At 32.0% G+C, this 57,671-nt stretch carries 55 protein-coding genes (1 of these 55 running past the window's edge); 17 read left to right on the top strand and 38 right to left on the bottom strand.

What is annotated here, in order from left to right; all coding sequences use genetic code 11:
- On the bottom strand, positions 1–1,302 hold the 5' portion of the coding sequence (locus tag ABYI63_RS07315; RefSeq protein WP_372754992.1) for an elongation factor G. The gene continues 804 nt to the left of window position 1, outside the view; 1,302 of the gene's 2,106 nt are visible here — the first part of the coding sequence; it begins with the start codon at positions 1,300–1,302; the stop codon falls past the left edge of the window.
- A 192-nt stretch (positions 1,303–1,494) separates the two neighbouring features.
- Here ABYI63_RS07315 and ABYI63_RS07310 point away from each other — a divergent pair, with 192 nt between their 5' ends.
- The 3 genes from ABYI63_RS07310 (at position 1,495) to ABYI63_RS07300 (ending at position 3,726) form a co-directional block, all read left to right on the top strand.
- Entirely contained in the window at positions 1,495–2,118 is a 624-nt protein-coding gene (locus ABYI63_RS07310; RefSeq protein ID WP_372754990.1) for a YqaA family protein, read from the top strand.
- A 65-nt stretch (positions 2,119–2,183) separates the two neighbouring features.
- Positions 2,184–2,480, top strand: a complete 297-nt coding sequence (locus tag ABYI63_RS07305) for a DUF3817 domain-containing protein (RefSeq protein WP_372754988.1) — start codon at positions 2,184–2,186, stop codon at positions 2,478–2,480.
- Positions 2,473–3,726, top strand: a complete 1,254-nt coding sequence (locus ABYI63_RS07300) for a mechanosensitive ion channel family protein (RefSeq protein WP_372754986.1) — start codon at positions 2,473–2,475, stop codon at positions 3,724–3,726. Before ABYI63_RS07305 ends, ABYI63_RS07300 begins: the two co-directional genes overlap by 8 nt.
- Positions 3,727–3,764: 38 nt before the next feature.
- Here ABYI63_RS07300 and ABYI63_RS07295 read toward each other — a convergent pair whose 3' ends face one another.
- From ABYI63_RS07295 to ABYI63_RS07255, 9 genes are all read right to left on the bottom strand, one after another.
- Positions 3,765–4,493 (bottom strand): DUF6250 domain-containing protein, encoded by a 729-nt coding sequence (locus tag ABYI63_RS07295; RefSeq protein ID WP_372754984.1) that lies wholly within the window; start codon positions 4,491–4,493, stop codon positions 3,765–3,767.
- Between the two features lie 172 nt (positions 4,494–4,665).
- Entirely contained in the window at positions 4,666–7,110 is a 2,445-nt protein-coding gene (locus ABYI63_RS07290) for a zinc-dependent metalloprotease (protein WP_372754982.1), read from the bottom strand.
- Between the two features lie 173 nt (positions 7,111–7,283).
- Complete coding sequence (locus tag ABYI63_RS07285; protein ID WP_372754980.1) at positions 7,284–7,685, bottom strand: Hsp20/alpha crystallin family protein; 402 nt, start codon at positions 7,683–7,685, stop codon at positions 7,284–7,286.
- Positions 7,686–7,928: 243 nt separating this feature from the next.
- The gene (locus tag ABYI63_RS07280) at positions 7,929–8,510 is read right to left on the bottom strand and encodes a DUF3575 domain-containing protein (RefSeq protein ID WP_372754978.1); all 582 of its coding nucleotides are present in this window, start codon (positions 8,508–8,510) and stop codon (positions 7,929–7,931) included.
- Between the two features lie 78 nt (positions 8,511–8,588).
- Positions 8,589–9,647 carry a 3-isopropylmalate dehydrogenase gene (gene leuB / locus ABYI63_RS07275; protein ID WP_372754976.1) on the bottom strand — a complete coding sequence of 353 codons (1,059 nt, stop codon included), beginning with the start codon at positions 9,645–9,647 and terminating at the stop codon, positions 8,589–8,591.
- A 148-nt stretch (positions 9,648–9,795) separates the two neighbouring features.
- A complete protein-coding gene (locus tag ABYI63_RS07270; protein WP_372754974.1) occupies positions 9,796–11,319 on the bottom strand; it encodes an alpha-isopropylmalate synthase regulatory domain-containing protein in 1,524 nt (507 codons plus the stop codon).
- Positions 11,320–11,916 (bottom strand): 3-isopropylmalate dehydratase small subunit, encoded by a 597-nt coding sequence (gene leuD, locus ABYI63_RS07265; RefSeq protein ID WP_372754972.1) that lies wholly within the window; start codon positions 11,914–11,916, stop codon positions 11,320–11,322.
- Between the two features lie 86 nt (positions 11,917–12,002).
- The gene (gene leuC / locus ABYI63_RS07260) at positions 12,003–13,397 is read right to left on the bottom strand and encodes a 3-isopropylmalate dehydratase large subunit (RefSeq protein ID WP_372754970.1); all 1,395 of its coding nucleotides are present in this window, start codon (positions 13,395–13,397) and stop codon (positions 12,003–12,005) included.
- A gap of 235 nt (positions 13,398–13,632) precedes the next feature.
- A complete protein-coding gene (locus tag ABYI63_RS07255) occupies positions 13,633–14,019 on the bottom strand; it encodes an acyl-CoA thioesterase (RefSeq protein ID WP_372754968.1) in 387 nt (128 codons plus the stop codon).
- 122 nt (positions 14,020–14,141) lie between these two features.
- Here ABYI63_RS07255 and ABYI63_RS07250 point away from each other — a divergent pair, with 122 nt between their 5' ends.
- Positions 14,142–14,558 (top strand): glyoxalase, encoded by a 417-nt coding sequence (locus ABYI63_RS07250; protein ID WP_372754966.1) that lies wholly within the window; start codon positions 14,142–14,144, stop codon positions 14,556–14,558.
- Between the two features lie 8 nt (positions 14,559–14,566).
- Entirely contained in the window at positions 14,567–15,013 is a 447-nt protein-coding gene (locus tag ABYI63_RS07245) for a hypothetical protein (RefSeq protein ID WP_372754964.1), read from the top strand.
- On the opposite strand, the gene ABYI63_RS07240 is transcribed toward ABYI63_RS07245, so the two are convergent.
- From ABYI63_RS07240 to ABYI63_RS07225, 4 genes are all read right to left on the bottom strand, one after another.
- Positions 15,006–15,683, bottom strand: a complete 678-nt coding sequence (locus ABYI63_RS07240; RefSeq protein WP_372754962.1) for a DUF2461 domain-containing protein — start codon at positions 15,681–15,683, stop codon at positions 15,006–15,008. The genes ABYI63_RS07245 and ABYI63_RS07240 overlap by 8 nt on opposite strands.
- 90 nt (positions 15,684–15,773) lie before the next feature.
- The gene (locus ABYI63_RS07235; protein WP_372754960.1) at positions 15,774–16,316 is read right to left on the bottom strand and encodes a hypothetical protein; all 543 of its coding nucleotides are present in this window, start codon (positions 16,314–16,316) and stop codon (positions 15,774–15,776) included.
- A 54-nt stretch (positions 16,317–16,370) separates the two neighbouring features.
- On the bottom strand, positions 16,371–16,535 hold the full coding sequence (locus ABYI63_RS07230; protein ID WP_372754958.1) for a DUF1328 domain-containing protein: 165 nt from the start codon (positions 16,533–16,535) through the stop codon (positions 16,371–16,373).
- 188 nt (positions 16,536–16,723) lie between these two features.
- Entirely contained in the window at positions 16,724–17,500 is a 777-nt protein-coding gene (locus ABYI63_RS07225; RefSeq protein WP_372754956.1) for a tRNA pseudouridine(38-40) synthase TruA, read from the bottom strand.
- A 97-nt stretch (positions 17,501–17,597) separates the two neighbouring features.
- On the opposite strand from ABYI63_RS07225, the gene ABYI63_RS07220 reads away from it, so the two are divergent.
- Positions 17,598–18,014, top strand: a complete 417-nt coding sequence (locus tag ABYI63_RS07220) for a hypothetical protein (protein WP_372754954.1) — start codon at positions 17,598–17,600, stop codon at positions 18,012–18,014.
- Positions 18,015–18,060: 46 nt separating this feature from the next.
- Here ABYI63_RS07220 and hisIE read toward each other — a convergent pair whose 3' ends face one another.
- The 18 genes from hisIE to ABYI63_RS07130 form a co-directional block, all read right to left on the bottom strand.
- Positions 18,061–18,654 carry a bifunctional phosphoribosyl-AMP cyclohydrolase/phosphoribosyl-ATP diphosphatase HisIE gene (gene hisIE, locus ABYI63_RS07215; protein WP_372754952.1) on the bottom strand — a complete coding sequence of 198 codons (594 nt, stop codon included), beginning with the start codon at positions 18,652–18,654 and terminating at the stop codon, positions 18,061–18,063.
- Between the two features lie 111 nt (positions 18,655–18,765).
- Positions 18,766–19,521, bottom strand: a complete 756-nt coding sequence (hisF, locus tag ABYI63_RS07210; protein ID WP_372754950.1) for an imidazole glycerol phosphate synthase subunit HisF — start codon at positions 19,519–19,521, stop codon at positions 18,766–18,768.
- 1 nt (position 19,522) lies between these two features.
- Entirely contained in the window at positions 19,523–20,257 is a 735-nt protein-coding gene (gene hisA, locus ABYI63_RS07205) for a 1-(5-phosphoribosyl)-5-[(5-phosphoribosylamino)methylideneamino]imidazole-4-carboxamide isomerase (RefSeq protein ID WP_372754948.1), read from the bottom strand.
- Positions 20,258–20,336: 79 nt separating this feature from the next.
- On the bottom strand, positions 20,337–20,918 hold the full coding sequence (hisH, locus tag ABYI63_RS07200) for an imidazole glycerol phosphate synthase subunit HisH (RefSeq protein WP_372754946.1): 582 nt from the start codon (positions 20,916–20,918) through the stop codon (positions 20,337–20,339).
- An 80-nt stretch (positions 20,919–20,998) separates the two neighbouring features.
- Positions 20,999–22,132, bottom strand: coding sequence for a bifunctional histidinol-phosphatase/imidazoleglycerol-phosphate dehydratase HisB (gene hisB / locus ABYI63_RS07195; protein ID WP_372754944.1), 1,134 nt, complete (start codon positions 22,130–22,132; stop codon positions 20,999–21,001).
- A complete protein-coding gene (gene hisC, locus ABYI63_RS07190) occupies positions 22,132–23,166 on the bottom strand; it encodes a histidinol-phosphate transaminase (RefSeq protein WP_372754942.1) in 1,035 nt (344 codons plus the stop codon). Before hisC ends, hisB begins: the two co-directional genes overlap by 1 nt.
- Positions 23,166–24,449 carry a histidinol dehydrogenase gene (gene hisD / locus ABYI63_RS07185; RefSeq protein ID WP_372754940.1) on the bottom strand — a complete coding sequence of 428 codons (1,284 nt, stop codon included), beginning with the start codon at positions 24,447–24,449 and terminating at the stop codon, positions 23,166–23,168. Before hisD ends, hisC begins: the two co-directional genes overlap by 1 nt.
- Before the next feature lie 9 nt (positions 24,450–24,458).
- Complete coding sequence (gene hisG / locus ABYI63_RS07180) at positions 24,459–25,316, bottom strand: ATP phosphoribosyltransferase (RefSeq protein ID WP_372754938.1); 858 nt, start codon at positions 25,314–25,316, stop codon at positions 24,459–24,461.
- A 340-nt stretch (positions 25,317–25,656) separates the two neighbouring features.
- Positions 25,657–26,472: a prohibitin family protein gene (locus tag ABYI63_RS07175; protein ID WP_372754936.1), complete on the bottom strand. Its 816-nt coding sequence runs from the start codon at positions 26,470–26,472 to the stop codon at positions 25,657–25,659.
- Between the two features lie 9 nt (positions 26,473–26,481).
- Positions 26,482–28,515: a VWA domain-containing protein gene (locus tag ABYI63_RS07170; protein WP_372754934.1), complete on the bottom strand. Its 2,034-nt coding sequence runs from the start codon at positions 28,513–28,515 to the stop codon at positions 26,482–26,484.
- A 67-nt stretch (positions 28,516–28,582) separates the two neighbouring features.
- A complete protein-coding gene (gene fabG, locus ABYI63_RS07165; RefSeq protein WP_372754932.1) occupies positions 28,583–29,329 on the bottom strand; it encodes a 3-oxoacyl-[acyl-carrier-protein] reductase in 747 nt (248 codons plus the stop codon).
- Positions 29,330–29,523: 194 nt separating this feature from the next.
- Positions 29,524–30,396, bottom strand: a complete 873-nt coding sequence (sucD, locus tag ABYI63_RS07160; RefSeq protein WP_372754930.1) for a succinate--CoA ligase subunit alpha — start codon at positions 30,394–30,396, stop codon at positions 29,524–29,526.
- Between the two features lie 71 nt (positions 30,397–30,467).
- On the bottom strand, positions 30,468–31,406 hold the full coding sequence (locus ABYI63_RS07155) for a UDP-3-O-(3-hydroxymyristoyl)glucosamine N-acyltransferase (RefSeq protein WP_372754928.1): 939 nt from the start codon (positions 31,404–31,406) through the stop codon (positions 30,468–30,470).
- A 36-nt stretch (positions 31,407–31,442) separates the two neighbouring features.
- Positions 31,443–32,009, bottom strand: coding sequence for an elongation factor P (gene efp / locus ABYI63_RS07150; protein WP_372754926.1), 567 nt, complete (start codon positions 32,007–32,009; stop codon positions 31,443–31,445).
- A 118-nt stretch (positions 32,010–32,127) separates the two neighbouring features.
- Positions 32,128–32,913 (bottom strand): acyl-ACP--UDP-N-acetylglucosamine O-acyltransferase, encoded by a 786-nt coding sequence (gene lpxA, locus ABYI63_RS07145; RefSeq protein ID WP_372754924.1) that lies wholly within the window; start codon positions 32,911–32,913, stop codon positions 32,128–32,130.
- Positions 32,914–32,953: 40 nt separating this feature from the next.
- Positions 32,954–34,360, bottom strand: a complete 1,407-nt coding sequence (locus ABYI63_RS07140; RefSeq protein WP_372754922.1) for a bifunctional UDP-3-O-[3-hydroxymyristoyl] N-acetylglucosamine deacetylase/3-hydroxyacyl-ACP dehydratase — start codon at positions 34,358–34,360, stop codon at positions 32,954–32,956.
- Positions 34,351–35,373, bottom strand: coding sequence for a UDP-3-O-(3-hydroxymyristoyl)glucosamine N-acyltransferase (lpxD, locus tag ABYI63_RS07135; RefSeq protein WP_372754920.1), 1,023 nt, complete (start codon positions 35,371–35,373; stop codon positions 34,351–34,353). The genes ABYI63_RS07140 and lpxD overlap by 10 nt, the downstream gene beginning before the upstream one ends.
- A gap of 148 nt (positions 35,374–35,521) precedes the next feature.
- Positions 35,522–36,739 (bottom strand): HD domain-containing protein, encoded by a 1,218-nt coding sequence (locus tag ABYI63_RS07130; protein WP_372754918.1) that lies wholly within the window; start codon positions 36,737–36,739, stop codon positions 35,522–35,524.
- 104 nt (positions 36,740–36,843) lie between these two features.
- On the opposite strand from ABYI63_RS07130, the gene ABYI63_RS07125 reads away from it, so the two are divergent.
- The 4 genes from ABYI63_RS07125 to ABYI63_RS07110 all read left to right on the top strand — a co-directional run bounded on the left by ABYI63_RS07125 (position 36,844) and on the right by ABYI63_RS07110 (position 39,706).
- Complete coding sequence (locus tag ABYI63_RS07125) at positions 36,844–38,397, top strand: PglZ domain-containing protein (protein ID WP_372754916.1); 1,554 nt, start codon at positions 36,844–36,846, stop codon at positions 38,395–38,397.
- A 70-nt stretch (positions 38,398–38,467) separates the two neighbouring features.
- Positions 38,468–38,908 (top strand): tRNA (adenosine(37)-N6)-threonylcarbamoyltransferase complex ATPase subunit type 1 TsaE, encoded by a 441-nt coding sequence (gene tsaE / locus ABYI63_RS07120; protein WP_372754914.1) that lies wholly within the window; start codon positions 38,468–38,470, stop codon positions 38,906–38,908.
- Positions 38,909–39,078: 170 nt separating this feature from the next.
- Positions 39,079–39,222 (top strand): hypothetical protein, encoded by a 144-nt coding sequence (locus ABYI63_RS07115; protein WP_372754912.1) that lies wholly within the window; start codon positions 39,079–39,081, stop codon positions 39,220–39,222.
- Positions 39,176–39,706 (top strand): hypothetical protein, encoded by a 531-nt coding sequence (locus ABYI63_RS07110; RefSeq protein ID WP_372755048.1) that lies wholly within the window; start codon positions 39,176–39,178, stop codon positions 39,704–39,706. Before ABYI63_RS07115 ends, ABYI63_RS07110 begins: the two co-directional genes overlap by 47 nt.
- Before the next feature lie 289 nt (positions 39,707–39,995).
- Here ABYI63_RS07110 and ABYI63_RS07105 read toward each other — a convergent pair whose 3' ends face one another.
- Positions 39,996–42,428: an outer membrane beta-barrel protein gene (locus tag ABYI63_RS07105; protein ID WP_372754910.1), complete on the bottom strand. Its 2,433-nt coding sequence runs from the start codon at positions 42,426–42,428 to the stop codon at positions 39,996–39,998.
- 200 nt (positions 42,429–42,628) lie between these two features.
- Between ABYI63_RS07105 and ABYI63_RS07100 the strand changes: the two genes are divergently transcribed.
- The 4 genes from ABYI63_RS07100 (at position 42,629) to ABYI63_RS07085 (ending at position 46,006) form a co-directional block, all read left to right on the top strand.
- A complete protein-coding gene (locus ABYI63_RS07100) occupies positions 42,629–43,828 on the top strand; it encodes an alanine dehydrogenase (protein ID WP_372754908.1) in 1,200 nt (399 codons plus the stop codon).
- Positions 43,829–43,874: 46 nt separating this feature from the next.
- A complete protein-coding gene (locus tag ABYI63_RS07095) occupies positions 43,875–44,249 on the top strand; it encodes a hypothetical protein (protein ID WP_372754906.1) in 375 nt (124 codons plus the stop codon).
- On the top strand, positions 44,249–44,845 hold the full coding sequence (locus ABYI63_RS07090) for a sugar transferase (protein WP_372754904.1): 597 nt from the start codon (positions 44,249–44,251) through the stop codon (positions 44,843–44,845). Before ABYI63_RS07095 ends, ABYI63_RS07090 begins: the two co-directional genes overlap by 1 nt.
- Positions 44,846–44,941: 96 nt before the next feature.
- A complete protein-coding gene (locus ABYI63_RS07085; RefSeq protein WP_372754902.1) occupies positions 44,942–46,006 on the top strand; it encodes a polysaccharide biosynthesis protein in 1,065 nt (354 codons plus the stop codon).
- Position 46,007: 1 nt separating this feature from the next.
- On the opposite strand, the gene ABYI63_RS07080 is transcribed toward ABYI63_RS07085, so the two are convergent.
- Positions 46,008–47,183: a proline dehydrogenase family protein gene (locus tag ABYI63_RS07080; protein WP_372754900.1), complete on the bottom strand. Its 1,176-nt coding sequence runs from the start codon at positions 47,181–47,183 to the stop codon at positions 46,008–46,010.
- A 94-nt stretch (positions 47,184–47,277) separates the two neighbouring features.
- Here ABYI63_RS07080 and aroB point away from each other — a divergent pair, with 94 nt between their 5' ends.
- Positions 47,278–48,345: a 3-dehydroquinate synthase gene (gene aroB / locus ABYI63_RS07075; RefSeq protein WP_372754898.1), complete on the top strand. Its 1,068-nt coding sequence runs from the start codon at positions 47,278–47,280 to the stop codon at positions 48,343–48,345.
- 122 nt (positions 48,346–48,467) lie between these two features.
- On the opposite strand, the gene ABYI63_RS07070 is transcribed toward aroB, so the two are convergent.
- From ABYI63_RS07070 to ABYI63_RS07055, 4 genes are all read right to left on the bottom strand, one after another.
- On the bottom strand, positions 48,468–50,855 hold the full coding sequence (locus ABYI63_RS07070; protein WP_372754896.1) for a GumC family protein: 2,388 nt from the start codon (positions 50,853–50,855) through the stop codon (positions 48,468–48,470).
- A 6-nt stretch (positions 50,856–50,861) separates the two neighbouring features.
- Positions 50,862–51,584: a polysaccharide biosynthesis/export family protein gene (locus ABYI63_RS07065; RefSeq protein WP_372754894.1), complete on the bottom strand. Its 723-nt coding sequence runs from the start codon at positions 51,582–51,584 to the stop codon at positions 50,862–50,864.
- 89 nt (positions 51,585–51,673) lie between these two features.
- Positions 51,674–53,617 (bottom strand): polysaccharide biosynthesis protein, encoded by a 1,944-nt coding sequence (locus ABYI63_RS07060; protein ID WP_372754892.1) that lies wholly within the window; start codon positions 53,615–53,617, stop codon positions 51,674–51,676.
- Positions 53,614–54,744, bottom strand: a complete 1,131-nt coding sequence (locus ABYI63_RS07055; RefSeq protein WP_372754890.1) for a DegT/DnrJ/EryC1/StrS family aminotransferase — start codon at positions 54,742–54,744, stop codon at positions 53,614–53,616. Before ABYI63_RS07055 ends, ABYI63_RS07060 begins: the two co-directional genes overlap by 4 nt.
- 833 nt (positions 54,745–55,577) lie before the next feature.
- Here ABYI63_RS07055 and ABYI63_RS07050 point away from each other — a divergent pair.
- Both ABYI63_RS07050 and ABYI63_RS07045 read left to right on the top strand, forming a co-directional pair.
- Positions 55,578–56,576 carry an SDR family oxidoreductase gene (locus ABYI63_RS07050; RefSeq protein ID WP_372754888.1) on the top strand — a complete coding sequence of 333 codons (999 nt, stop codon included), beginning with the start codon at positions 55,578–55,580 and terminating at the stop codon, positions 56,574–56,576.
- Positions 56,577–56,849: 273 nt separating this feature from the next.
- Positions 56,850–57,671 (top strand): nucleotide sugar dehydrogenase (locus ABYI63_RS07045; protein ID WP_372754886.1); only part of this gene is annotated, 822 nt, incomplete at its 3' end.

Raw genomic sequence — 57,671 nt, 5'->3', positions numbered from 1 at the left:
TCTTGAAAACGACACCACAACGGTTGGATCCTGATCATGGATTTTCTTTAAAGCTTCATTAAGTTTTTCGTCTTCATTAGCGGATTGTGTTTTAACTGTTTTGGTGATTCTTGGCTCTGGATAATTAATACCTTTAAGTGTAATCTGGTCTTTTCCACTGTAAAGTGTATCGTTGGTATCGGTATATTTTAATTTTAAGGTGGCGCCAATATCGCCTACAACTAATTTATTAACGGGGTTCCTGTCTTTACCATCCATAATAAAAAGTTGATTGATGGTCTCTGTTTCAGCATTTCTGGAATTTATTAGCTTGTCATTCAAATTTACCTCTCCCGATTTTACTTTGAAAAAAGTAACTTGACCTAAATTTGGTTGGTAGAGCGTTTTAAACACAAATAAAGATGTTGGCTCTTCTTTTTTAGGGTACAGCTCCTGCCCTTCTATAGTTAATTCTGGTTTTAAATGGATGGCAGCGGGTGCTAAATTGTCTATAAACCCCATAAGTCTGCCAGTTCCCATATCGTTTAAAGCCGATACGCAAAACACAGGAAACAACTCGTGGTTCAACATACCTGCTTTAATGCCTTTGCGCATTTCATCTTCGTTAAGCGTGCCTTTTTCAAAAAATAATTCGAGTAATTCATCATCGTTTTCAGCCGCTTTTTCAACCAATTCATTATGTAAGGAATTAGCAAGTTCGGCGTATGTTTTTGGAATGGCTAATTTTTCTGGTTTTCCACCTTCCGGTTTAAATTTGTATAGTTTCATTTTTAGAACATCTATAATGCCCTGCGCCCCATCAATTTTTACAGGAAACTGAATTTTAACCGCATGATTTCCAACTAATTTGTTAATACCTTTATAACTTTCCTCAAAATTTAAATTTGGGTGATCTATTTGATTAATAACAAATAAAGAGGCTTTGCGATAGGAATCAATGTAATTCCAAATAATTTCGGTACCTACTTCCACGCCTTGCCTACCGTTTACCACTGTAACAACAGTATCAGCAACACTTAGGGAAGCTATAATTTCCCCGATAAAGTCGTCTAAACCAGGTGTATCTATAATATTTATTTTATAATTACGCCACTCGGTATGAAGCGGAGTGGCGTAAATTGAAGCGTTGCGTTCATGTTCTATGTCTTGGTAATCTGAAACGGTATTTTTTGTTTCTACCGTGCCACGTCTGTTAATTAAACCAGCTTCGAATAACATGGTTTCAGATAATGTTGTTTTACCGCTGTGGTGTGCACCTACCAACACAATATTTTTTATGTGCTTTTCGTCAAATACTTTCATGGTTTAAGTTTAGTTGTTGAATAACTAAAGCTACCATTTACATGGGATAAAAAAAATGACTTAAGTCAGTTAAACATCCCATTAATACAAGTGAAAAACAATAAGTTTAACTTTAATTTAATTGTTTTTAATAGTAGTAACCGCGTTTGAAGGCTTATATTTGCACTCATTTTTATAATGTGTAATTAAGCAATGAAATCCAATCCAAAAAATAAAACTAAATCAGAAAAAAAACGCTGGAAGTTACTGCACCAGTATTATAGTTATACTGGGTTTTATGATTTTGTTTGGAAAGCTGTTAAAAGTGCTTTGCCATTTATTATAATTATTGTAGCTGCGGTATATGTTGTAAATCATTTTTACGATATTAATAAAGCTTTAGTTCATCTTACAGAGGTGCTGCCAGTGTATGGTGTTTTAGCTTTTTTCTTTCTTTCTGAAACCTTTCTAGGTTTGGTTCCACCCGAAATATTTATTGCTTGGGCAGGTAAAATGTATGCGCCGTGGTTATATTTAACTGTATTGGCTTTACTTTCTTATTCGGGAGGCCTGGTATCTTATTATATAGGTTATATTATTACTAAAATACCACGTGTACATAACTATCTGGAAGTAAAAATGGCTAAACAGTTAAAAAACTCTAAAAAATGGGGCGGTTTTTTAATTGTGGTTGGTGCTTTATTACCGCTACCTTTTTCAATTTCTTGTATGGCAGCAGGTATTATAAATTTTCCGTTTAAAAATGTGGTAACTTATGGCTCATTACGCCTTTTGCGTTTTTTAATTTACGGAATTGTAATTTTTCACGCCTTTTAAATTATCCATAATTATATTGGTATTTATATCTTGTTACTAATTTTTCAAATTAATTATTTTTAAATATGTTTTCATTTCTTAATATTTTTAGAATAACAGCCTTATTAGAAGGTGTGTCTTATATCCTGCTATTATTTATTGCTACGCCTTTAAAGCATTTATTTGATCAACCTCAATATGTAAAAATGTTGGGGATGCCACATGGGATTCTATTTATTGGTTATGTGATTATGGCATTTATGCTGAAAAATGAACTTAAATGGAATATAAAACAGTTTGCTGAAATTTTGTTGGCGTCTATTATTCCGTTTGGCACATTTTATATTGAAAAAAAATATTTAAAGCCTTTAAGGAATGGATAAAATAAAACATTTTATTTTTGATCACCTTATCAGTATAGGAATTAGCGAAACTACGGCTGTTTACCTAAACATGCTAGGATTGCTACTTTCATTGCTAATTATCATTTTTGTTATTGATTTTGTTATTAGGAAGGTTTTAATTGGTGTGTTTTCTCAATTTGCTTCAAAATCGAAAACAAACTTTGATGATCTTTTAGTAAAGAATAAAGTGCCTAGAAATATTGCGCACATCACACCTTTGTTGGTTGCTCTAGAGTTTATCTCGGATGTGTTTTATGACTTTCCAAATTTTGAAATGGTTGTAGAGCGCGGATTAAAAGTTTTCGCAATTATTTTAACCTTATGGATTGTTCGTAGTATTTTAAATACTCTAAAAGACTATTTTAAGACTTTACCTAATTTAAAAGACAAACCAATTGATAGTTACATTCAAGTATTCATGATTTTTGCATGGGTAGTTGGTGTTTTTTCTGCAATTGCCTTAATTACTAAAACGCCGTTTGTCCATTTTATTACAGGTTTAGGAGCTGCTTCGGCCATTATCATCTTAATTTTTAAAGATACCATACTAGGATTTGTAGCTAGTATTCAAGTGTCTATAAATGATATGGTACGTATTGGCGACTGGATCACTTTTGAAAAATACGGTGCCGATGGTGATGTTATTGAAATTAACTTAGCAACAGTGAAAGTTCAGAATTTCGATAAGACTATTACAACTATACCAACTTATGCTCTAATTTCTGATTCGTTTAAGAATTGGAGAGGAATGACCAGTTCTGAAGGTAGACGTATAAAACGTGCTCTTTTTATAAAACAAAGTGGTGTAAAATACCTATCGGAAGAAGCTGTAGAAAAATTAAAAGGAATTCAATTAATTACTTCATATCTAGAAACGAGACAATCAGATATTAATAATTATAATAAATCGAACGAGATTAATAAAGAATTATTACTTAACGGAAGAAATCTTACTAATTTAGGGGTTTTTCGAAAATATATTGATTCCTATTTAAAACATCATTCAGCTATCAATAAAGATATGATGATTATGGCGAGACAGTTAGCTCCCACAACTCAAGGTATCCCTTTAGAAATTTATGCCTTTAGTTCTGATAAACGTTGGGAAAACTATGAATATATCATGTCGGATATCTTCGATCATTTAATTGCAGCACTCCCCTACTTTGATTTAGAGATTTTTGAACTACCTAGTGGAGGGCATTTTATTGAAAACAAAGATTAATTAATGAGTAGTTTTTAGCTTTTAAGCACTTTTGAATATCAAAAGATTGAATAAACTTTAAAATTATCCAAACTTACACGATTCATAGTTGTGCGTAACCCATAATAGCCTGATACAAAAGGAGCTTCATCATAAAAATTAAAAACCAATTGATTATTTCGGTAAAACTGAACGATGCCCTTGTAGTTAATAATCTTTATATGATTTACTGTATTACCTGTTAATAAATATTCCTTAGAATTCAAATCATGTTCGGGTAAAAGCGGTCTAGATCCGTCACCAGGATATCTTCTAAGTCTGGTAGTGGAATTATTTCTACCACCAAAGCCTACATAATACAGTTTGAGGTAATTATAATCACCTAAAGAACCTTTTTGTTTATATATGTTTGCATGGAAGTTCTCAGGATTTTGTGGATCAGATGCCATCCAAAAACAATTCAAATCGGAAACTCGATCATTTGCTCCATTTGCATCAATCACTACCGCATCATACTCGATAATAAGCGGTCCATTCAGCTTTTTATCAAACCATACCGTACTTCCTCTTTTGGTATCTACCTCTAGTTTTTCATTTTTTATATAAACAGAACTTCCAGGTTCTTCAAACTGCGCTATCCAGTTTGAAAGATTACCACTAAAATCATCAGTGTATAATAATTTAGCCTTAACGGTTAAAGTGTCATTTATAATTACGGTTTTTATTTCTTGTGCTGATACTTTCAGCAAGCATATAATGGCTAAAAAAAAGATGTTGTTTATCTTCATGATAAATAGGCTTTATATTTTTTCTACAGTTTAAACTTAATTTATTTTTTAGTTAATATGATGATTTTTTTCTTTTTTATGCAATGTAGTAAGGCTAGTAAGTGAAATATAAAAAAGAAAAAGCGTGAATTCTACAATGAACTCACGCTTTTTCTTTTTAGTTAATCAATTTTTATTTTGGATCTAAAATCTGATTAATACGTTCTAAACAATCTTTATAATGATATTTAGTAACCGTATTTAATGGACGATTGGAAGCTACTGATAATGTCTGTTTCAATACATTTAATTCTCCTCTCACCAAAGCTTTTACATCCGATTCTGTGTTTGCTTTCTCATTTAATAAGTAAGACATGCGTTCAATATAAACACGTTGTAAATTTCTACGATAAATATCTATATTTTTATCTGTATTTGCTTCACTCCAAATTCCTAATCGTGTGTCTTTCAACAATTCCAAAGCCGTGTAATTATTTTTATCTATAGCTTCATGATCTATCAAACGACCAAAAGTTTCAAAACTTAATAAATTATTTAAAACTCTTTTTTGAATTGCTCCTAAGCGTTCAGTATATCCTGCATAGTCAATACGTGTTAATAATTCTTTAGAAATCAACCAGTAAGGAGTTTCAAAGGTGTTATTATGCAACCATTGTACAGATTGTTTTTGTAAATCCTTAGGCACGGCTTTATATGGAATACCATCTTGATCCGGGTTAATAAAGCTTTCATAAACACCGCCAACATTTGTTACTACATGACCTATATAACGACTCCAAGTTCCTAATAATTCACTATACAATTCTTCTAAATCCTCGTAATTATTAGTCTCATCGCTAGTCCATTCTGGCAAATGTTCAGTAACATACTTTAAATTTTTAAGCGCATAGTCACCAGCTTTTAAGGCATCGTTTCCAATATCTTCTGTTTGCGATGTTGGATCAAAAGTGCTGCTTTGTTTCCCATAAATAAACCTTGGATCGCCAGCTTTTTCAATAATCCAGGCATTTAATGTATCTAATTCTTTTTCAGGTGTATCTGCTTCTGGAATTATTCGATAACCCCAATTAATTGCATAGTCATCATAAGGTCCCAGTTTTCTTATAAATCGAATGTTTTTATCACCAGGTTGCGCTATATAATTATATCGAGCATAATCCATGATGGTTGAAGCAATACCATTTTCTTGAGTAAAATCTCCATCTCTGTAGCTTTCAACATCGTAAGCTTTACTAGCACTCATATTATGTGGTAATCCTAAGGTATGACCCACTTCATGCGCTATTACCATTTTCATCATTTCTCCAATCTCTTCAGCCGGTGTATTCAGGGTTCTGGCCGATGGATTGGCGGCACCCGTTTCTATTAAATAACGATTTCTATAAGAGCGTAAGTGGTTATGATACCAAATAATATCACTTTCAATTATTTCTCCAGTTCTTGGGTCTGAAACACTTGGCCCACTAGCATTTCTAGTAGTACTAGCAACATATCTAATTACAGAATAACGAATATCTTCTGGGCTAAAATCAGGATCTTCTTCCTTGGTTGGTGGGTATTTTGCGATAATGGCATTTTTAAAACCGGCTTTCTCAAATGGTTTTTGCCATAATTCTACACCTTCTTTTATATACTTACGTAAATTTTCAGGAGTTGCAGGATCTAAATAATACACAATAGGTTTTATGGGTTCTACAAGCTCTCCTCTTGCATAAGCTTCAGGATCTTTGGGTTCTAAACGCCATTTACGAATGTAAGTTTTGGTATCTGCTTTAAGTTCTTCACTTCCATAGTCAATTTGGTTCATAGTAAACCAACCCACTCGTTTATCAGCATATCGGCGCTGCATCGGTTTTTCAGGTAATAAAATCATGGACTGATTCATTTGAAGACTAATAGTTTCTGCACTTTTAAAAGAAGGTGGTTCGGAAGCGTTATATGTGAAATCTTGAACAACTTCTATATTTTGAGGAAAACTTTTTACTGAATTTATAAAACTACGTGATTCATCTAAATTTTTAACTTTATAAGTGGTGCGCATTTTGGATGAGAGACCACTAATAGCTTTTACATCTGTTGAATAAAATTTAGTAACATCAATAACTATAGCAGAAGTATCGTTACTAAAAGCAAGAATATCGAAGGCATAAAGTGTAGGTTCATAATTGTTAGATTTTACCGAAATATTAATAGGTAATTCCTCATTAGCTACAGCACTATATGATTTCTCCTTTAATAAAATTTTATTTTCAAACCATTCCCATGCTACTAAGCGTGTATCAGTTTCAGTACCCGCATTTACATAACCATTCCCTAAATTTGGAGGTAATTTAGAAATGCGACTTACTAAAAGCATGTCTTTGTTTAAGTAGTCTTTTGGTATTTCAAAATAATAAGAATCTCCTATTTTATGGGTTTTAAATAAACCATCGTCCGTAACGGCTTCTTCAGTAATTACTTTGTCGTAAGGTTTAATTTTAGACTCTTTTTTCTTTTCAACTGGTTTCGGTGCTTCAACTTCAGTTTTTTTATTTTTATCTCTTTTTGTTTGAGCTTGAACTGAAACTGAAAGCAAACATGTTAATAATACTAAAATAGGTAGTAATCCTTTTTTCATATATTAGATTTTAATTAATAAATAACTAAATTAAATAATAATCAGAACTAAATAAGTTTTTCACAAAACTTTAGTATACGATTTAATTATTAGAATAAAAAAAGGATTCAATATTAGCTATTGAATCCTTTAACTTAAGGTCTGTTTAGTTTAGAAGTTTTGGTTTTAAAGTTCTATGCTGGTTTTAACTTGAATAAATCTATACTTAAAATATGATTTTTATAATCGACTATAATGTTATTTTTTGAAACATTATATGGTAATCGAAATATTTTCTTAAAAAAAGCCGAAGCATAACAATACTTGTGTTTTGTTGTACTGCCTTCAGTTTTTTTATTTGCATCAGGCACACTACTTCTATCTGTAGTTAACACTAAGGCATTATTTTTAGTTACATAATAATTAAAATCATCTTTAACGTAACCAACTATATCCAATTCTAAATGATAACCATCTTCAGTTTCTGTTAAACGAACGTCCGACGAATTAGAATCATTTCTATAATTGTAATTTCTACTCTTATTTAATTTTGCCGTAGAATTAGCAATACGATTGTTATTAATGCGAGGGAACATAATATTATAATTTAAAAGTGAATCTAGACTACTCTAGGAAGAAATGACAAACCATCAGGGCATGCCCCTTAGTTACGGATCTTTTTTTTAGAACCTCGGTTCGTATTTAATAGGTAAAATACGAGGTAAGTATTTGGTTATCCTAAAGTTACAAAATAAAAATGATTTAAAAAATTTTTATAAAAAAAACAATAAAATTTTTACACTTTTTTTCTTTCAACCTTTATAAATGTCATTTTAACTTCATTTATGGTTCTTTAATTTGTAAACAATCATCAAACCGCCCCGATATGGAAGAAATTCACCACTTTTATTATAATGTCGTACACCATCAGAGCGTTCACCTGTATCTAAAAAATAACCTTTATAGTGACCTTGTTGGCTTCCTCCTCCTAAAAAAGCTTCAAGGTTCCATCTTTCATTCAATTCAAATTGATAACCAATTGTAGCACCTAAAAACACACTATAACCTTCCTGATAACTATTGGTTTGATTCCATTTTTGTAATTTAAACTTAGCACCACCAATATGCGCACCAACATAAAACCCCAATCCTGCTTGTTTTGTATAATACCTAAACTCTGGAAATATTTGACCAAATTTATAAGGCACTCCATTAATAGTCCAAAATGATGCCGCAACATCTAACTGAAAAGTTGTTTTCTTTCCTAACTCGAATTCAACACCAAAATTTGGAATACCAACTAAAGTAGTAATAGCATTGCCTTTAAAACTAGTTTGGGATGTTATAAACAATGGAAATAAAATTATTAACCCAATAAGTAAGGTGGATTTAATAAGGTAGGTTGGTTTAGATAGAATCATAAGTCTAATAAGTTGTTATAAAAAAGGGATTCAATAAATTTTTATTGAATCCCTTTACCTAATAATGAATGTTATAATTTAAATGTTTTTAGCTAACCAATCACCTACCTCTGTAGTACCATATGCTTTTCCTCCATCGGCTAAATCTTCTGTAACTATACCTTCAGCCAAGGCCTTATTTACTGCATCTCTAATTACTTTACCTTCTTCGTGTAAACCAAACGCCATTTCAAACATCATGGCTGCTGATAAAACTGTAGCCATTGGATTTGCTATATTTTTACCAGTAGCTTGTGGATACGAACCATGAATTGGTTCAAATAATTGATTTTCAGTACCTACAGATGCCGACGGCATTAAGCCCATAGAACCAGAAATTACCGAGGCTTCATCTGTTAAAATATCACCGAAAAGATTTTCAGTGATTAACACATCGTAGCTATTTGGCCATTGTACTAAACGCATTGCAACAGCATCAACAAATTCATAAGAAACCGTTACTTCCGGATAGTCTTTTTCCATTGCTTGTACAGTCTCTCTCCATAAACGCGACGTTTCTAAAACATTAGCTTTGTCAACACAACATAATTTTTTATTACGTGTCATTGCTAATTCAAATCCTTTTTTCGCCAAACGCTGTACTTCTTCTCTTGTGTAAACGCAGTTATCAAAAGCAGTGTCCCCACCATCCCTTCTACCTTTTTCTCCAAAGTAAATTCCACCAGTTAACTCACGTAAAAACACTAAATCAGTGCCTTCAATACGCTCTCTTTTTAAAGGTGATTTTTCTAATAAAGACGGAAATGTAAAGGTTGGTCTTACGTTAGCAAATAAACCAAGTTTTTTACGCATTTTTAGCAAACCTTGCTCAGGACGTACCGGAGCAGAAGGATCATTATCATATTTTGGATGTCCTATGGCTCCAAATAAAACAGCATCCGAAGCTAAACATATCTCGTGTGTTGCATCTGGGTAAGGTTCTCCTACTGCATCAATAGCTGCAGCACCAGTTAAAGCTGGTTTCCAAGTTATTTCGTGTCCAAATTTTTTAGCAACAGCATCACTTACTTTTACGGCCTGTTCAATTACTTCAGGTCCGATGCCATCACCTGCTAAAAGTGCTATATTAAATTTCATTTTATATTTGTTTTTAATCTTTATATATAATTTATTATGCGTTACCTAAGGCTTGAGTAATTCGTTACAAGTCCTCGCTTTTTAGCAACTGTGGATTTTCCACTGCAAACTATAACGCAAATCTTAATTACTTTTAAATTCTCAATTTTTAAATTGTAATTATATTCAACATTTTTTCCGTAGCCTTAATTGCAGATACGGTTTGATCCGAATCTAAGCCACGTGTTTTAAATTCTTTTTCCGGACTTTTCCAGGTTATTATGGTTTCGCATAATGCATCCGAATGACTTCCAGGTGGTATTCTTACCGCATAATCTATTAAATCTGGTAACACCATTTTTTTACTGATATAAATACTTCTCAAAGCATTCATAAATGCATCAAATTGTCCGTCACCTTGCGCATTTTGTTCAAATGTTTCGCCATTAATTGAAATTGACACAGTGGTTGAAGGTTTTAAACCTTTCGCATGCGTTAATACATACGAGTTTACCTTTACTTTTTCTTCATAGGAATAACTATCCAATACATCAGAAATAATATAAGGTAAATCTTCCTTAGTAACCACTTCTTTTTTATCACCCAATTCAATAATACGTTGGGTTACTTTCTTTAAATCTTCATCCTTAAGTGAAAGCCCTAATTCCTGTAAGTTCTTTTGGATGTTGGCTTTTCCAGACGATTTGCCTAAAGCATATTTTCGGGTTCTTCCAAAACGCTCAGGCATTAAATCACTGAAATACAAATTATTTTTATTATCACCATCTGCGTGAATTCCAGCAGTTTGCGTGAATACATTAGCTCCAATAATAGGTTTATTTGCTGGAATCATAATTCCAGAGAAGTTTTCAACCAATTTACTTACGGTGTATAAAAACTTTTCATTCACACCTATTTTAACGTTAGGCATGAAATCATTGATTACAGCAACAGTACTTCCCATAGGTGCATTTCCTGCGCGTTCGCCCATACCATTTACTGTTAAGTGCAACCCATCGGCTCCTGCATTTAACGCAGCCATAACATTGGCAACTCCTAAATCATAATCGTTGTGCGCATGAAAATCAAAATGCAAATTCGGATATTTATCCTTTATTGATTTTATAAAATCAAAAGATTCAGATGGTGTTAAAACGCCTAAAGTATCTGGAAGCATGATACGCTTCACAGGTTGAGTATTCAAAAATGCTAAAAATTCAAAAACGTAGTCCTTAGAATTTCGCATCCCGTTACTCCAGTCTTCTAAATAAATATTGGTTTCAATATTATGCTTTTTAGCCAAGGAAATAGTTTCTAATATTTCCTCAAAATGCTGACTGGGAGTCTTTTTAAGTTGATAAGTTAAATGATTTAATGAACCTTTAGTTAACAGGTTTTGAACTTTAGCTCCTGCTTCTAACATCCAATTAATAGAAACGCCTTTATCTACGAAAGTTAAAACTTCAACTTTATCTAGATAGTTGTTTTCTTTTGCCCAATTGGTTACGCTTAATACGGCCTGAAATTCACCTTCAGACACACGTGCCGATGCAATTTCTATTCTATCTACTTTTAATTCTTCAAGTAAAAGTTTAGCGATAGTAAGTTTTTCAGAAGCAGAAAACGACACGCCCGAGGTTTGCTCACCATCGCGCAGTGTCGTATCCATTATTTCAATGCGTTTCGGAGTCATTTATAGTAGTAAGCCGTTAGCGAACGTTTCTATTTCTCCTTTTATGTTTTGTAGATAATCAATATCATCAAAACCATTAAGCATATTTTCTTTTTTATAACTATTAATTTCAAATGATTCTTGTGCACCAGTTGATTTAATAGTAATCGTTTGATTTGGAAGATTGACTTCAATTTCTGTGTTCGGATCGTCGTAAATAGCATTGAAAATTTGCTCTGAAAATTCCGGAGACACTTGAACAGGCAATACCCCAACATTTAAACAGTTGTTTCTAAAAATATCAGCAAAGAAACTAGATACTACACAACGGAAACCGTAATCGTAAACTGCCCAAGCAGCATGCTCTCTTGAAGAACCTGAACCAAAATTTTTTCCTCCTACTAAAATTTTTCCTGAATAAATAGGATTATTCAAAACGAAGCTTTCTTTTGGAGTATTATCATTATTGTATCTCCAGTCGCGGAATAAATTATCTCCAAAACCTTCACGTTTTGTAGCTTTTAAGAAACGTGCTGGAATAATTTGATCGGTATCCACATTCTCTAATGGTAATGGAACCGCTGTACTTGTTAATATATTGAATTTATCGTATGCCATTTTTTTAAGTTTAAAGTTGAAACGTTGAAAGTTGAAAAATTTTATAATTGCCAACCTACCGATTCATTTTCAATTATTGATTTTTATTACAAAAGAGTTCTTGGGTCGGTTACTACACCTGTTACAGCAGCAGCAGCAGCTACTAACGGACTAGCAAGTAATGTTCTTGAACCAGGACCTTGACGACCTTCAAAATTTCTATTTGAAGTACTTACAGCATATTTTCCAGCTGGTACTTTATCGTCATTCATTGCTAAACATGCTGAACAACCAGGTTGTCTTAATACAAAACCAGCTTCAGTAAGTGTATCTAAAATGCCTTCTTCCTTAATTAAAGCTTCAACTTCGTGTGAACCTGGAACTAACCAAGCTGTAATATGATCCGCTTTTTTCTTACCTTTAACAATTGATGCAAAGGCACGGAAATCTTCAATTCTACCATTGGTACAGCTTCCTAAGAAAACATAGTCCACTTTCTTACCAATCATAGATTCGTTTTCACTGTAACCCATATATTCTAAAGACTTTTTGTAAGTAGCAACACCACCTTCAACTGCTTCGGCATTAGGAATGTTTTTAGAGATACCAATACCCATACCTGGATTCGTTCCGTAGGTAATCATAGGTTCAATATCACTCGCATTGAATGTTAATTCTTTATCAAATTTAGCATCAGCATCTGTTTTCAATGTTTTCCAATGTGCAACTGCTTTATCCCATTCAGCTCCCTTAAGAGATAATGGTTTGTCTTTTAAATACGCAAAAGTAGTTTCATCTGGAGCAATCATACCACCACGTGCACCCATCTCAATCGATAAGTTACAAACAGTCATACGGCCTTCCATGGTCATGTTTTCAAAAACATCACCTGCATATTCAACAAAGTATCCTGTAGCACCAGATGTTGATAATTGCGAAATGATATATAATGCCACATCTTTAGGTGTAACACCCTTACCTAATTGCCCATTAACGTTAATACGCATTTTTTTAGGCTTTGGTTGCATGATACATTGTGTTGATAATACCATTTCAACCTCTGAGGTACCTATACCAAAGGCAATAGCGCCAAAGGCTCCATGAGTTGATGTATGCGAATCACCACAAACTATCGTGGCACCAGGAAACGTAATGCCATTTTCAGGACCAACAACGTGAACAATACCATTCTTTTTATGACCAAGACCCCAATGGCTAATACCATATTCATTTGAGTTATCCTCTAATGCTTTTAATTGATTCGCAGACAAAGGATCTTCAACTGGTAAATGCTGGTTAATTGTTGGTGTATTATGGTCGGCTGTTGCAAAAGTACGCTCTGGATATAATACTTTTAAACCACGACTTTTTAATCCAAGAAATGCTACAGGACTAGTAACTTCGTGAATAAAATGACGGTCTATAAAGAACACATCCGGTCCTCCTTCAATTTTCCTTACAACATGTGAATCCCATACTTTATCAAACAATGTTTTGCTCATATTCTATTTTCTTTAATTTAAATCTCTTTTTTGATCTTGTTTTGCCAATATCTAAAGATTAGGCAAAAGGCTTGCAAAGTTACTAAAAACTAGCGTTTGTAGTAAGGATATACCAATATTTAAGATGCCTGCTTATTTATTTTTATAGTATTATTAATGGAAGCTAAAAAAACCGACAATCTTTTAAAAGAATAGCAATATTGGTTGTAATTTTTAAAGCTAATTATACAAAAAACTACTTTAAACGATCAACTACGTACTCAATTTCAGTTTTTCCGTGAGGTTTAGCCTTCCCATCTGGCCCAATATTTACCATAACGATATTGGAAATAGTAATAATAGTTTCATGAGTCATCTTGTTTCTAACCTCACAACTTAATGTTAAAGATGCTTTTCCAAATTTAACAACTTCAATACCTATTTCTATAATATCACCCTGTTTGGCTGAAGCTTTAAAATCTATTTCGCTCATGTACTTTGTAACCACTTTTTGGTTTTCAAGTTGAATGATAGTATATAAAGCCGCTTCTTCGTCTATCCAATCTAATAAGCGTCCACCAAATAAGGTGCCATTGGCATTTAAGTCTTCGGGTTTTACCCATTTTCTAGTGTGAAATCTCATACTCATATTTTTTTTATAAAGGTAAAAAAATCCACGATGTTAATAACCCCGTTAACAACTATAAGTGCTTTTAAGACTTTTAAACTTTAATATTCTATAATTTTAATAAAAACTCTTCAACTATGAATACTCGACAATTCAATTTAAAAAGCATTCGTCCCGAAATTCTAAGCGCAACTATTAATGATGATATGAGCAGCGATGAGCGATTTCAAAATTTAGTACTTAGACCCATAATAAAATTGCAAAATGATTTGTTTATTGAGGTTTTTAAAAACTATATTGCCAAGCATAAAATGGTGTTTTACGGTTACACTTTAGAGAAGCGTTTGCAATATATTGAGAATGCTGTAAATAAAGATATAAAATTTCGTAACTCACTAAAAGGCATTGTGATAGGTTTATTTACAGTAGAAGAATATATAATTTATATTCAGAATTCTTCAGCTTTAAATAAGCGCATGATGCAAATTGTTAAAGACAGATTGATAAGTAACGTGCAACTTTTTGAACAACCAGAAGTGCTTAAAGCCGTGTAAAACATTTAATGACAACAAAACAAAGACTATTGCAAATTTGTAATGAACGCGTAGATAAACGTTTGAATGATTACAAAGAAGAAATTAATTTAATTAAAGAATCTATTGATAGTAATGATAAGGGAAACTCGGAAGGTGATGATTCTGGTAGTGGAAAATTATTAAATGATTTAGAAAAAAACATGTCGTATTTAAACGACGCAAAAAAAACAAAAGACTATTTAAGTAACATAAAAACAAACGTAGAAAGCAAGGAAGTGATGCTTGGCAGTATTGTAAAAACTAATGTAATGAATTTTTACATTGCCACTAGTATCGGAAAAATTGAGCTTGACGATCAGGTTTTTTATGCTATTTCAGTCAACTCACCTATTGGTCAACTTTTAATTAATAAACCTGTAAATACTAGTTTTGAATTTAATCAAAACAAATATGTAATTACAGAAATTATATAATAGAAACACCATTTAAATCGGTAGTAAGTACTTCGCTCATATAATTAAAATATGGGCGAATTGCTTTAAATGAAGTATTTACATCACAAATAAAATTGGAGTCCAATACTTCTGCATCCGTATATTTTTTAACAAAAATGAATTGTTTCTTTTTAATTAAATCGATGGATTCATGGTCTTTACTGAATCCTTTTGGTGCTGTTTTTACTTCGTCGCCTACAAAACCACCCCAGATTTTCTTAAATTTTTCATCTTTTAAAATGTTTCGAATTTCAGTAGCATCCATTTCAAATTCTTTTCTAATTCGTAGCAAATCGGCCGATGAAGGTTCCCAAAAACCAGTAGCAATAAAACTTTCATTATTAGGTTGAATATGTAAATAATAACCACCTCTTAATTTTGGTTTCGTTCTATTAAAAGAACCTCCAAAATGAGTTTTGTAGGGTGCTTTGTTTTTTGAAAAGCGTACATCACGATAAATTCGAAACAGTTTTAATTTATCAACATCATCATGCTCGTTCAAGCTTTTTAAAATTGAATTGTAGAATATTTTTACATCTTTTTCTATTCTCTTAAAATCTGGTTTGTGTTCATTAAACCAGTCTCTTTCGTTGTTTTTCTCTAATGCTTTTAAGAAATCAAATGTTTCTTTTTGAATTGTTGGGTTCATGATTTTTTTTAATTCAGAAATCTAAAATACAAAAAAGTCCTGCTTCAACAGGACTTTTAAGTTGCCATAATTAAATTCTATTTGTAATTACTATTTTCGTAACGTGTAAGTTTGACTAGTAATTGCTCCTGTTTTTTTATCAAAATATTCAATAGTAAAACTTCCGTCTTCGTTAAAATATCCTACACCTGTATCATCTCCGTTTTGATAAATGTAGTGATTCGATTTATTAAGTTTTACAATATTGCCTTCAGGTAACTCACTAGTAGTAGATAATACTGAAAAGCCATTATCTACCTTTTTAAAACCATATTGCTTGCCTTCAAACTCATAGTATGCAATTTCCGTTTTAGACTCGTAAGAATTCCCTTTGTCGCCATCAACCTCTATTGTTTTGGTAATTTTTACAGGACTATTTACAACATCTTTATCTCTTTTATCTATATCTTTTTCAGCAAATTCAATACCCTGCTCTTGCCTAGTGGTTACTTTAATTTTTTTCTCCACTATTTCAGACCCATTATTGGTTTTAACTGTTTTTATTGTCGATTCCTCCGATATATTTTTAACTGGTTCTTGTGCATAAATACTAGTAGCAAACAAGAATACACTTGCATAAAGTAATTTTTTCATTTTATTAAATTTTTATTGTTTATTATTTATTTGCTTAAGCTAAACCTCAAAATTTTAACTTCTTTTGAAACCGCCTCTTATAAGTGATAGTAGAAATAATACTATAAATATGAAGAAGCATATTTTGGCTATGCCAGCTGAAGCTCCTGCAATACCAGAAAAACCTAATACTCCAGCAATTAATGCTATAATTATAAATGTGATTGTCCAACGTAACATAATTTCAAAATTTAAAGATTCATATTAATTTTTGAAGATTTAACTTCTATGTTTATGAATACAAAGTTGAGAAATATGTCCACTTTTTACGTTATATGTTTTTTACAAAAATTTGTATAATTCACATGAATTTGGAATAGATTGTCATACAATTCGCAATAATGACTACTTACAGATGATTTACGTGATTATAAAAACTCGATATTATTTAAAATAAGCCCTGAAGCTGGCGCAATATATTCCATTTTGATAAAACAGTCTTGTTCTAGACTTTTTGAAATGGTTTCTAAGGTAAGTTTACCTTTGCCTAAATCAATTAGTGTTCCCATCATTAGTCTAATTTGATTTCTCATAAATCCTTTACCTCTAACCCGCAGTAAATAGGATTTCTCAGGAAAATAATTGGCGGAATACAAATCGTTTTCTACTAATTCACAGGTTAAAATTTCTCTATTGTATAATCCGTTATCGGTAGGTTTAAAACAATAAGATTTAAAATAGTGTTCACCTTCAAACAGTCTTGCGCCTTGTTTCATAAGTTCAATATCTAAATCGTCTAAAATGGTAGTCATTATAGGTGCGCAAAATGGATGGCATTTTTCACCAAATGTGAATAAATACAAATATTCTTTTATTTTGGAATGGTTGATGATATTGAATTTAGCATCCACTTCTTGAATTGTAAGTGCTCGGATATCTTGTGGTAAATTATGGTTAAACAATTTTAGAAAGGCCTCTTGGTCTTCTATTGGTTCATACAGAAACAATTCGAAAGCGGCACATTCCGCAGATACCATGGCATCAGTTCTGCCGGAACTTAAACTTTTAAAAGTTTTACCTTCTAGGATAAAGTTTAAGGTTCTATCCACCATAAGGTGCAACGTTTTTAAATTAGGTTGCTTTTGCCAACCATGAAAACGGTATCCTAAATATTGAATGGTGATAACGTAAAAAAACTTATTCATTATATTTTTTAATGGGCGAGCAAAGTAAGTTTTTTATTGATAGTGGCAAAAAAAATGATAACTTGTATTATTAATTACTAACTAAAAACCAACTATTATGTCGAATTTTAAAACAAAACCACCCATTTCATTTTGGATTGTGAGCGTTATTGCATTATTTTGGAATATTATGGGTGTTATTCAATATCTTTCACAAGCCTATCAAACAGAGAGTTGGCGTGCTTCATTAACGAACGAACAATATGAGATGGTGATAAATTTCCCTTCATGGTTAACGGCTGCTTTTGCCATTGCTGTTTTCTCTGGGGTTTTTGGCTCCTTAGGACTTATTTTACGAAAAAAATGGGCTTATGGCTTGTTGCTAATATCTTTAATAGCCGTAATTGTTCAAATGGGATATGTGTTAAGTCAACAGTACTATGATGGTATAGAAATGACTATCAGCATTATACTATTTGCGATCTTTTTAGTTTGGTTTTCTAAAAAATCAATCGCAAAAGGTTGGCTTTATTAATGAAATGAAATAAAAAAGGCTTTAGAAAATTCTAAAGCCTTTTGATTTATTTATGTCTTCCTTTTAACTCCGCTTCAATATCTTTTAAAGTAAAGCCTTTTGCTTGAAGAAGCATTAAATAATGAAAAAGTAAATCGGCTGATTCATAAATGAAAAGTTCATCATTATTACTCATCGCTTCAATAACTGTTTCAACAGCCTCCTCTCCTACTTTTTGAGCTACTTTATTAATACCTTTTGCAAATAAACTAGCAACATACGATTTGTTGGCATCTTGATTTTCAACACGTTCTTTAATTACATTTTCTAAAGTTGAAAAGAAACCATAATTAGATTTGTTTTCTTCTCCCCAACAGGTATCCGTGCCTTTATGGCAAGTTGGCCCAACTGGAATTACTTGAATTAGTAGCGAATCATTATCACAATCATTCTTAATATCAACTAAATTTAAAAAATTACCGCTTTCTTCACCTTTAGTCCATAAACGTTGCTTGCTTCTACTAAAAAAAGTCACTTTTTTTGTTTCCAAAGTTTTGGCATAGGCATCTTCATTCATATACCCCAACATTAGCACATTTTTAGTTGTGGCGTCTTGAATAATGGCAGGTACTAGTCCGTTAGAATCGTATTTAATTTCCATATTTTTAATTTGTCATTGTAAATCACAATTTGTGATGTAACAATTTGTTTAAACTTTATGCTTATATCTATATTATAAAGATTACTTTGTTAATCCTTGTTGGAATTAGGACTAAAGACGTACCTCTATATGCTGTTTTTTTAATTCTTTTTTTAAATCTGGAATCGGAATTTCACCAAAATGAAAGACACTTGCTGCTAAAGCTGCATCAGCTTTTCCTTCATTAAAAGTATCAACAAAATGCTGCACATTTCCTGCCCCACCAGAAGCAATAATTGGGATATTAAGTAGGCTTGATAACTTAGCTAATGCCTCATTGGCAAATCCGTTTTTTGTACCGTCATGATTCATGGATGTAAATAAAATTTCACCCGCACCACGTTGCTCAACTTCTTTCGCCCATTCAAATAAATCGATTTCAGTTGGAATACTTCCTCCAGCTAAATGTACTTTCCAATTTCCATCAATTTCTTTAGCATCAATAGCAACCACAACACATTGACTTCCAAATTTATCGGCTAATTCGTTTACTAATTCAGGTCTTTTTACTGCCGAAGAATTAATGGACACTTTATCAGCACCACACTTTAATAAGGCATCAACATGTTCAACCGAAGAGATACCGCCCCCAACTGTAAATGGAATATTTACTTGTTCTGCTACATGCAAAACCATATCTAAAGTGGTTGCGCGCGCTTCTAAGGTTGCTGAAATATCTAAAAAAACTAGTTCATCAGCTCCATAATCAGCATATTGTTTTGCGAGTTCTACAGGATCGCCGGCATCGCGTAAATCAACAAAATTAACACCTTTTACTGTGCGTCCGTTTTTAATATCTAAACACGGTATAATTCTTTTAGTCAACATATTATACGAACTTTTCTAATTGTTTTAAGCTTATTCTATTCTCATAAATGGCTTTTCCAATGATAACACCTTCACAACCAATTTCTTTTAATAGTGGTAATTCATCAATACAAGAAATGCCTCCCGATGCTATTAATTTAATGGATTGAACACCATTTCCATGACTACATTCCGAAATTATTTGCTTGTATAAATCTACAGAAGGACCTTCTAACATGCCGTCTTTTGAAATGTCCGTACAAATAACATATTGAATACTCTTTTTTTGATACCCTTTTATAAACGGAATCACATCTTCTTTACTTTGTTCCATCCAACCACTAATGGATACTTTTCCGTTATCACTATCAGCTCCTAAAATAATTTTTGCTGCACCATATTTTGCAATCCAACCTTCAAAAGTTTCAGGATCTTTTACAGCGATACTGCCACCTGTGATTTGTTTTGCTCCCGAATTGAAGGCAATATGCAAATCTTCATTAGTTTTTAAACCACCACCAAAGTCAATTTTCAGGTTTGTTTTTGATGAAATTTGTTCTAAAACTTTATAATTTACAATATGTTGTGCCTTGGCTCCATCTAAATCTACCAAATGCAGATATTCAATACCAGAAGCTTCAAATAGTTTTGCGACTTCAAGTGGGTTTTCATTATAAACTTTTTTGGTATCGTAATCGCCTTTAGTTAGGCGAACGCATTTTCCATCTATAATATCTATGGCTGGTATAATTCTCATAATATTTCCTGCGAAAGCAAAAATCTTTTAATTAAACATTTTTTTTAGATGAACCTCTTGAACATGGCCAAGGAGCCTTTTATAAATCTAAAAAATTCTTCAAAATTTGTTCTCCTGCTAAACTACTCTTTTCTGGATGAAATTGAACACCGTAAAAGTTTTTATGCTGCAATGCTGAAGCATAATTTAACCCATAATCTGTAGTGGCAATGGTTTCATCACAAAGCTCGGCATAATAACTATGTACTAAATACATATATTCATTTTCTTTAATGCCTTTGAATAAATCTGATTTTAGATTTTTAATAACATTCCAACCCATTTGAGGCACTTTTACGTTATTTTCAAAACGTTTAACGTTGGTTTTAAAAACGCCCAAACCTTTTGTATTTCCTTCTTCTGTGGTTTCACAAAGTAATTGCATACCTAAGCAAATACCCAAAACAGGCTGTGTTAATTGCGGGATTAAAGTATCCAATCCTGTAGCCTTTAACATGGCCATAGCACTACTCGCCTCACCTACACCTGGGAAAATAATTTTATCTGCTGCTAAAATATCGTCCGGATTGTTTGATAAAACAGCATCAATACCCAATCGTTTAAAGGCAAACTGAATACTTTTAATATTTCCTGCGCCGTAATCTATAATTATTAATTTCATATAAATATTCCCTATAACATATTAGAAGTTTTAATTGTGTTATGCATCAATTTTGAACTTTTAATATTTACCTTTCTACTTTATAAGACTCCTTTCGTACTTGGTAGAAACATTTTGTTAGCATCTCTTTTTACTGCCATTTTCATTGCTTTTGCAAAAGCCTTGAAAATACCTTCTATTTTATGGTGTTCGTTGGTGCCTTCCGCTTTAATATTCAAATTGCATTTTGCACCATCAGTAAATGATTTGAATAGGTGATAAAACATTTCGGTTGGCATATCACCAATCTTTTCACGTTTAAATTCAGCATCCCATTCCAACCAATTTCTTCCACCAAAATCTACCGCTACCTGAGCTAAGCAATCATCCATTGGCAAACAAAATCCATAGCGTTCAATTCCTAATTTATTTCCTAAAGCTTTATTGAATAATTCGCCCATAGCAATCATGGTATCTTCAATGGTGTGGTGTTCATCAACTTCTAAATCACCATTCACTTTTACGGTTAAATCCATAGCACCATGACGACCAATTTGATCGAGCATATGATCAAAAAATGATAAGCCGGTATCAATATCATTTTTACCAGAACCATCTAGATTTAATTTTATATAAATCTGAGTTTCATTGGTGTTACGTGTTATTTCTTGAACTCTATCTTCAAGTTTAAGAAAGGTATATATTTGTTCCCAATCATTACTTTCAAGCGCTATATAAGGGTTTAACTCTTCTCTTTTTACCGTAATTTCGTTGGTTCCTAAATGTGTTTCATCATTAATGAAAATTCCTTTTGAACCTAGGTTTTTTGCTAATTCAATATCCGTTAGTCTGTCTCCAATAACAAAAGAATTCTTTAAATCGTAATCTTCAGAGAAAAACTTCGTTAACAAACCCGTATTAGGTTTACGCGTTGGCGCATTATCTCTGGCATACGTTTCGTCAATATAAACCTCCTTAAATTCAATACCTTCATTTTTAAATGTATTGATTACAAAATTGTGAATGGGCCAAAACTTTTCTGCAGGGTTATCGGGTGTTCCTAACCCATCTTGATTTGTAACCATAATAATTTCATAGTCCAATTCCTTACATATTTTACCTAAAAACTGAAACACTTTGGGGTAAAATATTAATTTTTCAAAAGAATCTACTTGCTCGTCAGCTGGTTCTTTAATTAATGTGCCATCGCGGTCTATAAATAATACTTTCTTCATTAGATAGATTTTAAGGTATCTATTAATTTTTTATTCTCTTCCGAAGTTCCAACAGTTAAACGTAATGTGTTTTCGCAACCTGGTTGGGTTGTTCTGTTACGGATTACAATTCCTTTTTCAATAAGTTGGTTGTAACGTTTATTTGCATCATCCACCTTAACCAATAAAAAATTAGCGTCTGACGGATATATCTTTGAAATATAGCTAATAGTTTCAAGTTCAGAAACCATTACGGAACGTTCTTTTAAAATATCACTAATTTGATTAGTTGCTAAATCTTTTATAGTTAACAACTCAATAGCTTTTTTTTGCGTTAACTCATTAATATTATAAGGTGGTTTTATGGTGTTTAAAACAGAAATTATAGCCTCGGAAGCATAACAAATCCCTAAGCGAATTCCTGCCATGGCATAAGCTTTGGATAGTGTTTGCGTTACAATTAAATTGGGGAACTCGTTTAATCTTGTTAACCAACTTTTTTCAGTTGAAAAATCAATATAAGCTTCATCAATAACCACAATGCCCTTAAAATTTGAAACCATGGCTTCAATGGCTTCCGAAGAAAAACTATTTCCTGATGGGTTGTTTGGCGAACAAATAAAAAGTAATTTACTGTTTGCGTCGGCCGCATTTAAAACCTCGTTAACCTTAGGTTGAAAAGCTTTATCTAAATTCACTTTTTTAATGCTGATGGCATTCAAATTGGCAAGTACCTCATACATGCCATAGGTTGGAGGCAAAATAACGACGTTATCCTGATTTGGTTCACAAAACGCTCGGTAAATTAAGTCTAAAACTTCATCACTTCCGTTTCCTAAAAGGATATTTTTAGTTGATATGCCTTTGATTTCTGAAAGCACAGCCTTTAATTTACCTTGGTGAGGATCTGGATAACGGTTAACGCCGTTTTCAAAGGGATTTTCATTGGCATCTAAAAACACCATATTATCAGTGACTCCCTGAAACTCATCACGAGCAGATGAATACGGTTTTAGTGCTTTTATAGTCGGTCGAATTAAATTTTCTATGTTCATTATTTTAAATCCTTTAATCGAATAGAAACTGCATTTTTATGAGCTTGTAAGCCTTCAGCTTCCGCCATTAATTCAATAGTTTCACCAATATTTAAAATCCCTTCTTTTGATATTTTTTGAAAGGTCATACTTTTTAAAAAACTATCTAAATTTACCCCAGAATACGCTTTTGAAAACCCGTTTGTAGGCAAGGTATGATTAGTTCCCGAGGCATAATCACCAGCACTCTCAGGTGTGTAGTCGCCAATAAAAACAGAACCTGCATTGGCAATATTATTCACATAAAAATCTTCATTTTTAGAGCAAATAATGAAATGTTCTGGGCCATATTCATTTATTAATTCTAAAGCTATTTCATCATTTTCAACATAAATAAGTTTAGAATTAGCTATTGCTTTTTCTGCAATCGCTTTGCGCGGAAGGAGCTCTAATTGCTTTGCAACAGCTTCTGATACATCATTAATTAAATTCTGAGATGTAGAAACCAGAATAACCTGACTATCGGTACCATGTTCCGCTTGACTCAACAAATCGGAGGCAATATATGAAGCATTTGCCGTTTCGTCAGCAACAACTAACAATTCGCTAGGGCCTGCAGGCATATCAATAGCTACCCCATATTTAGTTGCTAATTGTTTTGCAACTGTTACATACTGATTTCCTGGTCCGAAAATTTTATAAACTTGCGGAATGGTTTCCGTTCCAAAAGTCAAACCTGCAATAGCCTGAATACCACCAACTTTTATAATTTTGGTAACACCACATAAATGAGCTGCAAACAAAATTTCGGGTGCTAATGCACCTTCTTTATTTGGAGGTGAACATAAAACAATTTCTTTACAACCAGCTATTTGAGCAGGAACGGCCAACATTAAAACAGTAGAAAACAACGGTGCTGTACCTCCTGGAATATATAAACCTACTTTTTGTATCGCACGTTTTTCCTGCCAACATTGAACCCCTTTAGCGGTTTCAACTTCAATTTTTGATGTTTTTTGAGCTTTATGAAATACCTCAATATTGTGTTTCGCTGTTATTATAGCTTTTTTAAGGTTTTCTGAAACAGAGGCTATTGCTTTTTGAATTTCTTCAGAAGATACCATGTTTGTTTCTAAAGCAATTCCATCAAATTTAGTTGTGTACCTTTTTATCGATGCGTCTCCTTTTTTTGAAACATCATCAAAAATTTGGACAACGGTAGATTCTATATCACCAACGGTTTGCGTAGGTCTTTCTAAAACCTGCCGCCATTCGTTTTTATTTGGGTTTTTAATTATTTGCATGACAATTTGTTACAATACCATTTTTTCGATAGGACACACTAAAATTCCTTGAGCACCTTTAGCTTTTAAATCGTCAATAACATCCCAAAATTCGTTTTTACTAATTACTGAGTGAATAGAGCTCCATCCTGCCTCTGCTAATGGTAAAACCGTTGGACTTTTCATTCCTGGTAAAACGTTAATGATATCTTGAACTTTATCGTTAGGCGCATTGAGCAATACATATTTAGACTCTCTTCCTTTTAAAACGGATTTAATTCGGAATTGAATTTTATCTAAAATAGCTTGTTTTTCAGCATCTAAAATTGGTGAAACAGCTAAAACGGCTTCCGATTTTAAAATCATTTCCACCTCCTTTAAATTGTTTTTAAACAAGGTACTTCCACTAGAAACAATGTCAACAATGGCATCAGCTAATCCAATATTTGGTGCAATTTCAACCGATCCGTTAATAATGTGCAAATTAGCATTTACATTTTGCGAATCTAAAAAATTCTGAACTGTATTGGGGTATGAGGTTGCTATACGCTTACCTTCTAAATCCTTAATGCTTTTATAATCCATTGATTTTGGAACGGCTACGCAAACACGACACGAAGAAAAACCTAGTTTCTCGGCGATATTAATACCGTTACCTTTTTCTATTAGAACATTTTCTCCAATAATAGCAACATCTACAACACCATCCTTTAAATATTGAGGAATATCGCCATTTCTTAGGTAAAAAACTTCCACTGGAAAATTTCTAGCCGAAGCTTTTAATTGATCAATTCCGTTATCTATGGATATACCTATGTCTTTAAGTAACTCCATGGATTCGTCGTGTAAACGACCTGATTTTTGCACTGCAATTCTTAATGTACTCATCTTTAAATGTTTAAAAGTTATCCGTTCTCGGGATAAAAAGTTCCCGTTTTCACGGGAAAAATAAAACCCGCTTGATTGTCTCAAACGGGTTTAAATATATGTTGATTTTATTCAATACATTCTCACTTCGCTTGATAGCAAATTTGAAAATGGTGATGATGTGATTGAATAAATGTCATGTTTTGTGTTTTTCACTAATGCAAATATCAATAATTAAACTTAATTTTTCTATATAATAATAAGAAAACTTATCACTATTAAGTATTATTTATTGATAGTGAATTTTATTTATTTATTATTCAAAATATCTTTTAAAAAGTTGAATAATTTTGTTTTAATATTATTGATTTCCTAGTATAATCGGCAATCCTGAATCCCCTGAGCCAATAACTATTACTTTGCTATTTGGAGACTCTGCTAATTTCATTGTAGCATCAATCCCTTTGTCTTGTAATATTTTATCAGTTAAAGAGGCACTTAAAATTCTATTTGATTCGGCTTTTCCTTCTGCCTCAATAATAACTTTTTCAGCTTCTTTAGAAGCGGTTACAAGCCTAAACTCATATTCTAAAGACTCCTGCTCTTGCTTTAATTTTCGCTCGATAGCGTCCTTAATAGTAGCTGGAAGCGTTACATCACGAACCAAAACTTCATTTAACTGAATGTATTGACCGCCAACAATTTTTTTTGTTTCTTCATAAATTTCCTGTTGAATTGCATCTCTTTTACTTGAATATAATTGCTCTGGTGTATAGCGACCCACAACGCTACGAGCTGCCGAACGAATTGCAGGAAGCAATACGCGTTCTTTATACATTTCACTTTTTTCTTTATGCAATTTTCCTAAATTTTGGTAATCTGGCTGAAACCAAACAGATGCTTCTAATTTAATATCTAAACCATTAGAAGATAAAACATTCATTTTTTCTAATATTTCTTGTTGTCTTACTTCATATATAAACACCTTGTTCCAAGGGGCAACGATATTAAAACCTTCCCCTAAGGCTGGTTCATCTATAACAACACCTTCTCCAAAGGTTCTAAACAATACACCTGCCTGACCAGATCCAATTGTTACAGCAGATTTAGTTATTATTACAATTAAAATTATTACCCCAATTATTACGGGTAATGCGACTTTAGGTAATCTTTCCATTTTATTTATTTAAATTAATCCGTTATATTTTCTTAAAAACCACTCTAAAGATAAGCTTAAAGCGATTATAATCAGTAGATATTTCCAATCTATCAAAGGTAAGCTTTTTTTGTGGCTTTTTTGAATGGTTACGTATCTACTATCATTTAAAAGGTTAGAAGCTAAATGATCGGTATTTGCAATAAAAAACCAATTAGCCCCACTATTAGTAGCCAATTGTTTCAGTTTTGCTACATCTGCATTTAAAAATTGTTGTTCAACATTATACTCCAATATTTTAAAACTACCCGACGAAGATATTTTTTCGTTGGTAGCACTTACTGTAAAACTATAATCGGACGGTGGTAAATTACTTAAATCTACCTGATAGTTGTTATTATTTAAAATAAGCGGAAATGTTTTACTCTGTTTTGAAACTTCGTCAGTTATTTTAATATTAAGAGTTTCACGACTATCAAAAACATAGTTTTTATCAAAAAACTCTGCCTTAATTACAACGCTAGTATTACCATTATAAAACGACTCAAATTCAACATTTAATCTGCTTTTTCTTTTGTTTGAAGCGACATATTGAATGAGTTTACCTAAGAAATCATCAAAACCTTCAAAAGATTTTGAATTTAGATAACTTTTGGCTCTCCATTGCCAAACATCTTCTCCAAACAAAACAGCTTCTCGCCTACCGTTACTTTCAAACGTAGCCAATAAAGGGTCTTTTTTTAAATTCCCATTAACCGTTTTATTTAATAATGTTTCAAAAGGAATAGAGAATTTGGAAGAGCCATAAGGCGAATTTAAAGGCGGAAAGGATTCAAAATTTATATCATCAATTAAAAATGGCGCAAAACTAGAGTTCAATTCGGCTTGGTAATTTTCCGTTTGATTCGTGATTTCGTAAGCGTAACTTTTATTTATTTTATTTAGAAATTCTAAATCCGTTTTTGTTCCAATAATGGTAAAACGGTTTCTATTTTCTGCATTTAGAATTTCAATTAATTTATTAAATTTGCTATTTGGCTGATACAAAATAACTAATTGAAAATCATTTATTTGAGCTAAAATATCAGTGGAGTTTAAAATAGAAACCGAACGATGTTCATTACTTTCTATACTTTTTTTAAAGGCACCCAAATCTGGATGTAACATATCGCTTACTAATGCTATTTTGGTTTTTTGATCAATAACTTCTACAGCAAAATTTTTGATATTATTAGTAATATTTTTTTCGTTATTTAAAGGTTCCAACCGAGCTTTATATACGTGAACGCCCACAGCATTGGTGGGTAATTTAAAATTAATAACCTTCGAGTTGTTTGTTTTTGAAAAATTTATGTTTTCTGAAAATACAACTGAATTTCCACTGGTAACAACAAAACGAGTGTTTACTGAAATGTCGCCATTATAAACTAAAATAGCTTCAACGGGAAACTGATTTTTTAAATAGGCGTATTTATTAACGTTTAATTGCTGAATTTTCAAGTCGGTATACTGTATAGTGTCTCCTAAAATTATTGAATAGATGGGCTGTTTAAACGTGTTGTAAATAAATTCATAATCATTTCCGTAAGTTTGATTACCATCGGTAATTAAAATAGTTGGAGCAATGGATGATTTATAAATTTGTGATAATTGACTAAAAGCATTATCAATATTGGTTTGCTTTTCATTAAAGGTTAAGGAATCTAAAGCCTTTAATTCGTTACCAAAGACATAAGTTTCAATGTTGAATTTTTTTGTTAATTCTGTATCTGAAATTAATTTGGAAACTAAATTTTTAGATTTTTTATCTTGATTTTGGAATTTTATAGAACTTGAATTATCTATAGCTAAAACCAAATTTGGCTTTTCTGTTGTTAATGTAACTTGTTGCAATTTTGGATTAACAATTAATAACAAAATTGAAAATAAGGTTAAAAATCGTAAAAACAAAAAAAGCATGTTTAGTTTAGACATGCTTTTCTGTTTATTATAATACTGAAATCCTGCTAATAACAAAGCAATTATTCCAGAAAATATGATGTATAATAGGGTTTCTATTTGCATTTACGATGAACGATTTTTTTTAATTGACGATTCTTTTTCTCTTAAATCGTAATTCGTAAAACTTTAATTAAGTTAGCATCCCTCCATCAACATTTATAGTTTGCCCTGTAACATAAGCACTCATATCACTGGCTAAAAACACACATACATTAGCCACATCTTCAGGAGTACCACCACGTTTCAAAGGAATACCTGCTCGCCATCCTTTAACAACTTCTTCATCTAAAATGGCCGTCATTTCTGTTTCAATAAATCCAGGAGCAACAACGTTACTACGAATATTTCTAGAACCTAATTCTAAGGCAACCGATTTAGAGAATCCAATAATACCTGCTTTTGAAGCAGCATAGTTTGTTTGTCCTGCATTTCCTTTAACGCCAACTACAGAACTCATATTGATGATTGAGCCCTTACGCTGTTTTAACATCGTTTTTTGAACGGCTTTAGTCATGTTAAACACCGATTTTAGGTTCACTTCAATAACCGTATCAAAATCTTCTTCTGTAATACGCATTAATAAATTATCTTTAGTAATACCTGCATTGTTAATTAATACGTCTATACTACCAAACTCAGCAAGTACATCATCAGCTAATTTTTGAGCTTCCACAAAGCTAGCTGCATTACTTTTATAACCCTTAGCTTTTATCCCTTGGGCATTCAATTCTTTCTCTAGTTCGTTTGCAGCCTCTACAGAGCTGCTATATGTAAATGCGATATTAGCACCTTGAGCAGCAAAAACCTGCGCAATACCTCTACCTATACCTCTACTTGCGCCTGTAATTATGGCTGTTTTTCCTTCTAATAGTTTCATGTTTATATTTAATGTTTTATAGTAGTCACATATACCATCTGTAATTTAATTTCGCTTTCAATAGCATTTAAATTTACAGTTATCTAATCAGATTATTTATAAATTAGTTGATATTCAAATATAGTGATTACAAGTTGTATGAAATAAAAAAACCTCACAAATTCTTGTAAGGTTAGTTTGTATGTAATCTTATATTAAGCTAAAACTTCAGCTACTTTTTTTCCAATTTCAGCAGGAGAATCTACTACATGAATACCACAAGCTCTCATGATTTTTTTCTTTGCCTGCGCAGTATCATCACTACCTCCTACAATAGCACCAGCATGCCCCATGGTACGACCAGCAGGAGCTGTTTCTCCAGCAATAAAACCAATAATAGGTTTTTTACTACCGCTAGCTTTATACCAATTTGCAGCATCAGCTTCTAACTGACCTCCAATTTCACCAATCATCACAACTGCTTCAGTTTCAGGATCGTTAATTAATAATTCAACAGCTTCTTTTGTAGTAGTTCCAATAATTGGGTCACCACCAATACCTATAGCTGTTGTAATACCTAAACCTTGTTTTACAACTTGATCGGCTGCTTCATAAGTTAAAGTTCCAGATTTAGAAACAATACCAACTTTACCTTTTTTGAAAACAAAACCTGGCATGATACCTACTTTAGCTTCTCCTGGAGTTATAACACCAGGGCAGTTAGGACCGATTAAACGGCAATCTTTATTTTTTATATAGTTTGAAGCCGTAATCATATCAGCTACAGGAATACCTTCCGTAATAGTAATAATAACTTTAATACCAGCATCAGCAGCTTCCATTATTGCATCGGCAGCAAAAGCTGGTGGTACAAAAATTATTGTTGTATCTGCTCCAGCTTGCTCTACAGCATCTTTAACAGTATCGAAAACAGGTCTGTCTAAATGTGTTTGACCACCTTTTCCAGGCGTTACACCACCTACAACATTTGTTCCGTATTCTATCATTTGGCTTGCGTGAAAGGTACCTTCACTACCAGTAAAACCTTGAACTATAATTTTTGAATCTTTGTTTACTAAAACACTCATCGTATATTATTTTTTAAATAAAGCTTTGCAAAAGTAATTTTTTTGATTTTACTTTCGATAGCATTTTACATTTATTTTTTGGATTTTATAAACTCTAATATGTTTGGAATCTGCTTGATATTTGCCATCTCTTTCATTTCAGATCTCGCTTCTTGTGCAGGCGTACCCCAGTAGGTTTTATGGCCTTCTAAAGATTTACTTATTCCTGATTGTGCGTGAAGAACTGCTTTTGTTCCAATGGTAACCCCACTTGTACAACCAACTTGGCCCCAAAAAGTCACTTCATCTTCAACAACAACGCATCCAGCAATACCAACTTGCGATGCTATTAAACACTTTCTGCCAATAACTGTATCGTGACCTATTTGAATTTGATTATCTAGTTTAGATCCTTCCTTTATGGTTGTATCTCCAGTAACTCCTCTATCGATAGTGCAATTGGCGCCAATATCTACATTGTCTTCAATTACCACGCGTCCGCAAGACTTCAATCTATCAAAGCCGTCAGGCCTCTTTTTATAATAAAATGCATTCGCACCTAAAACAGTGCCCGAATGAATGGTTACATTATTACCAATAATAGCATCGTCATAAATACTAACATTGGAATGAATGATGCAGTTTTCACCAATTACCACATTATGTCCTATAAAAGCATTCGGCTGAATTACAGAATTAGCACCAATAACTGCAGAATCTGAAATAGTACTAGTTGCAGTTTTAAATGGTTTAAAATTATCTGTAAGTTTATTAAAATCTCTAAAAGGATCATCACTAATAAGCAGTGCTTTCCCTTCAGGACATGGTACTTCTTTATTAATTAAAATAATCGTTGCAGCAGAATTTAAAGCTTTATCGTAATATTTTGGATGATCTACAAATACAATATCACCTGGTTCCACTACGTGAATTTCATTCATGCCTAATACTGAAAAATCAGCATTTCCAACAAAATCACAATCAATTAAGGTTGCAATTTGCCTAAGTGTATATGGGATTGGGAATTTCATTGGTGATGTTTAGTCGTTGCGCTAGGGAACAATTTATTATTCTTTAACACGCTCTTTATAAGTTCCTTTATCTGTCTCAACCTTAATTTTATCACCTTCATTTATAAACAATGGTACGTTTACAATGGCTCCAGTTTCTACTGTTGCAGGTTTAGTAGCATTTGTAGCTGTATTGCCTTTTACACCAGGCTCTGTAGCTGTTACCAATAATATAACACTTGCAGGCATTTCTACAGAAAGTGGCATGTTATCTTCAGCATTAATAATTACTGTAACTATTTCACCTTCTTTCATTAAACCGGGGTTATCTAAAGCAGATTCTCTTAGTTGAATTTGAGTATAATCCTCAGTATTCATAAAGTGATAGTATTCACCGTCATTATATAAGAATTGATATTTATGAGTTTCAACACGAACATCCTCTAATTTATGCCCTGCAGAAAATGTATTATCCAATACTTTTCCGTTAGTTACACTTTTCATTTTTGTTCTTACAAACGCTGGTCCTTTTCCAGGTTTTACATGTAAAAATTCGATGATTTTATAGATGTCGTTATTATATCTGATACATAACCCGTTTCTAATATCACTTGTAGTTGCCATTTTATTGTTTTGTTAATTTTAATGATGTTAAGCCGTTTCTAGTTACATTTAATTTATTAAGCTGGTTATTTAAAGTTGAAAACGACTAAACAACTCCACAACAAACAACTTAGCGATTTTAATTTGATTTGAAATATCCTTTCATGATACCTCTTTGAGAATCTTTTATAAATTGAAGAATTTCATCACGCTCTGGCGTTGCCTCCATTTCAGCCTCAATAATTTCTGCTGCTTGCGTATTATTATAGTTCTTTTGATATAGAATTCTATAAATATTTTGAATTTCTCTAATTTTTTCGGTTGAATAACCTCTTCTTCTTAATCCAACTGAATTGATACCAACATATGATAAGGGTTCTCTAGCTGCTTTTACAAAAGGTGGTACATCTTTTCGTACTAAGGAACCTCCGGTAACAAATGCATGACTACCTACAGACACGAATTGATGAACTGCCGTCATTCCCGCTAAAACCACATAATCACCAATAGTAATATGTCCAGCTAACGTACTGTTGTTTGAAAAAATACAGTTATTACCCACAACACAATCATGTGCTACATGGCAATATGCCATAATTAAGCAATTGTTACCAATTACGGTCTTCATTCTATCTGCAGTGCCTCGATTAATGGTAACGCATTCTCTAATGGTTACATTATCACCAATTTCTACAGTGGTTTCTTCATCGTTATATTTTAAATCTTGGGGAACAGCTGATATTACTGAGCCCGGGAAAATATTACAATTTTTACCAATACGAGCACCTTCCATGATGGTAACATTACTACCTATCCAAGTGCCTTCACCAATGATTACATTATTATATATAGTTGTAAATGGTTCTATTACAACATTTTTTGCGATTTTAGCACCCGGGTGTACGTAAGCTAGTGGTTGATTCATTTATTTAATTTAGTTTTTAATAAATCGAAATAATTAGTTATTATTTCACTTTAGATATTTGCGCCATTAATTCCGCTTCAGCACAAAGCTTCCCATTGGCATAAGCATAGCCTTGCATGTGGCAAATACCGCGTCTAATTGGTGTAATTAACGAACATTTAAAAATTAAAGTATCGCCCGGTACTACTTTTTGTTTAAACTTAACATTATCCATTTTCATGAAAAATGTTAAATAATTTTCTGGATCGGGAACCGTATTTAAAACCAGAATGCCACCAGTTTGAGCCATTGCTTCAACTATTAGAACTCCTGGCATTACTGGGGCACCAGGAAAATGACCTGCAAAAAACTCTTCATTCATGGTCACATTTTTCATGGCAGTTACATGACTATCAGTAAGTTCATAAACTTTATCAATCATTAAAAATGGTTGTCGGTGTGGCAACATTGCCATGATTTGATTCACATCCATTAAAGGCGGTTGATTCAAATCTATATTTGGCACGTTATTACGGCGATCGTTTTTAATAAGTTTAGATAGTTTTTTAGCAAACTGCGTGTTTACAAAATGGCCTGGTTTATTAGCAATAACTTTTCCGCGAATTCTAGTTCCTACAAGAGATAAATCACCCAAAACATCTAACAACTTATGTCTTGCAGCTTCATTTGGATGGTGCAATGTTAAGTTATCTAGTATACCATTTGGTTTTACGGCAATGCTTTCCTTTTTAAAGGCAACTTTAAGTTTCTCCATAGTTTCTGCAGATAAAGGTTTATCTACATAAACAATAGCGTTATTTAGGTCTCCTCCTTTTATTAATCCATTTTGAAGTAACATTTCAATTTCATGTAAAAAACTGAATGTTCTTGCATTGGAAATTTCAGCCTTAAAATCTGAAATTTGATTTAAAGTTGCATTTTGAGTTCCTAAAACTTTCGTACCAAAATCAACCATAGTTGTAATTTGATACTCTTTAGAAGGCATTACTAAGATTTCACTACCGGAGTCTTCATCAATATAAGATACAATATCCGTAATCACATATTCTTCTCTAAAAGCATCCTGGTCTACAAGACCAGCTTTTTCAATAGCTTCTACAAAAAACTTAGACGAACCATCCATAATTGGAGGTTCGGAAGCATTAAGCTCAATAATAATATTATCGACATCCAATCCCACTAAAGCAGCAAGTACATGTTCAGATGTTTGAATTGTAACGCCATTTTTTTCGATACAAGTACCTCTTTGGGTATTTGTTACAAAATTAGCATCCGCTTCAATTATGGGTTGACCTTCCAAATCAACACGTTTAAAAGCTAATCCGGTATTAACTTCAGATGGTTTAAAGGTTAAGGTTACATTTTTACCTGTGTGTAAACCAACACCTGTTAAAGAAACTTCGTTCTTAATAGTTTTTTGCTTAATTTCAGTAGTTACTATTCCCATTTATTTTTCTCTAAATCATTAATATTTTTAACAATCTTTGGTAAGTTCTTAAAGTGAACGTACGATTTATTATAGTCATTTAAGGCTATAGCAGGTGATCCCTGAAGGATTTCATTATCTTTTATATTTCTTGCAATACCTGATTGCGCTTGAATTTTTACATTATTACCAATGGTGATATGCCCCGCAATACCAACCTGACCACCAATTTGACAGTGGCTACCAATTTTACTGGAACCCGCAACACCAGATTGTGCAGCAATTACTGTATGTTTACCAATTTCTACATTGTGAGCAATTTGAATATGGTTATCTAATTTTACCCCTTCCCGAATAATAGTAGAACCCATTGTAGCCCTATCAATTGTAGTGGCTGCTCCTATATCTACAAAATCTTCTATAATTACATTACCCGTTTGGGGAATTTTATTGTAGCCACCCTGTTGGTTAGGTGCAAAACCAAATCCATCGGCACCGATAATTACTCCAGAATTTATTACACAGTTATTCCCTATAACAGTTTCTGAATAAATTTTTGCTCCAGAAAAAACAATGGTATTATCTCCAATAACGACATTTTCGCCGATAAATACATTTGGAAATATTTTTACATTATTTCCTATTTTAGCATTATCGCTCAAATATGTAAAAGCACCTATGTACACAGCATCTCCATAAGATGCCGATTCTGAAATAAAACATGGTTGTTCTATCCCAATCTTATTTAGTTTTATAGAATTATAGTATTCTAATATTTTAGAAAATGCCAAATAAGCATCGTCCACCTTAATAAGAGTTGTTTTTATTTCATTTTCCGGAACGAATGTTTTATTTACAATAGTAACCGAAGCTTCCGTACTATAAATAAATGGTGTATATTTCGGATTTGCCAAAAACGTTAAAGAGCCGGAAAAACCTTCTTCAATTTTTGAAAGTTTAGATACTTCAGCATCTGGATTTCCAACCACATCTCCCTCTAATATCCCTGCTATTTGCTGTGCTGTAAATTTCACACTTTAAAGTTTGTTGTTTTGTTTAGTTTGGTTTTGGCAAAAATAGGAAAAATGTACTAAACTTTTCCTATTGAAAATTCTTATTGTTTTACACTCACTTACAGCTACTTAAACAAATAACTAAATTTAATGTTATGTTTTTGTTAATCTAAGTTTCTTTAGGATAACAGATATAATGCTTAGTAACCTGTTTTGAAAGTGCTTTTAAATTAAACTGATCGGAAACCGAAACAATATCTTGAATCTTCCCTGTTTTATGCAAAATATTAATGGCTTTATCGTTGTTTTGGTAAGCCTGATTGGAAATTTGACCTTTAAAAACAAAGTATTGTGCTTCCTTTTCGGATATATTCTTGTTAAACATTAATTTCTTTATATGCTTATCTAAACTTTCCTTTTTTATTGACTTATTTTTTAATTTAACGGTTAACAAGTTCCTGTTAATGATCATTTCGCATAAATTACTTAGTACAAAATCGGAATCGTGTTGCCAATGCTTCATTGCTGAAATGATATCAAAATCATCTAATTGCGAAAAAACATCTAAAGTATCTTCAGAAAAATTCTCAATTGATATTTTATTTTCTAAAAAGAATAAAAGCGGTTTACTAGCTTCTAATTCATGTCCTTTATCATGTAACTCCTTAGCTCGTTGCAAAACTCTAATCAACAACTGTTCCGCAGCTAAACCTGTTTTATGCAAATAAACTTGCCAGTACATAAACCGTCTGGCTATTAAAAACTTTTCTACACTGTATATTCCTTTTTCTTCAACAACCAATTCATCATTAACCACATTAAGCATGGTTATTAATCGCTCACTATTTACATTACCTTCAGCAACCCCTGTGTAAAAGCTATCACGCTTTAAGTAATCTGCTCTATCCATATCAAATTGTCCTGAAATAAGCTGACACATAAATTTTCTTGGGTATTCTCCTTTAAAAATTTGAATAGCAAGCGTTAAACTTCCGTTAAATTCGTTGTTTAAACGCTCCATAAAAAGCAATGAAATTTGTTCATGAGATACCGATTCTACAATACTATGCTCCATGGCATGCGAGAACGGACCATGACCAATATCATGCAATAAAATGGCAACATAAAGTGCATTTTCTTCTTCCGAAGAAATTGTAACTCCCTTAAAACGCAGTACATTAACTGCTTTTTGCATTAAATGCACACAGCCAATAGCATGATGAAATCTGGTATGATGTGCGCCTGGATAAACCAAATAAGAAAGTCCCATTTGGGTAATTCGGCGCAACCTTTGAAAATATTTATGCTGAATTAAATCGAATATGAGCGAATTTGGAATGGTAATAAATCCGTAAATTGGGTCGTTTAATATTTTAAGTTTGTTCAAACTTTAAAAGTTAAGATTTTTACAATACAAATATAAATATATAGAGCTTATATAAAGGACTATATTAAAAACAAATTACTATTAATACTTATTTAAAGACATAAATGAATATAATAAAAATACTTTGGGTAGATGATGAAATTGATTTACTAAAACCACATATCTTGTTTTTACAACAGCGTAATTATAAAGTAACCACCTGTAAAAGTGGTACGGAAGCTATTGATGTTTTAGATACTGACAATTTCGATATTGTTTTTTTAGATGAAAATATGCCTGGACTTACTGGTCTTGAAACTTTAAATGAAATAAAGGAAAAACAAGACAATCTTCCGGTTGTTATGATAACTAAGAGTGAAGAGGAATATATTATGGAAGAGGCAATTGGTAATAAAATAGCAGATTACCTTATAAAACCTGTAAACCCAAATCAAATTCTTTTAAGTCTAAAGAAAAATTTAGATCACTCCAGATTAGTTTCTGAAAAGACCACCTCCAACTATCAACAAGAATTTAGAAAAATTGCTATGGATTTAGCAATGGTAAACTCCTATGAAGAATGGGTTAGCCTATATCAAAAACTAATTTATTGGGAAATACAGCTTGAAAATATTGAAGATGCAGGTATGTTTGAAATATTGGAATCTCAAAAAACTGAAGCCAATATTCAATTCGGTAAATATATTGAGAAAAATTATGAAAAATGGTTTCAGAGAAATGGTGACGCTCCAATAATGTCTCATACGCTTTTCAAAGAAAAAGTGGTTCCAGAGTTAAGTAAAGAACAGCCTACTCTATTGGTGGTTGTTGATAATTTACGTTACGACCAATGGAAGGTTTTTGAACCCATTATAAATAACCATTATAAAAAAGAGAAAGAAGATGCCTTTTTCAGCATTTTACCAACAGCAACACAATACGCTAGAAATGCTATTTTTTCAGGTTTAATGCCAAGTGATATGGAAAAACTATTCCCACAATATTGGAAAAATGATACAGACGAAGGTGGCAAAAATTTGCATGAAGAAGAATTTTTACAAACACAATTGAAACGATTAGGTTTAACTAATTTAACTACAGAATTTCATAAAATAACTAATTTAAAAGGTGGTAAAAAATTAGTAGATAATTTCAAAACATTAAAAAACAACGACTTAACAGTTGTTGTGTATAATTTTGTTGACATGCTATCACATTCTAAAACCGAAATGGAGGTCGTTAAGGAGCTAGCATCAAATGATAAAGCCTATAGATCCTTAACATTAAGTTGGTTTAAAAATTCGCCTTTATTAGAAATGATTCAGCAGGCACAACACCTTGGATTCAAACTTATTTTAACCACCGACCACGGAACTATAAATGTAAAAAACCCATCTAAAGTTATTGGAGACAGAGATACCAGTTTAAACCTTCGTTACAAAACTGGCCGTAGCTTAACTTATGAAGGCAAAGAAGTTTTAGTGTTTAAAAACCCCCAAGACATTCATTTACCATCCATTACCATGAGTAGCTCTTATATATTTGCAAAAAGCGACTTGTTTTTTGCTTACCCGAACAACTACAATCACTACGTGAGTTATTTTAGAAATACCTACCAACACGGAGGCATTTCCCTAGAAGAAATGATAATACCATTTATTGTATTCAATCCTAAATAACCCATGTAATACCAAAATCACCGATAAAATACATCATTTTATTAGTTTTATTAATATTTAATTTGTACTATTGCTAATTAAATTTGTTAAGTTGGAAGTAAATTATCAACTATTTGAAGTAAAGGAAGTTGCAAAACAACTCTTAAGAAATTTTAAAACCAAAACAATATTACTTATTGGTGATATGGGTGTTGGCAAGACTACTTTAATTAAGTCTCTAGTAAAAGAGTTAGGAAGCACAGACGAAGTTAGTAGTCCTACGTTTTCAATTGTTAATGAATATGAATTACAAAATGACAAAATTTTTCATTTTGATTTATATAGATTAAAAAATATAGAAGAAGCCTATAACTTCGGAATTGAAGATTATTTAGATTCTGAGCATTGGGTTTTAATAGAATGGCCAGAGATTATTGAAAGTTTATTGAATTCTGATTATGATGTAGTAAACTTAGAAATTGACTCAGCAGAGAAAAGAAAATTGACATTAAAAATTAATATAAACGAGTAGTAAATAGTGAAAAAAGGCAACGAAATGTACCAAAGTTTTTAGTTTTACGGGAAACCCGCAGTATGAAAAATGAAAAACCCATGTATTTAACATTTCTTTAACATTTCGACGCATTCCGCAACATACTCTTTAGTTAAATTTGGGTAATAATTAATTAAATCCCTTAAAAAATGAAAACTAAAAAGTATGTAATCGCACTAGCGATATTCGGAGGAATGTTATTCACAGCTTACGCTGCAAACAACACAAACAACAGTGAGCAACAAAGTGCAAAAGTTGAAAAAGCCAAAATTAAAATCCCTACCCACGGATAGGAGAAGTTTGATTATAGGGAGTATTATCGCGACTTTTATAGCAATAACTCCTTATTTATTTTATGTATATGAAAGTGTTCCTGCTGTTAAAGTATGGAACACTTTTTTATTTACCTACCACAGCGGTTTTTATGAAAGCGCCCAAGTTTCTATGTGGGTTTTGACAACCAAAGCAATTCCTTTACTTTTATTAATTATATGGTTTTTTACTTGCCGCCATTGGTGGTTTCACGCCTTATTAGTACCAATAGCCATGTATTCTTATCAAATATTTAACACTTTTAATGAAGATTTACAAAACGTTGATTCCAATCAACTAATGTATCTAATTCCTATTATGGCGATTATAATACCTTCAATTTATTTGATTAGAGCTAAAATATTTAATAGTATAAATGATGCCACTAAATCTTTAGAGGAACTAGAGGAAGAGTTTAAAGTTAGACCCAAAAACTTCTGGGACAAAGTCAAACAATATTTTTAATTTCTTTTAGAATTAAAGAATTTGACTTCTTCTTAATCTTCACTAATTAATAATTTCTTCACCTTCTAGAACTAATAGTTTCGAATAGTTTTATACTCCAACTTTCTGAACAGATTTTCTTTTAAATAAATTAATTAATCTGTATAAAAAATAGAAAATTTAAAGTATTTTCCTTTTTTGTAGGGCCTTTTTCTAAGATTAGAATTGCTTTGCTCTATGAGTGCCTTAGAATGAATTAAAGTTAATATGCGTGAAACTAAATGCTCTAGTACGCAATCCAACAATAGTATTAATTATTTTTTGAATTTAATCGATCGCGTTCTTCCAAATCAATTTCTTTTTGATTGGTCCTCAAACTTCTATTACCAAACTTGTAATTAAAACCTATTGTAAACAGTCTGTTTTCCATTATCGATTTAAAAAACACATCCTGATTTAAATATTTTGTGGAGGTTGTGAAATTTTGAGTATTAAAAACATCCATATATCCCAGACTTAGGGATGCTTTATTTTGCCAAAATGTTTTCCTTAAATTAATATCTAAACCTTGTCTACTACTTACTTCTGTTGGTCCGTCAATCATTGGTGTTATAAATAAATAAGACACGTCTAAAGTCAAACTTTCATCCTTCAAAAAACTAAAATAGTTTACAACATTTCCATAAAACGACCATTTATTAATTTCTGTTAGTTCATCGTCACTTTCTAGAGCATAAAATTTATTTTCATAATAGAATAAAGATGACAAAACGTATATATTCCATCTATCAATCACTTTAGTGTAGGTAGTAAAATCCAGCCCATAGGAAACGCTGTTATCAATATTCGTATTAATATATTTAATGAGCTTTTCTTCATTGTCCTGAAATGTAATTTGTAAAGTAGGGTTGTTTTCAAAACGATAATACAACTCAAAAGTATAGTTTTCATGAAATGTATAACCAAGTGTTAGAACGTCGTCTATTTGCGGCTTTAAGTTAGGATCTCCAGTAATGTATGCATTATCATTCAAAAAATATTTGAATGGATTTAGTTCGTTATACCTTGGACGATAAATACGTCTGTTATAATTAAAATAAATCTCATTGTTACTATTCAATCTATTTAAAACATATAAGGATGGAAAGAATTCGATATAATTACTTTCATTACTCGTATTGGTTGCTAATGAATTACCAACAATATCTGTATATTCACTTCTTAAACCAAATTTCATACTCCAATCATCCCAATCTTTTGAATAACTTGCATATAATGCATAATTAAATTCATCATATAAAAATGTATCGGAATTTTCAATATCATCGGTCTTTTCATCATCTTCAACAATATATTGCCTTAACTTACTCTCGGAATTAATTTTTGAAACCTTTCCCCCTGCTTCAAATTGTGCAGATGCATTTAATGGCAATTCATAATCTGCCTGACCACTATACAATTGTATTATTTGATTTGAAAAGGTTTGAAAATTATTATTCCTAAAAGCGTTAATTTCATTTGGCAAAAAATATCCAGTTTGAACGTCCTGAAAACTTGAAAAATCATAATTAGTATGATGTGCACTCACCAGTAACTTTTCACCTTCTTTTTTAAATTTATGCACAAAATCTAGTGTGAAGGCGAAATTAAAAGTTTCATCTACCACCCTGTTAATGGTATTAAATAAAGAGTCCAATGTATAACTAGAGCTAAAAACCTCTGTTAAAGAATTTACATTTCTTTTGGTGTTTTCTCTTGGCGATATTAACATATTGGTAGAAAAACCTAAACTGTTATTTGTATCCAATTGATAATCCAAGTTAGCATTCACAGTGTGGTTTGAAGTCTGTTGTGTTCTCACATAATCCGTTTCCCAACTGGAAGTAGTTTGGTTGTCTTCAATAAAATTTATTTTTTCATAATTATGCCTATAATCCTTTCTTGGACTCACATTATAATTTATGTAAGTATTTAATTTATTCGTTTTAAAAAAATGACTCGTCCCTAAAGCGTATTTAGGATATTCACTTCCCTGTTTATAATTTCCAAAAATACTACCGTTATACCCTGCTATTATATTTTTACTAGTAATTATATTAAGTACAACCCCTCCTTCAGCCTCATATTTAGCTGGCGGATTTGTTATTACTTCTATGGATTTTATGTTACTGGCTGAAGTGCCTTCTAATAATTGCTGTATTTCAGTAGATGATAAATGTACTTTTCTGTCATTTATATAAACGGTTGGCGTAGATTGCTTTACTGAAATTTTACCATCATGTACCAAAACCCCTGGTGTATGTTTTAAAATATCTAATACATTATTATTTGAAAGCGTAGAGTTTTCTACATTAAAAACTAATCTATCTACCAAGTGTTTTACCGTTGGTCTTTTTGCAATAATGGTTACATTATCTAACGTTTCAACCTTTTCTATTAGCACTATGGTTCCAAGGTTTTTATCTTTATCAATCAAAAAATCTGTTGTATTCGATTCAAAACCTAAATAACTAATTACAATGGTATAGTTGTTCGTTTTTACATTATCAAATTGAAATACACCTTTTTCATTAGTAGTAGTTCCGTAAACATAGTCTAAATTTTCAGATACATATAAAACAACATTGGAAAATGCTATGGGAAGGTTTTGTTCGTCCATCACACGACCTTGAATAACAAAACCCTGAGAGTAACCGAAAACAAATGATAAATAAATAAGAGAGAATAAGAATTTCTTTAGCATAAAATTGTTTCAATCGACAAAAACCATAAAATTAAGTTAAATTGATTTTATACATAACTTTTTCTAAGCTTTTTAGTTCAATTTTTTATTTTTTATTTAATCGATAAACAAACCCCATTTAAATTGTAGAATAATTATTTTTGAAAAATTTCTTTTCAATAAAATATTATTTGTAATTTGATTTTTTAAACAATATAACCATGGCAAAACAATTGTCTCCTTTTACCAAACAACAACTTTTACCTCAAGAAGAAACACTTGAGATATTTAAAAAGAAAGGAGCCTTATTTATTGGTATCCCAAAGGAAACCGCTTTTCAAGAAAAACGCGTATGTTTAACGCCCGACGCCGTTTATGCACTTGTAAGTAATGGCCATAGAGTATTACTTGAGTCTGGAGCTGGTGATGGTGCGAATTTTAGTGATAAAGATTACAGTGAAGCTGGTGCAGAAATAACTAATGATACCGCTAAAGTGTTTTCTTGCCCTATGATTTTAAAGGTGGAACCACCAAGTTTAGAAGAGGTTAAACTTATTAATCCACAAACAATACTAATTTCAGCATTACAAATAAAAACGCAACATAAAAAGTATTTTGAAGCACTTGCTGCTAAACGCATTACGGCGTTAGCATTTGAGTTTATCAGAGATTCCGACGGTACCTATCCAGCAGTAAAATCATTAAGTGAAATTGCTGGAACTGCTTCCGTACTTATCGCAGCAGAATTATTATCAGATACTAGAGGAGGAAATGGTTTAATGTTTGGTAATATTAGTGGTGTACCGCCATTGGAAGTGGTTATTTTAGGTGCAGGCACTGTTGGTGAATTTGCAGCCAGAAGCACCATAGGACTTGGAGCTAACGTTAAAATATTTGATAACTCCATTACAAAATTAAGACGTATTCAAACACACCTTGGCAGGCCATTATTCACTTCTACCCTACAGCCTAAAAATTTAACAAAGGCATTAAAACGCTGTGATGTTGTTATTGGAGCCGTTAGAGGTAATGATAGATCTCCAATAGTTGTTACTGAAAGTCTAGTACAGTGCATGAAAAAAGGTGCTATTATAATTGATGTTAGTATTGATATGGGAGGTTGTTTTGAAACTAGCGAAGTAACCTCGCATAAACAACCTACATTTGTAAAACACGGTGTTGTTCATTATTGTGTTCCTAATATTCCTGCACGCTATTCTCGAACTGCTTCTGTTTCTTTAAGTAACATTTGTACGCCCTATCTCTTAAAAATTGCAGAAGATGGTGGTTTAGAAAATTCTCTTCGTTTTGATAGAGGTTTAAAAAATGGATTGTACTTTTACCATGGAATTTTAACTAGTAAATCAGTTGGTGAGTGGTTCAATTTAAATTATAGTGATATTAATTTGATTATTTTTTAAGCTACCCACAATTATCGACTTCTATACTAGTTTCTAAAAAAAATAAATGACTTTACTTCAGCGTTTTGGATATTATTTAGGAGGTTTTTCTCTTGGCTTAATAATTTTAGCTTTCTTCCTAAGTGGAAAGAAAACATCATGCAGTTATGGCCCAGATGCTCGGGTTTTAAAAAATATACGATTAAAAAAAATAGTTTATTCTGAAGAAACGATGTTTGGATTGAATTCCAATAACTTAGACTCTTCTGCGATTTCTTATATTTTAAAGAAAGGAAATATAAATTTTTCTGAAAGTGAAACAAGGAAAAAACCTTGCGCTTTATATATAATTGAAGGTGATTATAATGAAAAAGATATCATTCTTACCGTTGAAAACTGCGATAGTATCGCGACCATTACCAATTTTAGATTAGAAAATTAATGATTTTAAAACGTTGGTTTGATGTACTTTTTTCTATAATTGGATTAATCATATTAGCTCCGTTTCTTTTAATTATTGCCTTAATTATTAAAATAGACTCTAAAGGCCCCGTTTTCTTTGTTCAGGGTCGTGTTGGTAAAAATAATAAAGACTTCAATATTTTCAAGTTTCGCACTATGCGAACACAATCAGAAACACAAGGTCTGCTTACTTTAGGAAACCATGATAACCGAATTACTAAAGTTGGTTATTTTTTGAGACGTTATAAAATTGATGAATTCCCGCAGCTTATCAATATTCTAAAAGGAGATATGAGTTTTGTTGGACCACGTCCGGAACTTCGATATTATGTAAATTTTTACAGCGAAGATGATATGAAAATTTTTGTGGTTCGGCCAGGAATTACTGGATTAGCATCATTAAAATATAGAAATGAAGTGGAATTATTAAAAGCCGCAAAAGACCCTGAAAGTTTTTTTATAAAAACTATTATTCCCGATAAACTAAAATACAATAAAAAATATATTGAAAATCGTAATTTTTTATTCGATTTAAAGCTAATTTTCCTCACTATTGTAAAAGTTGTAACCAAATAACCTTTTGATCTATTTCTGCTTGGATTAGCTTCATATAATTCCTAATTTAGATTTGGTTTTTCAACTTACATAAACAGCTTTTAACCAAACCTTTAAATGAATAAAAACACCTATAACCATATAAGGCAATTAATTGAAGATTCTGGTTTAATTCGTTCGTTTGAAAACGAAAAAAAAGAGTATCATAGTTTTGATTTTTCAAACGAAACAATTTTGATTACTGGAGCTGCTGGTTCTGTTGGGAGTGAACTTTCCAAACAAATAGTAGCGGGTCAATTCAAAAAGCTGATTTTAATAGACGTGGCAGAATCGCCACTATATAATTTGTATAAAGATTTTGAAAATGAAGAATTAAGCAAAATTGAATTTATCTTATTAAATATTAAAGAGCAAGATGAACTGAAATATGTTTTTGAAACATATAAACCTACAATCATATTTCATGCTGCGGCTTATAAACACGTTCCTTTAATGGAAGCACACCCTTACGAAGCCATAAAGACTAATATTTTAGCTACAAAATTGTTAGCCGATCTTTCCATTAATTATGAAGTAAAAAAATTTATTTTCATCTCAACCGATAAAGCGGTTAATGCCATAAGTGTGATGGGAATATCCAAGCGGATTGCCGAAAATTATTTAATACAACAATCTCAAAGTAGTAACACCATATTTTCTATTGCCCGATTTGGAAACATAATGGGATCTAATGGCTCCGTCTTGCCTATATTTATAAAACAAATTGAATCGCATTTGCCACTTACTATTACTAGTAATTCCATTACGCGCTATTTTATAGGAAAGCATAAGGCTTGTCATTTAATTTTACAACTAGCAACTTTTAATAAAATGGAAAGTAACTTGTTTACGTTTAACATGGGAGAGCCCATAAAACTAATTGATATAGTTGAAGTTCTAACTAAATTTTACCCTAAGGAAACAATTGAAATGGAAATTACGGGTTTACGACCAGGAGAAAAACATGAAGAGACAATGATTTCGGAAGATGAATTTATAATTCCAACCGAAAACGAAGCTATTTTACAGGTAATGAGAAAACCCAATAAATCATTGAAAATCAAAAATTTAAATGATTTAGAAAAAATAACCCCCTATCAATCATCCTTAGAAATAAAAAGGAAATTAAAAATGTATTTATAAATTATAGCATTTTTCTTCTCTTTTTTTCTCTTGATAAAAGAGTTAACTCCCTTCCTGTTTGTCCTGCAACCGATGTGTTTTCTTCTGCACGTCTTATTAAATAAGGCATCACATCTTTTACAGGTCCAAAAGGCATATATTTTGCCACATTATAACCTTCATTAGATAAATTAAAGCTAATATGGTCGCTCATACCATATAATTGTCCAAACCAAATTCTTGAGTCATTATTACTTAACCCTTTTTTACTCATAAGATCCATAAGCAAATAGGAGCTTTCTTCATTATGAGTGCCAGCAAATAGAGAAATAGTGTCTAAATTATCGGATATATAATTAACAGCAGCATTAAAATTGTCGTCGGTTGCAGCTTTACTCGAACAAATAGGAGACTTATACCCTTTCACTTCTGCCCTTTCATTTTCTTTCTCCATATAGGCACCGCGCACTAATTTATAACCTAAAAAATACCCACCTTCTTTGGCCTTTAAATGTTCTTTTTCTAAAAAAGCCATCCTATCATGTCTATACATTTGTAAGGTGTTAAAAACAATAGCTTTTTCTGTATTATACGTTTTCATCATTAGAGTTACCAAATCATCAGCCGCATCCTGCATCCAACTTTCTTCTGCATCAATCAAAACGGCAACATCATTATCCTTAGCCTTTTTACATACGGCATCAAATCGGTTTACAACATTTTGCCATTCTGTAACTTCCTTGCTATTAAGTGGTTGCTCTTTTCCGATTTTCTCAAACAGTGCTATACGCCCAAATCCTGAAGGTTTAAATACAGCAATTGGAATTGCATCTACATCTTTAGCAAACTCAATAATATTTAATATGGTATTCATAGCATTATCAAAGTCCACTTCACTTTCTTTACCCTCCACGGAAAAATCTAAAACAGAACTAACACCCTTTTCATACATTTTTTCAATTATTGGCAAACAATCTGTCTCATTTACTCCACCACAAAAATGATCGAACACTGTAGATCGGATTAACCCTTCTATTGGCAAATTAGCTTTTAATGCAAGATTTGTTGCTGCTGTTCCTATTTTAACCAAAGGTTCAATAGATATCATTTTGAAAAGAAAATAAGCACGCTCAAGTTCAGAGTCAGATTTTAGTGCAAATGCAATTTTTGTGTTGTCAAATAAGCGTTCCGTGCTCATAAAAACCAATTTTATTAAAAGATTATTCTAGCTAAAGTACTATTTTATATAAAATCTCCTTAATTTCACAGCCTAAAAAAAAGTTAAATATTTCATGGAATCCATTGTAGCAAATAATTGTACTATTCATTTTAATAACACATGCTATTCTTCTATAAATAAGCATCTTAAAGAGAATAATTTTTCGAAAATTTTCATTTTAGTTGATGAAAACACTCATCAATACTGTCTTCCAAGATTTATTGAAAAATTAGAAACGAATATCGCCATAGAAATTATTGAAATAGAATCTGGAGAAATAAATAAAACCATTGAAACTTGTGTTGGCGTGTGGAACACACTTTCTGAACTGAACGCTGATAGAAAAAGTTTACTTATCAATATTGGTGGTGGTGTTATTACCGATTTGGGAGGTTTTGTAGCCTGTACTTTTAAACGTGGAATTGCATATGTAAATGTTCCTACCACACTTTTATCTATGGTTGATGCTTCTGTTGGCGGTAAAACAGGCGTAGATTTAGGTCATTTAAAAAATCAAATAGGTGTAATTAGTAATCCTGACTTGGTATTAATTGACACCCAATTCTTACACACCTTACCTCAAAACCAAATGCGTTCTGGTTTAGCAGAGATGCTTAAACATGGACTAATTAGTAATGAAGGTTATTGGAATAAATTTCAAGAATTATCAAATCTTACTTTAAAGGATTTGGATACCTTAATTCACGAATCTGTAATGATTAAAAAACATGTTGTAGATGTTGATCCATTTGAAAATGGACTTCGAAAAACATTGAATTTTGGTCATACTTTAGGACATGCTATTGAATCATATTTTTTAAGCAACCCTAATAAAACACCTTTATTACATGGTGAAGCCATTGTTATTGGAATGATTTTAGCTTGTTACATTTCTACGGAATTAGTTGGATTTCCAATGGAATTAACTTCAAGCATTAAAAGCCTTTTTGTGGATTATTATGGCAAAGTTAGCATTGAAGAAAGTGAATATTCTGCCATTATGGAACTTCTTAAATATGACAAGAAAAATAACCACGGAAATATAAATTTTGTTCTATTGGAAGGCATCGGTAAACATAAAATAGATTGCCTGGTTGACGATGCTGTTATAATTGATGCGTTTAAATTCTATGCTTCCTAACAATTTTTATATTTGATTATCTATTTTTTTATAAATATTCTGAAAATAAAATATTTAATAAGCTGTAATATTACATAAATGTCGCAAGTAAACATAGGTTTAACTCGCGACATTTTTAGTTATTAGAAGAATTTCTTATAAAATGGTTTCTTTTTAGTAGTAGCATAATACCCATATTTAGCACCATAACCAAAATTGGATTGGTTTACATCATTCACAACCAACATCATTCCATTAAGTTTATTATTCGCAAAAATCTCTTTTGTGAATTTTAAAATCTGTTTTTCAGTATAGCCTGCTCTAGTAAGATAAATAGTATGTCCTGCATACTGACTAATTAACAAGGTGTCTGTAACTAACATTGCAGGTGCCGTATCCACAATTACAATATCATAATTTACTGATGCGTAATCAAAAACTTCTTTAATTCTGTCTGCCATTAAAAGTTCGGCCGGATTGGGCGGCACCTTACCAGACAGTAAAACATCAATTTTAATATCATTAATCGTATAAGAGTTGATAGTATCTTCAACTTTAACTGATTTATCTACAATAAATTCGGTTAAACCAATGGTCTTTTCATGAAATGTAGACTTACTTTTAAGTATTGGAGCTATTTGAGGGTTTCTAATATCAGCTCCAATTAGCAAAACTCTTTTATTTGTATTTGCAATTGTAAGCGCTGTATTCATACTAAAAAACGACTTGCCTTCACCTTTTACTGTGGATGTTACAAAAACAACATTGTCGTAATTCTTCACCGATCTACCTCGCCTTACATAATCAAAATTAGTTCTAATTATTCTAAAAGATTCAGATAAAATTGAACGATCATTTTTTTCAATTAATAACTGTTCAGAACCAATTAGATTACTCTTAATTTGAGGAATTTCACCCAAAATGGTAATATTTTTTATTTCTTTTTCTAAATCTTCTTTACTATGAATTTTAGTATCTAACAAGTCTCCTACGTATATAATCCCAAAAGGAATTAACAATCCAATAAATAGACCTGCTATATACATCATTTTCTTATTAGGAGATACTGGTATTCCTGAACTACTAGCCTGATCTACTACCTTAGAACCCGGTGAAGTAGCTGTAAGCGTTATGGCAGCTTCTTCTCTTTTTTCTAATAAATAAAGGTAAAGTTGTTCTTTGATTCCTTGTTTACGTTCAATACCTCGTAATTTACTTTCTTGACCAGGAACAGAATATATTTTAGAATTAAGTTTACTTGATTGGTTTTCTAAACTATTAATTTGTATTCCTAAGGATTTTTTAGAACTCTGCACACTGCGACTTAAGTTCTCTTTAATGTTTTTTAAATTTTGATCCAATTGGACAACTACTGAATTTTTTTCTCCAGCACTCTTTAATAAGCGTTCTCTTTCTGCAATTAATTCATTGTACTTTGCCGACAATGTCCCGATAACCGGATCTCCTTGACCTAAATTGGAAGGAATGGGTGTATAAGTATCTGCATCTTGCAAGGCAGATTCCATATAATTTAGTTGACGCTGTTGCATTCTAGACAATTCTAATTGCTGTTCATTAGCCATATTGCTTGTTAAAAATTGCCCAGCTTCCGATGTGACGTCTGTTAATTTATTACCAGTTTTAAACCGCACAATACTATCATCAACCCCCAATAAATCTTTTGAAACTAATTCTATTCGATCATCAATAAGTTTTGTTGTATTTATAGATTTAATATTTTTTTGATAAAGTGTCGCTTCATTGTATTTTAAAATAAGAGCATTAATAATATCTTTCCCCTTCTCTATAATAGGATCTTCCATTCCGATATTTAATATTTTTGAAGATGGACTTTCCTGATATACAAAAACTCTATTTTTCAAATCTTCTGCAACTGCTTTAACTGGAGTTATCTGAATTCTATATACCGATCCTATACTATTCTTAATGTCAAGATTACTTGGCGTAATCAATATACCATCAAAAAAAGTAGGAATTTTTTCTCCAAACGAAAAGGTTTCTGGTGTGTCTTCATCATTAACACGAAATGCAAAATCTTTCTCCGACAAAATTTCGATATAAAAGCCAAAATCAGTTTGATTTATAATGGAATCTGATGCTATGAAATTCAGGTTTATTGGTGCATTTTTATAAACCTCGGTATCTGAAATACGCCCTTCCGCAAAATAGGTGATATTAATTCGTAAATCCTTTACAATGCTTTTAAAAAAATCTACGGACATAATAACCTCAATCTCATCCTCTATCCTTGCTTCTTCTTTTTGCGAAAAAAATTGCAAGTCTTTAAAGGCTGCATTGGCACCAGTAGCTTCTCCATCATCTAACAACATAATTCTGGCAGAAACTAAATATTCTGGTGTTGAATAACGTAACTTAAAAAACACAACCGCTAAGCAAATTAAAACACTCAATACAAACCAATACCAGCGTTTGGTGTATAGTAAAATTGCTTTCTTTAAATTAAAGGGGGACGATGTGTTTTCTTCAGAAACATTATTAATGTCTTTCATAATTCATTAATTTCTGGTCACAAAAATAAGAGCAGTGGTTAAAATAAAGGACGAAATCGTAATTATGGTACTTATTCTAGTATCCCCTGAAGCGCCACTAATTGCTGAATTATTAGGTTCAACATAAACATAATCGTTCTGCGTTAAATAATACACAGGAGAATTAAATACTTCTTTATTTGTTAAATCAACACGGGTATAAGTCTTTGAACCATTAAAATCTCTAATAACTAAAATATTATCACGTCTACCTTTAATTGTTAAATCTCCAGCCATACCTAGTGCTTCCAAAATAGAAACGCGTTCACCAGAAACTGGATAAACACCTGGGCTATTAACTTCACCAGCTACTGTTATTCTAAAATTAACAAAGCGAATCATAACAACCGGATCCTTCAATAGTTGGCCGTCAGAAAACTTCTTTTTTAAAAGTTCTTTAGCTTCTTCAATAGTTAAACCAACCAATTTAACCTTCCCAAGTACAGGGTAATCAATATTACCATCAACATCAATTAAATAATCAATTAATTCTCCTCCAGCTCCACTTTGAATTAAAATGTTATAAGGTTGAGTGACCGTGGGGTCAATCGTAGATATGTAAATACTAACAATATCGCCTATTTTTAATTTAGCCTTAAAGGTGTCAGTATTAACAATTGTTTCAAAACTTTTTGCATTTTGAAAATAAACGACATCCTGCTTCGTTTTACAGGATATTAAAAAAATCACAAAACAAAATATAACAACAATTTTGTTGTACTTAAAAGAATTAGTCATAACAGTAAATATTTGGGGAAAATAATAAAAAATTTGCTTAATTAAGCATTACCATAAGTTTTGTTGTCGGTTTTTTCTTTTAAAAGTTCTTTAGCTTTCTTATAAATTTGAACCTTTTTATCGAAACGTTCATAATCCGAATTATTTGATTTATATTCTGGTATTAATCGTTTCATTTTCATAACAATGTTATTATTTTGAAAACGATTAGTTATACATAACTCTTCGATATCGTGTTTTACTTGTGTGTAATCAAGTTCTCGTGTTTTACTAATCATTATCTTTTTATGATAAGTAGATAAAGTATTTTCACCATTAGCTAACAACTCTTCATAGAGTTTTTCACCTGGTCGTAAACCAGTAATTTTAATGTCAATATCTTCAGGATATCTCAGACCTGATAATTTTATCATGTTTGTGGCAAGATCAAATATCTTAACAGACTCACCCATATCGAATATAAATATTTCGCCACCCTTACCCATGGTGCCAGCTTCCAAAACCAGTTGCGCTGCTTCCGGAATGGTCATAAAAAATCTTGTAATATCTTTATGTGTTAATGTTAAAGGGCCACCATTTTCAATTTGCTTTTTAAATAAAGGGATTACTGAACCATTAGAGCCTAAAACATTACCAAATCTTGTAGTAATAAATTTCGTTTTACTTTGCTTTTGTAAACAAGTAATATACATTTCAGCAATTCGCTTGGTTGCTCCCATCACACTTGTTGGGTTTACAGCTTTATCTGTTGAGACGAAAACAAACTTTTTAACATTATAACGTGATGCAGTATCTGCTAATAATTTAGTACCATTCACATTTATTTTTATAGCCTCATAAGGAGAATCCTCCATTAAAGGAACATGTTTATATGCCGCAGCGTGAAAAACCATGGTTGGTTTGTACTCCTGAAAAATGGCATCAATTCTTAAACCGTCACGTAAATCCGCAACTATGGCTGTGAAATTCTGTTTACCATTTCTTATCAAATCTTGTTGAACTTCATAAAGCGGCGATTCAGCCTGATCGACAAGAATTAAATGTTTTACATCGAAATTAGACAATTGATTAACTAACTCACTTCCTATTGAACCTGCGGCACCTGTAACAACAATAGTCTCACCATTAAATTCATTAACCAAATTAGGGTTATCTATTTTAATTGGAGCACGACCTAGAAGATCTTCTATTTGGACTTGTTTTATGTGATGCACATTTAATTCACCATTTATCCAACTTTCAATAGGCGGCACTTTGGTGATTTTAATACTTAGGTTAACCAAGCTAATCAAACGATCTTTAGTAATATTTTCAGAAGTAACTATGATTTCATTTATATTATGCTCATCAATATATTCTTGAGTAATTTTTTTCTTATTTAAAATAGAAATTCCATTTATGGACTGCCCATTCTTACTCGAATTATCATCTATAAAGCCAAGAACATCATATTTTTCTCTAACGTTACTAATTAAGGCATTATAAGTAACAATTGCTGAGTCACCAGTACCATATATTAAAACGCGCTTTGATTCTTTAAGTTGACATTTTAAATGGTTATAACTCATTTTAAAAATTAATCTACTGGCACTTAACATCACAAAACTTAATAAAGCATGCAAAATTACAATAGCTAATGGAATAGTGAAGTTTTCAATAATATGTATTTCCTTGTTAACTAAAACGAAAACAATTGTTAAAACTGTAATTAAAGAAACTGCTTTAAATAAATTTACAACATCTGTAAATCCGGTATGACGAATTACACTTTTGAAAGAACCAATAAACAAGAAACTTATTGCTGATACAACTAATATAAATGGTAATTGAAATAAAAATTGATTTAAGTCAAAACCTAAAGTGAAATTAAACCTAATTAAATAAGTAGCACAAAACGCAATCAAAACGATTGCTAAATCAATAATAAATACCAACCATTTCGAGGCATATTTTTGAGAGAAGTAGGCAAAATAATTCTGTATCATAAGTTGAGGTTTTTTAAAATTGTTTTTAGAATCCTTTCTAAATCATCAGGGGTTAAATTAGATCCACTTGGTAAGCATAATCCTTTTTCAAAAAGCGATTCTGAAGTACCGTCTGTAAAATGCATGCATTCTTTAAACACAGGCTGCAAATGCATGGGTTTCCATAAAGGTCTTGATTCAATATCATCTTCAAGCAAATCAAGTCTAATTTGTTCCCTTAACGCATAGGAATCTGTTTTTATACATGTAAGCCATCTATTGGAAAAAAAACCTTCAGGTTCTTCTAAAAATGAGATAGATGGATATTTAGACAAATATTTTTTATAAAAATTATAATTTTCTCTTCTAGCCGCAACATGGTTATCCAACACTTCCATTTGTCCGCGGCCAATCCCCGCTAAAACGTTACTCATTCTATAGTTAAAACCTATTTTAGAATGTTCATAGTGCGGAGCGGCATCACGTGCCTGCGTTGCTAAAAAAACGGCTTTGTTTTTTAAATCCTCATTATGGGTAATTAAGGCGCCACCTCCCGAAGTCGTAATTATTTTATTACCATTGAAAGATAAAATACCTATATCTGAAAGACTTCCACAAGAAAAACCATGATATTTACTACCAAACGCTTCTGCACTATCTTCTACAACAGGAATATCATATTTTTTCGCAATGGCATTTATTTCATTGGCCTTATATGGCATACCATATAAATGAACAGCGATAATGGCTTTTGGTTTTTTATAATTTTGAATTCTATCAATGATAGCTGTCTCCAAAAGTTCAGGAGACATATTCCAAGTGTCAACTTCACTATCAATAAAAACGGGTGTTGCACCTTGATAGATTATAGGGTTAGCTGAAGCTGAAAAAGTAAAGCTTTGGCATAACACTTCATCTCCCGTAGAAACACCTAATAATTGAAGTGCTAAATGTATGGCTGCAGTACCAGAACTTAATACCGCCACATGTGTATTGTTTCCTAAATATTCTTGAATATCTTTTTCAAAACCATCCACATGCGGACCAAGAGGAGCGATCCAATTGGTATCAAAAGCATTAGAAACAAATTTTTGCTCCGAACCGCCCATGTGTGGTGATGATAAATATATTTTAGTTTTAGTTAGCACTTATTTATTATTTTCTATAACCTATATTAATGAACTTGAGTTGTAATAAAAAAACATAGAAAGCCTGCCCTAGTAAATTACTAAGTACCGATTTTAGTATGTTTTTTTGGTAATTCCCTCTGTAAAACATGACAAAATTTAATTAACTAATAACTTAATATTAATTGGTTCAAATGTTTTAAATATATTTTCTCCTATTTTGAAATAGTTAAATTTTGAGAGATTTAAAAAAAATATTAACATTCTTACAATTAAATTAATGAGGCTATTAATCAATTCAATTTCGTAATTATGATGTAAATTTAGTGATAGTTTTTAATGAAAAAGACAAGTTTTTGGTTATTTCGCTAAAAGTCTTGTAAAAATCGGTTAAATACATTTCAAATTTAATACACAGTAAATCTTGGTAGATTATCGATTTACAAATTCTTAATTACAACTTAAAACTATAATTTTTAAGTTTTTATTATAACCTAGTATTTAAAATTTGGCCTTAAATGTTGGAAACATCAAAATATACAATCCAACTTAAGGCATCAACCTTTTTTATTCAACAAACTTTGAAAGCCATTAGTTTTTCATTATCTTGTAACATATGAAAAAACACACACCAACTAACACTAATTATTCTACTATGAAAGTTCAGACCACCAAATGCAATCCAAAAAATTACAACTACTAATGTAATCAAATTAAAATCGATTCATTCATCGGATAAATTAACATTCTTATGAATTTCATCGGAAAAACCTCAACATTAATATAATAGTTTCCCTTTTCTGAAAATTAATCGCAATCTTTGTTATACTACTAAATATTACCAAATCTAAAAAATGACCCAACAACAACTAAATAAATTAAGTGATAAGTCTGTACTTATTACTGGAGGAGCTGGCTTTATTGGTTCTAACTTAATTGAAACTTTAGTCACCCAAAACATTAATGTCGTTTGCCTAGATAATTTTTCAACTGGAAAACGCGAAAACATTGAACCTTTTTTAAATTTTCCGAATTTTAAACTCATAGAGGGTGATATCAGAAATCTTGACGATTGTAAAAAAGCTTGCGAAAATGTTACTTATGTATTACATGAGGCGGCCTTAGGTTCTGTACCACGATCGATAAATGATCCCATAACTACGAATGACGTAAACGTTTCTGGTTTTTTAAATATGCTGGTAGCTGCCAGAGATGCAGGGGTAAAACGCTTTGTATATGCAGCAAGTTCCTCCACCTATGGTGATCATGAAGCCTTGCCAAAAGTAGAAGAAACTATTGGAAACCCCTTATCGCCTTACGCAATAACGAAGTATGTTAACGAATTATATGCCGATATTTTTCATACTACCTATAATTTCGATAGCATTGGCCTTAGGTATTTCAATGTATTCGGAAAACGTCAGGATCCCAATGGAGCGTATGCTGCGGTAATTCCAAAATTCGTTCAACAATTTATTAAACATGAATCACCTGTAATTAATGGTGATGGCAGTTATTCTAGAGACTTTACCTACATAGATAATGTGGTTCAAATGAATCTATTGGCTCTCACTACAGATAATCCGGATGCTTTAAATCAGGTTTACAACACGGCTTATGGAGATCGTACAACCTTAAAGGAACTGGCCACCTTATTAAAAACCTATTTATCAGAGTTTGATGCCACTATAAAAGATATAGAAATAAAACATCGTGAAAATCGCATCGGCGATATCCCGCACTCCTTAGCATCTATCGAAAAAGCAAAACGCCTGTTACATTATAACCCCCAATTTAATATAAGCGCTGGTTTAAAAGAAGCCGTGGCTTGGTATTGGGAACATTTGGAATAAGCTTTAAATTGTGAATAGTACCCTTAGACAAGCTCAGGGTGACAAAGTGAATAGTGAATAGTTGATAGTTGATAGTTGATAGTTGATAGTTGATAGAAATGTGAACAATCATAAACGAATAAACACAATACAAAAACAATTAACATAAATAAATAAAAAACGTCACGCTGAGCCTGTCGAAGCGCAACAATAAACACAGCACAACAAATAAACAAATAAACGCATAGCGCAAAAACAAATAAACAAATCAACGAATCAACGAATAAACAACACATGAAAGATATAAAAATAGCCATCATCGGTTTAGGATACGTCGGTTTACCTTTAGCCCGATTGTTCGCAACAAAATATAATGTGGTAGGTTTTGATATTAATGAAAAACGCATAAAAGAATTACAAGTTGGAACCGATGTAACGCTTGAAGTTGAAGAAGCGCTTTTATCCGAAGTATTAAAAAAGCATCCCGATACTTCCAACGGATTATATTGTTCCTGCAATATAGAAGATATCAAAGATTGTAACTATTATATTGTTACGGTCCCCACGCCTGTTGATAAAAACAACCGACCCGATTTAACACCGCTATATAAAGCCAGTGAAACTGTTGGAAAGATACTCAAAAAGGGAGATATCGTCATTTATGAATCTACCGTATATCCGGGAGCAACCGAAGACGATTGCATCCCAGTTTTAGAAAAATTAAGCGGGCTTACCTTTAACAAAGATTTTTATGCAGGCTATTCACCAGAACGTATCAATCCGGGTGATAAATTACATACTGTTGACAAAATTTTAAAAGTAACCGCTGGCTCAACGCCTGAAATTGGCATCAAAGTCAATGACTTATACGCCTCTGTAATTACAGCAGGAACCCACCTCGCTCCTACCATAAAAGTAGCTGAAGCGGCGAAAGTGATTGAAAACTCGCAACGCGATATCAATATTGCCTTCGTAAACGAATTGGCCAAAATTTTTAATTTAATGGACATCGATACCCATGCGGTTTTAGAAGCAGCAGGTACCAAATGGAACTTTTTACCTTTTAAACCGGGCTTAGTTGGTGGACATTGTATAGGTGTTGACCCTTATTATTTA

The sequence above is a fragment of the Mariniflexile sp. genome (assembly GCF_041583155.1).
In the GTDB taxonomy this organism is placed as follows: domain Bacteria; phylum Bacteroidota; class Bacteroidia; order Flavobacteriales; family Flavobacteriaceae; genus Mariniflexile.
Note: the sequence above shows the minus strand (reverse complement) of the source record. Positions and strands in the feature narration are given on the sequence as shown.

Excerpts from the sequence above, each read along its gene's own strand:
- lpxA (WP_372754924.1), bottom strand. The coding sequence starts at position 32,913 with ATGAATCAACCACTAGCTTACGTACACCCGGGTGCTAAAATCGCAAAA.
- ABYI63_RS07155 (WP_372754928.1), bottom strand. The coding sequence starts at position 31,406 with ATGAAATTCCCAATCCCATATACACTTAGGCAAATTGCAACCTTAATT.
- ABYI63_RS07305 (WP_372754988.1), top strand. The coding sequence starts at position 2,184 with ATGTTTTCATTTCTTAATATTTTTAGAATAACAGCCTTATTAGAAGGT.
- ABYI63_RS07080 (WP_372754900.1), bottom strand. The coding sequence starts at position 47,183 with ATGAGCACGGAACGCTTATTTGACAACACAAAAATTGCATTTGCACTA.
- leuB (WP_372754976.1), bottom strand. The coding sequence starts at position 9,647 with ATGAAATTTAATATAGCACTTTTAGCAGGTGATGGCATCGGACCTGAA.
- ABYI63_RS07115 (WP_372754912.1), top strand. The coding sequence starts at position 39,079 with ATGAAAACTAAAAAGTATGTAATCGCACTAGCGATATTCGGAGGAATG.
- hisD (WP_372754940.1), bottom strand. The coding sequence starts at position 24,449 with ATGCAAATAATTAAAAACCCAAATAAAAACGAATGGCGGCAGGTTTTA.
- ABYI63_RS07245 (WP_372754964.1), top strand. The coding sequence starts at position 14,567 with ATGACAACAAAACAAAGACTATTGCAAATTTGTAATGAACGCGTAGAT.
- ABYI63_RS07280 (WP_372754978.1), bottom strand. The coding sequence starts at position 8,510 with ATGATTCTATCTAAACCAACCTACCTTATTAAATCCACCTTACTTATT.
- ABYI63_RS07285 (WP_372754980.1), bottom strand. The coding sequence starts at position 7,685 with ATGTTCCCTCGCATTAATAACAATCGTATTGCTAATTCTACGGCAAAA.
- ABYI63_RS07095 (WP_372754906.1), top strand. The coding sequence starts at position 43,875 with ATGACTTTACTTCAGCGTTTTGGATATTATTTAGGAGGTTTTTCTCTT.
- sucD (WP_372754930.1), bottom strand. The coding sequence starts at position 30,396 with ATGAGTGTTTTAGTAAACAAAGATTCAAAAATTATAGTTCAAGGTTTT.
- ABYI63_RS07300 (WP_372754986.1), top strand. The coding sequence starts at position 2,473 with ATGGATAAAATAAAACATTTTATTTTTGATCACCTTATCAGTATAGGA.
- efp (WP_372754926.1), bottom strand. The coding sequence starts at position 32,009 with ATGGCAACTACAAGTGATATTAGAAACGGGTTATGTATCAGATATAAT.
- hisG (WP_372754938.1), bottom strand. The coding sequence starts at position 25,316 with ATGAGTACATTAAGAATTGCAGTGCAAAAATCAGGTCGTTTACACGAC.
- ABYI63_RS07070 (WP_372754896.1), bottom strand. The coding sequence starts at position 50,855 with ATGAAAGACATTAATAATGTTTCTGAAGAAAACACATCGTCCCCCTTT.
- fabG (WP_372754932.1), bottom strand. The coding sequence starts at position 29,329 with ATGAAACTATTAGAAGGAAAAACAGCCATAATTACAGGCGCAAGTAGA.
- ABYI63_RS07140 (WP_372754922.1), bottom strand. The coding sequence starts at position 34,360 with ATGGGAATAGTAACTACTGAAATTAAGCAAAAAACTATTAAGAACGAA.
- ABYI63_RS07170 (WP_372754934.1), bottom strand. The coding sequence starts at position 28,515 with ATGCAAATAGAAACCCTATTATACATCATATTTTCTGGAATAATTGCT.
- ABYI63_RS07050 (WP_372754888.1), top strand. The coding sequence starts at position 55,578 with ATGACCCAACAACAACTAAATAAATTAAGTGATAAGTCTGTACTTATT.
- leuC (WP_372754970.1), bottom strand. The coding sequence starts at position 13,397 with ATGAGCAAAACATTGTTTGATAAAGTATGGGATTCACATGTTGTAAGG.
- ABYI63_RS07235 (WP_372754960.1), bottom strand. The coding sequence starts at position 16,316 with ATGAAAAAATTACTTTATGCAAGTGTATTCTTGTTTGCTACTAGTATT.
- aroB (WP_372754898.1), top strand. The coding sequence starts at position 47,278 with ATGGAATCCATTGTAGCAAATAATTGTACTATTCATTTTAATAACACA.
- hisIE (WP_372754952.1), bottom strand. The coding sequence starts at position 18,654 with ATGGAAATTAAATACGATTCTAACGGACTAGTACCTGCCATTATTCAA.
- ABYI63_RS07060 (WP_372754892.1), bottom strand. The coding sequence starts at position 53,617 with ATGATACAGAATTATTTTGCCTACTTCTCTCAAAAATATGCCTCGAAA.
- hisB (WP_372754944.1), bottom strand. The coding sequence starts at position 22,132 with ATGAAGAAAGTATTATTTATAGACCGCGATGGCACATTAATTAAAGAA.
- ABYI63_RS07270 (WP_372754974.1), bottom strand. The coding sequence starts at position 11,319 with ATGACTCCGAAACGCATTGAAATAATGGATACGACACTGCGCGATGGT.
- ABYI63_RS07295 (WP_372754984.1), bottom strand. The coding sequence starts at position 4,493 with ATGAAGATAAACAACATCTTTTTTTTAGCCATTATATGCTTGCTGAAA.
- ABYI63_RS07250 (WP_372754966.1), top strand. The coding sequence starts at position 14,142 with ATGAATACTCGACAATTCAATTTAAAAAGCATTCGTCCCGAAATTCTA.
- ABYI63_RS07240 (WP_372754962.1), bottom strand. The coding sequence starts at position 15,683 with ATGAACCCAACAATTCAAAAAGAAACATTTGATTTCTTAAAAGCATTA.
- ABYI63_RS07175 (WP_372754936.1), bottom strand. The coding sequence starts at position 26,472 with ATGGAAAGATTACCTAAAGTCGCATTACCCGTAATAATTGGGGTAATA.
- hisF (WP_372754950.1), bottom strand. The coding sequence starts at position 19,521 with ATGTTGACTAAAAGAATTATACCGTGTTTAGATATTAAAAACGGACGC.
- ABYI63_RS07085 (WP_372754902.1), top strand. The coding sequence starts at position 44,942 with ATGAATAAAAACACCTATAACCATATAAGGCAATTAATTGAAGATTCT.
- ABYI63_RS07310 (WP_372754990.1), top strand. The coding sequence starts at position 1,495 with ATGAAATCCAATCCAAAAAATAAAACTAAATCAGAAAAAAAACGCTGG.
- hisH (WP_372754946.1), bottom strand. The coding sequence starts at position 20,918 with ATGAAATTAATAATTATAGATTACGGCGCAGGAAATATTAAAAGTATT.
- ABYI63_RS07090 (WP_372754904.1), top strand. The coding sequence starts at position 44,249 with ATGATTTTAAAACGTTGGTTTGATGTACTTTTTTCTATAATTGGATTA.
- ABYI63_RS07290 (WP_372754982.1), bottom strand. The coding sequence starts at position 7,110 with ATGAAAAAAGGATTACTACCTATTTTAGTATTATTAACATGTTTGCTT.
- ABYI63_RS07105 (WP_372754910.1), bottom strand. The coding sequence starts at position 42,428 with ATGCTAAAGAAATTCTTATTCTCTCTTATTTATTTATCATTTGTTTTC.
- ABYI63_RS07100 (WP_372754908.1), top strand. The coding sequence starts at position 42,629 with ATGGCAAAACAATTGTCTCCTTTTACCAAACAACAACTTTTACCTCAA.
- ABYI63_RS07255 (WP_372754968.1), bottom strand. The coding sequence starts at position 14,019 with ATGAGATTTCACACTAGAAAATGGGTAAAACCCGAAGACTTAAATGCC.
- ABYI63_RS07230 (WP_372754958.1), bottom strand. The coding sequence starts at position 16,535 with ATGTTACGTTGGACAATCACATTTATAATTATAGCATTAATTGCTGGA.
- leuD (WP_372754972.1), bottom strand. The coding sequence starts at position 11,916 with ATGGCATACGATAAATTCAATATATTAACAAGTACAGCGGTTCCATTA.
- ABYI63_RS07125 (WP_372754916.1), top strand. The coding sequence starts at position 36,844 with ATGAATATAATAAAAATACTTTGGGTAGATGATGAAATTGATTTACTA.
- hisA (WP_372754948.1), bottom strand. The coding sequence starts at position 20,257 with ATGAGAATTATACCAGCCATAGATATTATAGATGGAAAATGCGTTCGC.
- ABYI63_RS07225 (WP_372754956.1), bottom strand. The coding sequence starts at position 17,500 with ATGAATAAGTTTTTTTACGTTATCACCATTCAATATTTAGGATACCGT.
- ABYI63_RS07220 (WP_372754954.1), top strand. The coding sequence starts at position 17,598 with ATGTCGAATTTTAAAACAAAACCACCCATTTCATTTTGGATTGTGAGC.
- hisC (WP_372754942.1), bottom strand. The coding sequence starts at position 23,166 with ATGAACATAGAAAATTTAATTCGACCGACTATAAAAGCACTAAAACCG.